Annotated in this window: 37 protein-coding genes and 1 tRNA gene; 12 read left to right on the top strand and 26 right to left on the bottom strand. The window is 57.0% G+C overall.

Annotation, left to right across the window (positions count from 1 at the left end; genetic code table 11):
- Positions 1-170 precede the first annotated feature (170 nt).
- The gene (fabI, locus tag ABWL39_RS20110) at positions 171-956 is read right to left on the bottom strand and encodes an enoyl-ACP reductase FabI (protein WP_367795789.1); all 786 of its coding nucleotides are present in this window, start codon (positions 954-956) and stop codon (positions 171-173) included.
- Between the two features lie 142 nt (positions 957-1098).
- Entirely contained in the window at positions 1099-2565 is a 1467-nt protein-coding gene (gene mltF / locus ABWL39_RS20105; protein WP_367795786.1) for a membrane-bound lytic murein transglycosylase MltF, read from the bottom strand.
- Positions 2566-2661: 96 nt separating this feature from the next.
- Here mltF and ABWL39_RS20100 point away from each other — a divergent pair.
- Positions 2662-2751, top strand: a tRNA-Ser gene (locus ABWL39_RS20100).
- A 72-nt stretch (positions 2752-2823) separates the two neighbouring features.
- On the opposite strand, the gene mnmA is transcribed toward ABWL39_RS20100, so the two are convergent.
- From mnmA to ABWL39_RS20080, 4 genes are all read right to left on the bottom strand, one after another.
- Entirely contained in the window at positions 2824-3888 is a 1065-nt protein-coding gene (gene mnmA, locus ABWL39_RS20095) for a tRNA 2-thiouridine(34) synthase MnmA (RefSeq protein ID WP_367795783.1), read from the bottom strand.
- A gap of 31 nt (positions 3889-3919) precedes the next feature.
- Complete coding sequence (locus ABWL39_RS20090) at positions 3920-4384, bottom strand: NUDIX hydrolase (RefSeq protein ID WP_367795780.1); 465 nt, start codon at positions 4382-4384, stop codon at positions 3920-3922.
- A gap of 191 nt (positions 4385-4575) precedes the next feature.
- Entirely contained in the window at positions 4576-6339 is a 1764-nt protein-coding gene (aceK, locus tag ABWL39_RS20085; RefSeq protein ID WP_367795792.1) for a bifunctional isocitrate dehydrogenase kinase/phosphatase, read from the bottom strand.
- Positions 6340-6397: 58 nt separating this feature from the next.
- Entirely contained in the window at positions 6398-7018 is a 621-nt protein-coding gene (locus ABWL39_RS20080; RefSeq protein WP_367795778.1) for a pseudouridine synthase, read from the bottom strand.
- 295 nt (positions 7019-7313) lie between these two features.
- Between ABWL39_RS20080 and icd the strand changes: the two genes are divergently transcribed.
- Positions 7314-8558, top strand: a complete 1245-nt coding sequence (icd, locus tag ABWL39_RS20075; RefSeq protein WP_367795775.1) for an NADP-dependent isocitrate dehydrogenase — start codon at positions 7314-7316, stop codon at positions 8556-8558.
- A 57-nt stretch (positions 8559-8615) separates the two neighbouring features.
- Here icd and ABWL39_RS20070 read toward each other — a convergent pair whose 3' ends face one another.
- Positions 8616-10373, bottom strand: a complete 1758-nt coding sequence (locus tag ABWL39_RS20070; RefSeq protein ID WP_367795772.1) for a diguanylate cyclase — start codon at positions 10371-10373, stop codon at positions 8616-8618.
- A 154-nt stretch (positions 10374-10527) separates the two neighbouring features.
- On the opposite strand from ABWL39_RS20070, the gene dusA reads away from it, so the two are divergent.
- From dusA to ABWL39_RS20055, 3 genes are all read left to right on the top strand, one after another.
- Entirely contained in the window at positions 10528-11517 is a 990-nt protein-coding gene (gene dusA, locus ABWL39_RS20065; RefSeq protein WP_367795769.1) for a tRNA dihydrouridine(20/20a) synthase DusA, read from the top strand.
- Positions 11518-11715: 198 nt separating this feature from the next.
- Positions 11716-13755, top strand: a complete 2040-nt coding sequence (recG, locus tag ABWL39_RS20060) for an ATP-dependent DNA helicase RecG (protein ID WP_367795766.1) — start codon at positions 11716-11718, stop codon at positions 13753-13755.
- A 243-nt stretch (positions 13756-13998) separates the two neighbouring features.
- A complete protein-coding gene (locus tag ABWL39_RS20055) occupies positions 13999-16245 on the top strand; it encodes an Orn/Lys/Arg decarboxylase N-terminal domain-containing protein (RefSeq protein ID WP_367795763.1) in 2247 nt (748 codons plus the stop codon).
- Between the two features lie 190 nt (positions 16246-16435).
- Here ABWL39_RS20055 and ABWL39_RS20050 read toward each other — a convergent pair whose 3' ends face one another.
- The 3 genes from ABWL39_RS20050 to ABWL39_RS20040 form a co-directional block, all read right to left on the bottom strand.
- The gene (locus ABWL39_RS20050) at positions 16436-16825 is read right to left on the bottom strand and encodes a response regulator (protein WP_367795760.1); all 390 of its coding nucleotides are present in this window, start codon (positions 16823-16825) and stop codon (positions 16436-16438) included.
- A 99-nt stretch (positions 16826-16924) separates the two neighbouring features.
- Positions 16925-20080 carry an ATP-binding protein gene (locus ABWL39_RS20045; protein WP_367795757.1) on the bottom strand — a complete coding sequence of 1052 codons (3156 nt, stop codon included), beginning with the start codon at positions 20078-20080 and terminating at the stop codon, positions 16925-16927.
- 230 nt (positions 20081-20310) lie between these two features.
- Positions 20311-21285, bottom strand: a complete 975-nt coding sequence (locus ABWL39_RS20040; RefSeq protein WP_367795754.1) for a tRNA dihydrouridine synthase — start codon at positions 21283-21285, stop codon at positions 20311-20313.
- A gap of 136 nt (positions 21286-21421) precedes the next feature.
- On the opposite strand from ABWL39_RS20040, the gene ABWL39_RS20035 reads away from it, so the two are divergent.
- Positions 21422-22198, top strand: a complete 777-nt coding sequence (locus tag ABWL39_RS20035) for a DUF2189 domain-containing protein (RefSeq protein ID WP_367795751.1) — start codon at positions 21422-21424, stop codon at positions 22196-22198.
- Positions 22199-22251: 53 nt separating this feature from the next.
- On the opposite strand, the gene ABWL39_RS20030 is transcribed toward ABWL39_RS20035, so the two are convergent.
- Entirely contained in the window at positions 22252-22473 is a 222-nt protein-coding gene (locus tag ABWL39_RS20030) for a DUF1289 domain-containing protein (RefSeq protein WP_367795748.1), read from the bottom strand.
- A 157-nt stretch (positions 22474-22630) separates the two neighbouring features.
- On the opposite strand from ABWL39_RS20030, the gene ABWL39_RS20025 reads away from it, so the two are divergent.
- Positions 22631-23809: a diguanylate cyclase gene (locus ABWL39_RS20025; RefSeq protein ID WP_367795745.1), complete on the top strand. Its 1179-nt coding sequence runs from the start codon at positions 22631-22633 to the stop codon at positions 23807-23809.
- 242 nt (positions 23810-24051) lie between these two features.
- On the opposite strand, the gene ABWL39_RS20020 is transcribed toward ABWL39_RS20025, so the two are convergent.
- From ABWL39_RS20020 to ABWL39_RS19980, 9 genes are all read right to left on the bottom strand, one after another.
- Positions 24052-25137 carry a relaxase/mobilization nuclease domain-containing protein gene (locus tag ABWL39_RS20020; RefSeq protein WP_367795742.1) on the bottom strand — a complete coding sequence of 362 codons (1086 nt, stop codon included), beginning with the start codon at positions 25135-25137 and terminating at the stop codon, positions 24052-24054.
- Positions 25138-25139: 2 nt separating this feature from the next.
- Complete coding sequence (gene mobC / locus ABWL39_RS20015) at positions 25140-25460, bottom strand: plasmid mobilization relaxosome protein MobC (protein ID WP_367795739.1); 321 nt, start codon at positions 25458-25460, stop codon at positions 25140-25142.
- Between the two features lie 169 nt (positions 25461-25629).
- Entirely contained in the window at positions 25630-27042 is a 1413-nt protein-coding gene (locus tag ABWL39_RS20010; RefSeq protein ID WP_367795736.1) for a type II secretion system protein GspD, read from the bottom strand.
- Positions 27043-27071: 29 nt separating this feature from the next.
- Positions 27072-28160, bottom strand: a complete 1089-nt coding sequence (locus tag ABWL39_RS20005; RefSeq protein WP_367795733.1) for a zonular occludens toxin domain-containing protein — start codon at positions 28158-28160, stop codon at positions 27072-27074.
- The gene (locus ABWL39_RS20000) at positions 28160-28456 is read right to left on the bottom strand and encodes a DUF2523 family protein (RefSeq protein WP_367795730.1); all 297 of its coding nucleotides are present in this window, start codon (positions 28454-28456) and stop codon (positions 28160-28162) included. Before ABWL39_RS20000 ends, ABWL39_RS20005 begins: the two co-directional genes overlap by 1 nt.
- 9 nt (positions 28457-28465) lie before the next feature.
- A complete protein-coding gene (locus ABWL39_RS19995) occupies positions 28466-30112 on the bottom strand; it encodes a hypothetical protein (protein WP_367795727.1) in 1647 nt (548 codons plus the stop codon).
- A 192-nt stretch (positions 30113-30304) separates the two neighbouring features.
- Complete coding sequence (locus ABWL39_RS19990) at positions 30305-30553, bottom strand: hypothetical protein (RefSeq protein WP_367795724.1); 249 nt, start codon at positions 30551-30553, stop codon at positions 30305-30307.
- Between the two features lie 68 nt (positions 30554-30621).
- Positions 30622-30894 (bottom strand): hypothetical protein, encoded by a 273-nt coding sequence (locus tag ABWL39_RS19985; RefSeq protein ID WP_367795721.1) that lies wholly within the window; start codon positions 30892-30894, stop codon positions 30622-30624.
- A gap of 9 nt (positions 30895-30903) precedes the next feature.
- Complete coding sequence (locus ABWL39_RS19980) at positions 30904-31194, bottom strand: hypothetical protein (protein WP_367795718.1); 291 nt, start codon at positions 31192-31194, stop codon at positions 30904-30906.
- Positions 31195-31405: 211 nt separating this feature from the next.
- Here ABWL39_RS19980 and ABWL39_RS19975 point away from each other — a divergent pair, with 211 nt between their 5' ends.
- Both ABWL39_RS19975 and ABWL39_RS19970 read left to right on the top strand, forming a co-directional pair.
- Positions 31406-32962 carry a replication endonuclease gene (locus tag ABWL39_RS19975; protein ID WP_367795715.1) on the top strand — a complete coding sequence of 519 codons (1557 nt, stop codon included), beginning with the start codon at positions 31406-31408 and terminating at the stop codon, positions 32960-32962.
- 357 nt (positions 32963-33319) lie between these two features.
- A complete protein-coding gene (locus tag ABWL39_RS19970; protein WP_367795712.1) occupies positions 33320-33553 on the top strand; it encodes a hypothetical protein in 234 nt (77 codons plus the stop codon).
- 141 nt (positions 33554-33694) lie between these two features.
- Here the strand turns inward: ABWL39_RS19970 and ABWL39_RS19965 are convergent, their stop codons facing one another.
- Complete coding sequence (locus tag ABWL39_RS19965) at positions 33695-34156, bottom strand: hypothetical protein (protein WP_367795709.1); 462 nt, start codon at positions 34154-34156, stop codon at positions 33695-33697.
- Between the two features lie 56 nt (positions 34157-34212).
- Complete coding sequence (locus ABWL39_RS19960; protein WP_367795706.1) at positions 34213-35535, bottom strand: site-specific integrase; 1323 nt, start codon at positions 35533-35535, stop codon at positions 34213-34215.
- A gap of 93 nt (positions 35536-35628) precedes the next feature.
- On the opposite strand from ABWL39_RS19960, the gene msrA reads away from it, so the two are divergent.
- Positions 35629-36183 (top strand): peptide-methionine (S)-S-oxide reductase MsrA, encoded by a 555-nt coding sequence (gene msrA / locus ABWL39_RS19955; protein ID WP_367795703.1) that lies wholly within the window; start codon positions 35629-35631, stop codon positions 36181-36183.
- 42 nt (positions 36184-36225) lie between these two features.
- On the opposite strand, the gene ABWL39_RS19950 is transcribed toward msrA, so the two are convergent.
- Positions 36226-37875 (bottom strand): GMC family oxidoreductase, encoded by a 1650-nt coding sequence (locus ABWL39_RS19950; RefSeq protein WP_367795701.1) that lies wholly within the window; start codon positions 37873-37875, stop codon positions 36226-36228.
- Between the two features lie 275 nt (positions 37876-38150).
- Between ABWL39_RS19950 and ABWL39_RS19945 the strand changes: the two genes are divergently transcribed.
- Positions 38151-39044 carry a histone deacetylase gene (locus ABWL39_RS19945; RefSeq protein ID WP_367795698.1) on the top strand — a complete coding sequence of 298 codons (894 nt, stop codon included), beginning with the start codon at positions 38151-38153 and terminating at the stop codon, positions 39042-39044.
- A 181-nt stretch (positions 39045-39225) separates the two neighbouring features.
- Here the strand turns inward: ABWL39_RS19945 and selD are convergent, their stop codons facing one another.
- Positions 39226-40287, bottom strand: coding sequence for a selenide, water dikinase SelD (gene selD / locus ABWL39_RS19940; RefSeq protein ID WP_367795695.1), 1062 nt, complete (start codon positions 40285-40287; stop codon positions 39226-39228).
- Between selD and mnmH the strand changes: the two genes are divergently transcribed.
- Positions 40288-41346 (top strand): tRNA 2-selenouridine(34) synthase MnmH, encoded by a 1059-nt coding sequence (gene mnmH / locus ABWL39_RS19935; RefSeq protein WP_367795692.1) that lies wholly within the window; start codon positions 40288-40290, stop codon positions 41344-41346.
- A gap of 21 nt (positions 41347-41367) precedes the next feature.
- Here the strand turns inward: mnmH and ABWL39_RS19930 are convergent, their stop codons facing one another.
- A complete protein-coding gene (locus ABWL39_RS19930; protein ID WP_367795689.1) occupies positions 41368-42177 on the bottom strand; it encodes a substrate-binding periplasmic protein in 810 nt (269 codons plus the stop codon).
- 217 nt (positions 42178-42394) lie between these two features.
- Positions 42395-43768, bottom strand: coding sequence for an MATE family efflux transporter (locus ABWL39_RS19925; protein WP_367795686.1), 1374 nt, complete (start codon positions 43766-43768; stop codon positions 42395-42397).
- Positions 43769-43914: the final 146 nt, after the last annotated feature.

Here is a 43914-nt window from a genome sequence, read left to right as displayed (position 1 = left end):
GAATGTTTGCTTCTGCCTTAACTCAAGCCCATGGATAATAAGGGAAAATAGAAAATGGAAAAATTTCCGTTCGATCTGTTTTTCCTTTGCCTCACCTCCTTTCCGTCAACCCAATAACAAAACAGCGAGCCCTCGGGCTCGCTGTTTTGTTACCTTGTGGGGCAAAAGGCTTACTCTTCAGATATCGGTGCGACCACGTTATAGCCGGCATCGACATAGGTAATCTCGCCAGTGATGCCCGATGCCAGGTCGCTCATCATGAAGGCGGCGACATTGCCGACTTCCTCGATGGTGACGCCACGGCGCAGCGGGGCAGTAGAAGAGACATGATTCAGTATTCTGGAAAAGCTGCCGATCCCGCTCGCTGCCAGGGTCTTGATCGGTCCGGCCGAGATGCCGTTGACGCGGAAACCCTGCGGGCCCATGGCGTAGGCGGTGTAGCGCACGCTGGCTTCGAGGCTGGCCTTGGCCAGGCCCATCACGTTGTAGTTGGGCATGGCGCGCTCGGCGCCGAGGTAGGTCAGCGTCAGCAGCGCGGCGTTCGGCCGCAGTTGCGCGCGGCCGGCCTTGGCCAGTGCCGGGAAGCTGTAGGCGCTGATGTCATGGGCAACCTGGAACGCTTCGCGCGAGATGGCGTCGAGGAAGTCGCCGGCCAGCGCTTCGCGCGGGGCGAAGCCGATGGAGTGCACGATGCCGTCCAGGCCTTCGGGCCAGTGGGCCTTCAGTTCGGCGAACATGCCGTTGATCTCGTCATCCGAGCTGACATCGCAACGCAGTACGATGTCGCTGCCGAATTCGCGCGCCATCTCGACCACCCGCTCCTTGAGCTTGTCCACCACATAGGTGAACGCCAGCTCGGCGCCTTCGCGCTGCATCGCCTGGGCGATGCCGTAGGCGATCGAGCGGTTGGAGATCAGCCCCGTGATCAGGATGCGTTTGTTGGCAAGAAAACCCATGGTGGTCCTCGTCTGGTTCGATGTGAGCGGGTGTCGCCGGCCACTTGGCAAGGCGACGTAAACGGCGCATGGTCGAACCAAGCCCAACGATTCACAATTCAGATTAACCCTAGTCCACCCCGTGCCTGACTATAAGGTGGGGTTACCGGTTGGCTGGGGCGGTCTCCGCCGGCTTGATTCGCGTTGCGCCGATCCCGAGCTTGAGATTATCGGGGTTGGTCACGGTGACCTGTTCGTTGAACGCGGGAAACAGTGGCCGCAGCGGCGACTCGAAACGCGCGAGGATGTCACGATACGTGCGCACGTTCTCGACAAAGGCAACCGTCTCGCCGCCGCGTGCATAGCCATATTTGAGCGTGGTGAAATATTGCTCATCACGCAGTAGCGGCAATACAGCTTTAAGATCCGCCCACGAATCGGGATTCTTTTTCAAGCGCTGCGCCAGCACCCGCGCATCTTCAAGGTGGGCATAGCCAATATTGTAGACAGCCAGGGCAAGCCAGGTGCGATCAGGCTCGGGGATGCGCGCGGGCAGCATCTCGCGCAGCATCTGCAGATAGCGTGCGCCGCCGAGAATGCTCTGGCGCGGGTCCAGCCGGTTCTTGATGCCTAGCCGATCGGCGGTGCTGGTGGTCAGCATCATGATGCCCCGGACGCCATAGGCCGAAGTCGCGAGCGGGTCCCAGTGCGACTCCTGATAGCCGAGTGCGGCCAGCAGGCGCCAGTCCATACCGGTCAGTACCTCGGACTCTTCCAGATACTTGCGGTATTTGGGCAACTCCGTCACCCGCCGCTCCAGCATGGTTTGCACGTCGATCGGGTTGAGCCGTTTGATATGGCCGAAGTACCGGTCCTGAAGACGCGCCAGCGTGCCATCCTTGGCTATGTCGGCAAAGAAGCGGCGGACCTCTTGCTTGAGCAAGCCGGCGCCTTGCTTCGGAAATGCCCACGCCACCCCGGCCGCCCCCCCCAGAGGAAAGGCAATACCGATATTCGGATAGTAGTTGCGCAACAGCTCGACGACGTTCGAATCGGCGACCAGGTAATCCGCCTCGCCGCTGGCTATTTTTTCGACCAGTTCGGGAATATCGAAGTAAGGCTCTTCCCGCCACGACAGCTGTGGTGTCTTTTGCTGGTGTTGCATGAGCTGGTGGATATAGGCCGAGCCGGCGGGCACCAATATACTGTGCCCAACCAGGTCTTCCACCTTGCCGGGGCGCTCCATATCGGTGTTGTACGCCACCACGGGTGTCACACTCAGGTAGGTGGGGCCATAGTCGACGGCTGGTTTTTGCTCTGTGGAGGCAATCAGGCCCGCCGCCGCAAGATGCCCTTCCCGGCCAGCCAGATCGCGATACAGCCGCTCACGGTTGGATTCGAGCACAAACCGGACAGGCACACCAAGCCGCTGAGCGAACAGGTTTACCAGGTCGTATTCAAAACCCGCGTAGTTTCCATCCGCATCGATATAGAAGGTGTTGGGGCCATTCTGTGTCAGCACCACCAATTCATGCTGCATATAGATAGGTTTGACGACCTTGCTGGGTGGCGCCTCTTCCGGGCGGTCGCAGCCGGCCAGCAGCAGCCCTAGCCAAGAGCAGAAAATCATTTTTATTATGAGCGACTTAGGCAAGCGGTGGGTTCTCTGTTATTGGAATGCGCTTTACAAAGCGGCAATAGTATATATAATCCGCACCTTCTCTGCGGAGAGGTGGCAGAGTGGTCGAATGTACCTGACTCGAAATCAGGCGTGGGTATATGCCCACCGTGGGTTCGAATCCCACCCTCTCCGCCAGAGACCCTATATAAAAAAGCCATGGTTCGCCATGGCTTTTTTGCTTTTCTAGGCAGCCGTTGTGCCGCGCGCCTACTGGATCACCCCGCCACCCAGGCAGATATCGCCGTCGTACAGCACCACCGATTGCCCTGGGGTCACCGCCCACTGCGGCTCGTCGAAATGTACCGTGCAGGTTTCGGCATCGACGGCGACAACCGTGCAGGCCGCATCTTGCTGGCGATAGCGCGTCTTGGCACTGTAGCGGCCCAAGGCCGACGGCTGGTCCAATGTCCACGACAGCTGTTGCGCGCTCAACTCGGGCTTGAGCAGCAAGGGGTGATCATGCCCCTGCACCACGATCAGCTTGTTGTGCGGGATGTCCTTGTCGGCCACGAACCATGGCTCGCCCTGCCCGCCAATGCCGAGTCCCTTGCGCTGCCCAATGGTGTGGTACATCAGCCCTTCATGCTGCCCCATGACTCGGCCTTCCGGCGTCACCATCGGCCCTGGGGTGCGCGGCAGGTAACGATTGAGGAATTCACGGAACGGCCGCTCGCCGATAAAGCAGATGCCGGTGCTGTCCTTTTTTGCGAAGTTGGGCAAGCAGGCCTCTTCCGCCAGCTTGCGCACCTCGGTCTTGCGGATGTCGCCGAGCGGAAAGATGGCTTTCGACAGCTGCGACTGGCTCAGGCGATAGAGAAAGTAGCTCTGGTCCTTGGTATCGTCGACGGCCTTCGCCAGATAGTGCTTGCCGTCACGCTCGATCTTGCGGGCATAGTGGCCGGTGGCGATCACCTCGGCGCCGAGGTCCACGGCGTAGTCGAGAAAGGCCTTGAACTTGATCTCGGCATTGCACAGCACGTCCGGGTTGGGCGTGCGGCCGGCCGAGTATTCGTCGAGGAAATACTTGAACACGCGGTCCTTGTATTCCTTGGCAAAATTGACGATCTCGATGTCGATACCGACGATGTCGGCCACCGCGATCGCATCGGCAGCATCTTCCTTGATCGAGCAGTACTCGTCGTCGTTGTCATCTTCCCAGTTCTGCATGAACACGCCGATCACCTCGTGCCCCTGCTGCTTCAACAGCCAGGCGGTGACCGATGAATCCACGCCGCCCGACAGGCCGACGACAATACGTTTCTTACTGCTCATGAAAACATCCAATAAATGTTGACGGAAACCGTCAAGGTTGAGGCGGATAGTGTGCGATCAAGTCCATTGGAAAACGCTGCCCCTCCAGATAGTCGTCAATGCAACGCATGACCAGTGGGCTGCGATGGCGATCGCTCACGGCACGCGCTTCTTCGGGCGTCATCCACACTGCGCGGATGATGCCGTCGTCGAGCGGGCGCTGGGCATCGAACAAGCCCAGCTCGCCACTGAAGGCAAAACGCAGATAGGTAATGTCGGCGCTGATGACGGGCATCAGGTAGACGCCGACCAGCGCCTGCGGTGTGAACTGCCAGGCGGTTTCCTCCAGCGCCTCGCGTGCGCAGGCGGCGGGGATCGTTTCGCCCGGGTCGAGATGGCCGGCCGGCTGGTTGAAGCGGATGCCATCCTTGGTATGTTCCTCGACCAGCAGAAAGCTGCCAGCCCGCTCAATAATCGCCGCCACGGTGACGTTCGGCTTCCAGATCGGCGTGCTCATGATGGCGTTGTCCAATAGCGAAAATGAATGCAAACCGATAATTTTATTGTAAAAGCGCCGCCATCGCGAGCCACTTTCCCATCCGATGCGGCTTTCAACGTCACACTAGCTGGGTTTTCTGCTTGCCGCGCCCAAATAGCACGGGCAGGCCCAGACCTGCCCGTTTACCGCCCTAACGCGTCACTCGTCGCTCAGCTCTTCGGTGATGGCGCGTTGAACAGCCTGCAGAAGCGTATGGATTCCGGATAGGGGTAGAAATCCTCGATATAGCCGTGCACGATCTTCGCCTGCTTTTGTTGCCAGAACTCGGCCTTGAGCAGGTCGGCATGGTGCGCCATGAATGCGCGTCGCAGGGCCAGTGGCCCGAGCAGGAAGCTGGCGAACTCTTCCGGGAAGACATCGTTCCTGGCAACCGGATACCAAGGCTCGGCCGCCATCTCGGCTTCCGGTGTCGGTGCCGGCGGCACCTTGCGGAAGTGGCAGTCCGTCATGTACTCGATCTCGTCGTAGTCGTAGAAGATCACACGGCCGTAGCGCGTGACGCCGAAGTTCTTGAACAGCATGTCGCCCGGGAAGATGTTGGCCGAGGCCAGCTCCTTGATCGCGTTGCCGTATTCGCGCACGCCGTGTTCGAGCTGCTCGGGCGTGGCGCGATCGAGGTAGATGTTCAGCGGTGTCAGGCGGCGTTCGATATATAGGTGGCGGATAACGATGCTGTCGTCCTTCTCCTCCAGCAGCGATGGCGCCACCTTGCGGAACTCGTCGAGCAGCTCCTGGGTGAAGCGCTCGCGCGGGAAGGCGACATTCGAGAACTCCAGCGTATCGGCCATGCGCCCCACGCGGTCGTGCTGCTTGACGAGCTGGTACTTGAATTCGACCACCTCCTTAGTGACCTCTTTCGGCGGCGCGATGTAATCCTTGATCACCTTGAACACATAGGGATAGCTCGGCAGCGTGAACACCAGCATCACCAGGCCCTTGATGCCGGGCGCGATGATCAGGTCGTCACGCGAGTGCTTCAGGTGATGCATGAAGTCGCGGTAGAACATGGTCTTGCCCTGCTTCTGCAGGCCCAGCATGGTGTACAGCTCGGCACGCGACTTGGTCGGCAGCAGCGTACGCAGGAACTGCACATAGCCCGACGGCACCTCCATGTCGGTCATGAAATAGGCGCGCGAGAAGCTGAACAGCACGCCGATCCGGCGCGCATCGAGCAGCAGCGTATCGAGCTCCAGCCGGCCCTGCTCGTCGTGCAGGATGGGCACGGCGAACGGGTATTCCTGGTTGCCGTTGACCGCCTTGCCGATCACATAGGCGCCCTTGTTACGGTAGAACGGCGCATACAGCACCTGGATCTGGTAATTCGGCTCGACCTCGGGCCACTCGCCCAGGTGCAGCTTGAGCTTCTTCACGATGTAGCCGATGTCGCGGCCCAGGTCGGCAAACGGCGCATCCCAGCCGAAATCGTCGATGATCTGGCGAATCGTCTTGTGCAGGCCGTGCTTGCCCGGGTAGTAGCTGCGATAGGTCGGCGGGTCGGAATCGATGTGCTCGGTCGAGATTGTCGGCCGCACGAAGATGAAATCGTTGTTGAAATAGTCGCGGTGCAGAATCTTGCAGCACACGGAATTGAAGAAGGTTTCGGCGCACTCGGGCTGCTTGTGGTTGGTCAGCAGGCTGATATAGTGGTATTTCACCTGCTGCCACACCGTCTCGCCCAGGCCGTCGGCCTTGAACTCCTGGTGCAGCCGCGTCACGCACTCGTCGACACGATCGTCGTAATACTGGATGCGGTCCTTCGCGGCGCGCTGTACCGCCTGCCAGTCGCCGCGCTCGAAACGCTGCTTGGCATCGGCCGCGCTCTGGCGGAACAAGCGGTAGTGCTTGTCGAAGCCATCGAGCAGCGCATGCGCGATCTGCCGCGCGATCGGGTGCTGGATGGGGGAGCTGTCCATGAAGGCATGGGCAATCGAGCTTGAGGAGTCCATATCGTCTATCGCTATCGTGCTGGGATCAAGTTCTGGTGCGCCTTCCAGGCTGGCCTGGAGAGCGCGTCTGTATTGGTTTGCGGGGCTGGGCGGCGGCCGGCGGCATGGCCACCTGGATACGCCGCCAGGCACCGGGTGCGAGGCCGTCGAGCGACCAGTCGCCGATTTTCACGCGCACCAGGCGTAGCGTCGGAAAGCCGACCTTGGCGGTCATCCGTCTCACCTGGCGGTTCTTGCCTTCGCTGATGGTGAGCTCGATCCAGCTGTCGGGCACGCTCTGGCGCACGCGGATCGGCGGAACACGCTCCCACAACGCTGGTGCCTCGATGCGGCGGGTCTCGGCGGGCCGGGTGACGAAATCGCCGAGATCGACACCGCGCCGCAGCTGCGCCAACGCATCGTCCGTCGGCACCCCCTCGACCTGCACCCAGTAGGTCTTGGGCAGCTTGTGCCGGGGATCGGCGATGCGCGTCTGCAACTGGCCGTCGGCCGTCAGCAGCAACAGCCCCTCGCTGTCTGTATCGAGCCGCCCAGCCGGATACACATTCGGCACATCGACCAGGCTGGCCAGCGTCGAATGCTTCTCGTGTGCAGAGAACTGGCAGATCACCCCATAGGGCTTGTTAAGCAAAATCAACTCGGGCATCTACTAATGGCGGGAAGCGAGCATTTGCTCGATAATGACAAGGTTAAGCGGAGCGAGACCCGTGTTACGGTAGTGGAAAACGCAATACGTATAAAGCAATACTCGCCCGCTTCGCCATCCCTCAGGCAATCACACTGGTCTATAACACCTACACAATGTTGAGCGACATCTGCCGAGTCTACAACCGCGGATGGACGGTGCCAAGCCGTCGGCCAGACGTATCCTGCGTCTTTCTTGCAAGCTCGACTCAGTGCGCTTTTTATAAACCCCCTACTACCCCCAAGGTGGAGCAGGCATGACGACTTCCCATATCAAGGTGCCGCAAGGCGGCGCGCAAATCGTTCCGGGCCAGGCGACCCCAGACAACCCGATCATCCCTTTCATCGAAGGTGACGGCATCGGTATCGACATCACGCCGGTCATGATCAAGGTCATCGATGCTGCCGTGGAAAAGGCCTACGGCGGCAAGAAGAAGATTCACTGGATGGAAGTGTATGCCGGCGAGAAGTCGACCCGCATCTATGGCCCTGACGAATGGCTGCCCAAGGAAACCTTCGACGCGCTGAAGAAGTATTCCGTATCGATCAAGGGCCCGATGACCACGCCGGTCGGTGGTGGCATCCGCTCGCTCAACGTGGCGCTGCGCCAGGAGCTCGACCTGTACCAGTGCGTGCGCCCGGTACAGTACTTCAAGGGTGTGCCGTCGCCGCTGAAGAACCCTGAGCTGACCAATATGGTCATCTTCCGCGAGAACACCGAAGACATCTACGCCGGCATCGAATGGCAGGCCGAATCGGAAGGTGCGAAGAAGCTGATCAAGTTCCTGCAGGACGAGATGGGCGTGAAGAAGATCCGCTTCCCCGAGACCTCGGGCATCGGCATCAAGCCGGTATCGAAGCAAGGCACCGAGCGCCTGGTGCGTGCGGCGCTGCAATACGTCGTCGACAACGACCGCAAGAGCCTGACCATCGTGCACAAGGGCAACATCATGAAGTTCACCGAAGGTGGCTTCCGTGACTGGGCCTACGATCTGGCCAAGCGCGAATTCGGCGCGACCCCGATCGATGGCGGCCCATGGTGCTCGTTCAAGAACCCGAAAACCGGCCGCGAAGTCATCGTCAAGGATGCGATCGCCGACGCCTTCCTGCAGCAGATCCTGCTGCGTCCGGCAGAGTACGACACCATCGCCACCTGCAACCTGAACGGTGACTACATCTCCGACGCGCTGGCAGCGCAGGTCGGCGGCATCGGCATCGCTCCGGGCGCCAACATCAGCGACAACTACGCCTGCTTCGAAGCCACGCACGGCACCGCGCCGAAGTATGCCGGCCTCGACAAGGTGAACCCGGGTTCGCTGATCCTGTCCGCCGAGATGATGCTGCGCCACCTGGGCTGGCGCGAAGCGGCCGATCTGGTGATCAAGTCGATGGAAGCCGCGATCAGCGACAAGGTCGTGACCTACGACTTCGCCCGCCTGATGGATGGCGCACAGGAAGTCAGCTGCTCGGCCTTCGGCGACGCGATGATCGCACGCATGTAAGGCGGCAGTTCCAGTAGTACGCGCGACGGCGTGGCCTCAGGTCACGCCGTTGTCGTTTCAGCCAGCCTCGGCGTCGATCACTTCGATACGGTTGCGGCCATTGCGCTTGGCGACATAGAGTGCACGATCCGCCGCCTCCAGCATGGACTCGATCTCGCCTGGCCCCGTACCCGAGGCCGCCACGCCCAGGCTGATGGTGACGTGCAAGTCGCCGACGGCAGCCGGTGCCGCCTCGACGGCTAGCCGCAAGCGCTCGCCGACCTGGCGGGCTTCGTTGAGCGGAGTATCCGGCAGCAGCACGCAGAACTCCTCGCCGCCGTAGCGTGCAAACAGATCGAGCTCGCGCAGCTGCGCCTTGCAGCAGGCTGCGACAACGCGGATCACCTCGTCCCCGACGCCATGCCCGTGTTCATCGTTGACGCACTTGAAGTGGTCGATATCGAGCATGATGACGGATAGTTGCGAGCCAGTTCGTGCCTGGCGCAACAGCTCCCGCTCCGCCAGGCCGAAAAAGGCACGCCGATTGAGCACGCCGGTCAGCGCATCGGTTTGCGCCAGTTCCGACAGCTCGGCAATCAGGTGCTCCCGCTCCTGTTCGAGACGGACCTTCTGCGACAGTGCGGACTGCAGGTCATCGGTCAGTTCGACCAGCTCCCCGGTGCGCTCGGCCACCCGTTGTTCCAGCGCGGCGTTGAGCTGCTCGAGCTCTGTGATGGCGGCCTTCTCGCGCGCCATCAGGCCAACCAGCATGGTGGACAGCAGATGCGCTTCGCGATACCCGCCGACCACGGGAATCTCGACGGATTGCTGGCCGTCGCGGTGACACGCGGCAGCCTTGGCAATTGCCAGCAAGGGGGCCGACAACCAGTTGGCAAGCTGGCTGCCGAGTGCCACGAAGATGAGGCCAGCGAGCCCGGCCAGCAGCGCCACCCGCCACTGCAGGTCATGATAGGCGGCATAGGCGACGGCATCGTGCTGCCGCGCCAGCACGAACCAGCCCAGGCCGGGGTAGGCGCCATAGCCGACGGTCTGCGCATAGGCGCTGAGGAAGGCCCCATCCGGCCATTGCTCGTGCTGATACACGGGCCCACGCTGCTGCACGCGTCGTAACAGATCGGCCGGGATGCGCTTGCCCTCCAACGGCGGCGGGCCAATCAGCACGGTGCCATCGCCGCGCACCAGCAACAGCTCTGCACGGTAGCCCTGCTCCCCGGGAGAAAACATGCTCTCACGCACATCGCGCGCCCACTTCCAGCTCAGATGCGCGCCGACCACGCCGGTCACCCGGCCTTCGCTGTCGTGCAGCGGCGCCGAGAAATCGACGAAGCGCCACGGTTCGTGCTGTGCCGGCAGCAGCTTGGCGAGCAGCACGGCTTCATGTACATCACCGACATACGGTGCCTTCAGCCCCTCGCGGAACCAGGGCCGTTTCGATACATCCCCGCCCTCGAGCAGCCCGTTCGGCGAATAGAGCACCTTGCCGTCGGGACCGGCCAAGCCGATCCAGGCATAGTAGGGGAACAGCTGGGCAAGGTTGGCCAGGGCGACCCGGATGTCCTGCCCATCCTGGCGTACGCCATAGAGATTGGAAATCAGGTGGATGTCCTGATAGCGCTCGAACATGCCCTGATCGAGCGCGCTGCTCATCTGCCGCGCCAGTAGCGACAAGGCGTGGCCAGCCTCATCCTGCTCGTAACGGCTGGCGAAATGGTCGATGACGGCGAGCAGCACGGCGAGCAAGGTGGCCGTCAGGGCCACGATGCCCACGTGCAGCAGGGAAGCGATGCTGAATCGGTCGAGTAGCTTGCGAGTCATGGGTGCAACAATATGAGATCCACTCTGTGTTATATGTGGGCTTGGGCATCAGTGCCAGCCGCGCTGCGCCTGACCGACAGCAATATCCATTACAATCATTGGCTTAGGCGACAAGCTGTGGCATCATCCACGCCTTTTGCCGACCGCCCTTTCCATGCTTCCACCCCGCACCGTCGCCATCGCCCCCATGCTGGACTGGACCGACCGCTTCTATCGCCGGTTCGCGCGCCTGATTTCGCGCCACACCTGGCTCTACACCGAGATGATCACCACCGGCGCGATCATCCATGGCGACCGGCAGCGCTTCCTGCGCTTCGACGAGATCGAGCAGCCGATTGCGATCCAGCTGGGTGGCAGCGAGCCGGGTGATCTGGCGCGGTGTGCGGCCTATGCCGAGCAGTGGGGCTATGACGAGGTCAATCTCAATGTCGGCTGCCCTTCCGAGCGCGTGCAGTCGGGCGCCTTCGGTGCCTGCCTGATGGCCGAGCCCGAGCTGGTGGCCGACTGCCTGAAGGCAATGCAGGACAAGGTCGCCATCCCCGTCACCGTGAAGCACCGCATCGGTATCGACAAGATCGAGGACTACGACTACCTGCGCCGTTTCGTCGAGGTGGTGGCCACACGCTCCGATTGCCGCGTGTTCATCGTGCATGCGCGCAACGCCATCCTCAAGGGCCTGTCGCCCAAGGAAAACCGCGAGATCCCGCCGCTCAAGTACGACTATGTCTACCGCCTGAAGCGCGACTTCCCCGATTTCGAGATCCTGATCAACGGCGGCATCACTACCCATGACGCCACGGCGCAGCATCTTGAGCATGTCGACGGCGTCATGATCGGCCGCGAAGCCTATCACAACCCGTACTGGCTCGCCGAGGTCGACCGCCGCTACTACGGCGACGATCATCCAGTGCCGACGCGGGCCGAGGTGGTGGCGGCCTACCTGCCCTTCGTCGAGCGCAGCCTGGCGGAAGGCGTGCCGATGCCGCACATCACGCGCCATATCCTGGGGCTCTATCAGGGCCTGCAAGGTGCGCGCCAGTGGCGCCGCTCGCTGTCGGACGCACCCGCCATGCGCCAGGCCGGCCTCAAGGGGCTCACCGATGCGCTCGAACGCGTCGAGGCGATGCAGGCAGCAAGCGCCTGATCGCATCATCGGCACCGGCCGGCCATGCAGGCTGGCGGGCTCGCGGTTTTCGACCGGTGTTCGACGCATCTGTCGCGGGCAGCCGCTGCTGAACCGGGCACTCGTCCAGCACGCCGGCCCGGCCCGCCATGCTTGTGTCAGCCACACCCGGGCCGGCCACGCTTGAGCCTGCCGCGGCCTTCAGCCACAATCGCGGCTGTGAGCGCCCCATCCCCCAACGACCTCGAACTGCCCAAGGCCACGCGCGACAAGCTGGCCAAGCTCGGCATCCATAGCCGTTTCGACCTGATCCTGCATCTGCCGCTGCGCTACGAGGACGAGACCCATCTGTACCCGATCACCGATGCGCCGCTGGGGCACCCGGTGCTGGTCGAAGGCGAGGTCATCCACAACGAGGTGACTTACCGGCCGCGCCGCCAGCTCGTCTGCCAGGTGCAGGATGGCAGCGGCGTGCTGCATGTACGCTTCCTGAATTTCTACCCGAGCCAGGTCAAGCAGTTTGCGCTCGGCAACCGCGTGCGGCTCTTGGGCGAGATCCGCCATGGTTTCTTCGGCGACGAGATGATCCACCCGAAGACCCGCGTGGTGAAGGACGGCTCGCCACTCAACGAGGCGCTCACACCGGTCTACCCGACTACCGCCAGCCTCAATCAGCCCGCGCTGCGCAAGCTGATCGCGCAGGCGCTCGGCGAGGCCTATCTTGCCGATACACTGCCGGTGGCGCTGCTGCACGAGCTGCAGCTGCCCGAATTCGACCGCTCGGTACGGCTCCTGCACAACCCGACGCCCGAGATTCCGCAAATCCAGCTGATCGAGCGCAGCCACCCAGCGTGGCGCCGACTCAAGTTCGACGAATTGCTGGCACAGCAGCTGTCGATGCGGCTCGCCTACCGCGCGCGGCGCGAGCGCTCGGCGCCGGTGCTCGACGTAGCGGGCCGGCTGCTGGAGCGCCTGCTCGGCAGCCTGCCATTCGGCTTGACCGGCGCCCAGGCACGCGTGATGGACGAGATCCGCCGCGATCTGGCCCTGCCGCACCCGATGCAGCGCCTGCTGCAGGGCGATGTCGGCAGCGGCAAGACCATCGTTGCCGCGCTCGCGGCCCTGCTGGCGATCGAGGCCGGCCACCAGTCCGCGCTGATGGCACCGACCGAAATCCTCGCCGAGCAGCACTACCTCAAGCTCTCGGCCTGGCTCGCGCCGCTCGGGGTGCGCGTGAGCTGGCTCTCGGGCAGCCTGAAGAAGGCCGAGAAGGCCTCGGCGCTGGCCGACGTCGCATCGGGGGAGGCCCAGCTTGCCATCGGCACCCACGCGCTGTTCCAGGATCAGGTCGAATTCGCCCGCCTGGGGCTCGCCATCGTCGACGAACAGCACCGCTTCGGCGTGCACCAGCGCCTCGCGCTGCGTTCGAAAGGCGGCAGCCCGCACCAGCTGATGATGAGCGCCACGCCGATCCCGCGCACGCTGTCGATGAGCTACTACGCCGACCTCGACGTGTCGGTCATCGACGAGCTGCCGCCGGGGCGCACGCCCATCGTCACCAAGCTCATCTCCGACGCGCGCCGCGACGAAATCGTCGAGCGCGTGCGCGCCAAATGCCTCGAAGGCCGGCAGGCCTACTGGGTGTGCCCGCTGATCGAGGAATCGGAGGTGCTACAGCTGCAGACCGCGCTCGACACCCACGCCTATCTCACCGAAGCACTGCCCGAGCTGGCCGTGGGGCTCGTCCACGGCCGCATGAAGGCGGACGAGAAAGCCGCTGTGATGGCCGCGTTCAAGGACAACCACGTGCAACTGCTGGTGGCGACCACGGTGATCGAAGTCGGCGTCGATGTGCCGAACGCCAGCCTGATGGTGATCGAGCACGCCGAGCGCATGGGGCTGTCACAGCTGCACCAGCTCAGGGGCCGCGTCGGCCGCGGCGCGGCGGAGAGCACCTGCATCCTGCTCTACAGCACGCCGGTATCGGATACCGCCAAGGCCAGGCTGCGCGTGATCTTCGAGAACACCGACGGCTTCGAGATCGCGCGGCAGGACCTGGCGCTGCGCGGGCCGGGCGAGTTTCTCGGCAGCCGCCAGTCCGGTGCGCCGATGCTGCGCTTTGCCGATCTGGAGCGCGACCTGGATCTGCTGGAAGCAGCGCAGGACGCCGCCGAGCGCCTGTTGAACCAGCAGCCGGACGCCGCCCACGCCCATCTGCAACGCTGGCTCGGCGGGCGCGAACAACTGCTCAAGGTGTGAGCGGCGGCATTGCCGCGCGCCCAGCTGGCGGACACCATCACGGGCTGGCTGCCGGCTAGCTGTACCCACCCATGCCAAAATGCCTGTTCCCCCCCGCACCCGATGCATTTTTCTGCACCGTAAAACAGGGAAATTTCCCTTACCAATCATCGCACTAAATCGTCATCAAACATTTTTCCTGATGCAACACAAACTATGCGACAATCCGCGCCTTTCCACGGGCCAGCATAGAAGGAACGCCCCATGAAATTCCGCTTTCCGGTTGTGATCATCGACGAGGATTTCCGCTCGGAAAACGCCAGCGGCCTCGGCATCCGCGCACTCGCGCAAGCTATCGAGGACGAGGGCATGGAAGTGCTCGGCGTCACCAGCTATGGCGACCTCTCGAGCTTCGCCCAGCAACAGAGCCGCGCCTCGGGCTTCATCCTGTCGATCGACGACGAGGAGTTCCATTCGGAAGAAGCCGCCGAAGCGGCCGTGAAGCAGCTGCGTTCCTTCGTCGAGGAAATCCGCTGGCGCAATCCAGACATCCCGCTGTTCATCTACGGCGAGACGCGCACCTCGCGCCACATCCCGAACGACATCCTGAAGGAGCTGCACGGCTTCATTCACATGTTCGAGGACACGCCCGAGTTCGTCGCACGCTACATCATCCGCGAAGCCAAGACCTATCTCGACTCGCTCGCCCCGCCGTTCTTCCGCGCGCTGCTGCACTATGCGCAGGATGGCTCGTATTCCTGGCACTGCCCCGGCCACTCGGGCGGCGTCGCCTTCCTGAAGAGCCCGGTGGGCCAGATGTTCCACCAGTTCTTCGGCGAGAACATGCTGCGCAGCGACGTCTGCAACGCGGTCGAAGAACTCGGCCAGCTGCTCGACCACACCGGCCCGGTCGCCGCCTCCGAGCGCAATGCCGCGCGCATCTTCAACTCAGACCACTGCTTCTTCGTCACCAACGGCACCTCGACCTCGAACAAGATGGTCTGGCACGCCACCGTGGCGCCGGGCGACATCGTGGTCGTCGACCGCAACTGCCACAAGTCGATCCTGCACTCGATCATCATGTGCGGCGCGATCCCGGTATTCCTGATGCCGACGCGCAACCATTACGGCATCATCGGCCCGATCCCGAAAGCGGAATTCGAGCCCGAGAACATCCGCAAGAAGATCGAGGCCAACCCGTTCGCCAAGGACGTGAAGAGCAAGCCCCGCATCCTGACGATCACGCAGAGCACCTACGACGGCGTGCTCTACAACGTCGAGATGATCAAGGACACGCTGGGCGACACGATCGACACGCTGCACTTCGACGAAGCCTGGCTGCCGCACGCGACCTTCCACGACTTCTACAAGAACATGCACGCGATCGGCCGCGACCGTCCGCGCTCGAAAGACCCGCTGGTATTCTCGACGCAATCCACGCACAAGATGCTGGCCGGCCTCTCGCAGGCCTCGCAGATCCTGGTGCAGGAGTCGCAGACCCGCATGCTCGACCGCAGCCGTTTCAACGAAGCCTACCTGATGCACACCTCCACCAGCCCGCAGTACGCGATCATCGCCTCGTGTGACATCGCCGCCGCGATGATGGAGCCGCCGGGCGGGACCGCGCTGGTCGAGGAATCGATCTTCGAATCGCTCGATTTCCGCCGCGCCATGCGCAAGGTCGACGAGGAATACGGCGACAGCTGGTGGTTCAAGGTCTGGGGCCCGGACGCGCTGGCCGACGAAGGCATGGGCGACCGCGAGGACTGGATGCTCAAGGCCAACGAGCGCTGGCACGGCTTCGGCAACCTGGCCGAGGGCTTCAACCTGCTCGACCCGATCAAGGCCACGATCATCACCCCGGGGCTCGATGTCGACGGCGACTTCGACGATACCGGCATCCCGGCCGGTATCGTCACCAAGTACCTGGCCGAGCACGGCGTGATCGTCGAGAAGACGGGGCTCTACTCCTTCTTCATCATGTTCACCATCGGCATCACCAAGGGCCGCTGGAACACGCTGGTTACCGCGCTGCAGCAGTTCAAGGATGACTACGACAAGAACCAGCCGCTGTGGCGCGTGCTGCCCGAGTTCGTCGCGGCGCATCCGCGTTACGAGCGCATCGGCTTGCGCGACCTCTGCCAGCAGATCCACGATGTCTACAAGACGCACGATATCGCCCGCCTGACGACCGAGATGTACACCTCGAGCATGGTACCGGCGATGAAGCCAACCGATGCCTACGCCAAGATGGCACACCGCGAGATCGAGCGAGTGCGCATCGACGACCTGGAAGGCCGCGTCACCGCCATCCTGCTGACGCCGTATCCGCCGGGCATCCCGCTGCTGATTCCGGGCGAGCGCTTCAACAAGACTATCGTGCAATACCTGAAGTTTGCACGCGAGTTCAACGAGCGCTTCCCTGGGCTGAAGACCGATATTCACGGCCTGGTCGAGGAGGAAGTCGACAGCCGTATCGAGTATTTCGTCGACTGCGTGGCGAAAAGCTGATCGGGGGCGGTTTCCGTCAGCCAAGCAAAACGGGGCGTTGATCGCCCCGTTTTGTTTTTCCTGTTCCGTTCTGCGCCGCCTGTCGCCGTCGATACGAGCCGGCGCGAGCGGCTGACTCGTGCTGAAGCGGCTCAATCGCCACAGATGCGACATCGCGGCAACGCCATCTGGCGCGGCCCCGGCAAGCGGCCTATTGCTGCGGCAGGCTCGCCCAGATCGCGCGCAGTTGGGTGGCCAGCGTCATCGGCTCAAACGGCTTGGCGATCACGTCGACCGCGCCTGCGGCGCGCAGCTGGGCGATCTCGTCGGGCTGGACCTTGGCGGTCATGAAGATGGCCGGCACGCCCGCTGTTTCGGGCTGCTGCCACAGGCGCTGCAGGGTCACCACGCCATCGATGCCCGGCATCATCACGTCGAGCAGCAACAGCTGCGGTGCAAACCCGGTGACGGCGAGCGCCTCCAGGCCCGAGGCGCAATCGCGCACCAGCAGGCCCCCTACCATTTCCAGCGCCATTTTGCCCACCAGGCGGATGCCCGGATCGTCTTCAACGTACAGGATGCGCTCTAGCGCCACGTCCATGCCTGACTCCCCCATCGGTCCCACCATTCTACAGGCAGAAGCCGACGCAGGCTCGCCCTGGCAGGGATGATGGCGCCTGCCGGGCAGATCGCCCGCCGCTCAGGTGGCCGCCCCCGCTTGAGCTGGCAGGTCGACGTGGAACACCGTTCCTTGCCCAGACTGGGAGTGAAAGCCGATGCGGCCGCCCATTGCCTCGACCAGCGCGCGCGAGATTGCGAGCCCCAGGCCAGTACCGCCCCGGCGCCGGGTCGATGATCCATCGACCTGGAAGAACTTCTGGAACAGCTTGTCCTGCTGCTCGGTGGGGATGCCCTCGCCATGATCGACCACGCTGATCCGCCAGAAGCCGCCGTGTGCGTGCAGCGCCAGCTCGACAGATGCTTCCGGCGCGGAAAACTTGACGGCATTCGAGATCAGGTTGGCGAGCACCTGCTGCAGGCGCTCCGTGTCGGCCAATGCCTGCGCCGGCGCAGTGATCTCGCCCAGTCGCAGCACCACCTGCAGCGGCTCCGCGTAGTGCAGATTGAGTACCATGGCCTGCTGCACCTGCTCGGCCAGATCGGTTGGCTCCAACTTCAGCGGCAGCTTGCCGGCCTCGATCTTCTCGATGTCGAGTATGTCATTGACCAGCGACAGCAGCCGCTGGCTGTTGTGGTCGGCGACGTCGAGCAGCGGTTTGGCTGCATCGGGCAGCTGCTGGCCGAACATGCCGCGCAACAGCGACAGGCCGCCACGTATCGCCGTCAGCGGCGTGCGCAGCTCGTGGTTCATGTTGGCGATGAATTCGGCCTTCATCTGTTCGATCTTCAGGCGCTCGCTCAGATCATGCAGCAGCACCACGCACAGCATGCGTTGCGGCAGCGCCACCGGATTGACCAGCGCCTCGACCGGCACCGGGCCGCGTGGCCCGCCATTGGCCGTGAGCGAATGCGCGCGCCGCTCGCCGCTGGTGGCTGCCGCCACCAGTTCGTCGAAGCCCGGCAGCAGCGATTCGAGCGCGCGTCCGGTCAGATCGGGCACGCCAAACAGGGCGACGGCGGCGGGATTGGCCGATTCGACACGGCCCGCCTCGTCGGTGGTCAGCAGCGCGTCGAGCGCATTGTCGAGAATGGTGCGCAGGCGCAGCTCGCTGTCCTCGCGCGCCTGCTCCGAGGCCTGGCGCCGTTGCGCCTCGCGGAAGCCTTCCGCCAGGCTGGCGCAGGTCGCGAGCAGGGGGCGCAGCCAGTCCACCAGTTCGAGCCCGTAACCCTGCGGCCGGTTGGCCAGGCCGATGACGCCGACGATCTGGCCGGCATGGATCAGCGGGATGCCCACGCGATGGTTCAAGGTCGGCAGCGCAGCGGCGCCCCCGGTCGCGTCGCAGGCGAACACGACGCTGCCGCCGGCCAGCGCGCCACAGAACAGGCGGTCGAGCTCGCGCGTGGCCGCATCGCCGGAGAACTGCCGCAAGCGGTCGGCGCAGGTGCCGTCGTCCCACCCCGTATGGCAGATGGCGCGCAGCGTGACAGCCGATGGCCGCCCCTGATCGGGCTCCTGTTCGAGGATGACGCCGAATTCGCTGCCGGTGATGGTGAGCAGGTCGCGCAGCAGCCCATCGAACAGCGGTTGCGGCTGCAGCCTCGAAATATAGGCTGACTGGGCACGGTTGATCGCCTCCAGCAGCTGGTTGGCATGCTCGGCATTGCTCGTCATCGCCCCCAGCTCGCGCGTGCGCTCGGCTACGTCGGCTTCGACGCGCGCCTTCTGTCCCGTCATCAGTAGCATGAAGGCGTTGAGCAGGCTGACCAGGATCAGGCCGCCCGCCAGCCCGTACCAGGCCTGCCAGCTGCGGCTCTCACGCATGAAGTCCTGGGTCGGCTCGATCAACAGCTGCCATTGCCGCCCGGCAAACGAGATGGTGGAGGCGAACTTCAACGTGGAGACGCCACGCGCCGTCTCCGAGCGATACAACGGGGGCAGCGCGGGGTTGCCGGTCAGCTGCAGATAGAGCATGCGGCGGTCCTCATCGAGCTGGGTGGCCGTGGCGATATGCCCGATATCGAGCACGAGGCTCAGCACACCGGCCGGTGGGTTGGCGCCCCCTTGCGACGCGGCCCCGACCGGCAGGAACACCAGCACAGAGGTGTGCCGTTGCTCCCCTTGCACCAGCTGGATGCGCCCGGTGGCGAACGGCTCCCGCAGCCGCATCGCAGCTTCCATGGCGGTACGGCGCACCGGCTCGGAGTGAACGTCGAAGCCCAGCGCAGCCGCGTTGCCCTGCCTGGGCTCGATATAGGTGACCGGGGTGTAATAGGCGCGCGGGGCCACCGCGGCAGGCTTGCCATCCGCCCCTTTCTCCCACACCTGCAGCGGGCGCCCGGCCAGTTGCTGCAGCCGGGGCAGATAGCCCGGCATGCTGTCCGGCGTCACACGCTCCAGCCACGATACCGCCTTGATCGTCGGGTGGCGCGCGATCGAGGGCAGCACGAAGCGGCTGAACTCGTCGACGGTGACCGAGTCCGAGCCGTCGAAGAACTGGCCGGTGGCGCGCAGCACCTCGACCGTCGCATCAAGCTCGTGCTGGAACCTGACATTGAACGAACGCGCCTGCTGGTTGAAGCGCTCGGCGATATTGCGCTGCTCGACTTCGCTGATCTTGAAGAATAGCGCCACGACCAGCACGAAGCCCAGCACCGTCGGCACGAACAGCGACAGCCGGCGCGAGCGCCACAGCCCCTTGGGCTGCCCCCAGGCGGCGAAGATCAGCGGCGTGATCAGCATCACGCCGATGGTATCGCCCACCCACCAGGTCCACCATGAATAGGGAGCATCCGCGCCGGTGACGAAGCCCACGCTGTACAGCGTCGTCACGCCAACGGACGCACCCACGAGACAGCCGATGATGCCGCCATGCAGGAGGAACAGCGCGATCGGGCCGGCACTGCTGAGCGTGGCGGGGAAGCCGACGAAGCGCCGCACCAGCGTCGATGCGAACAGCGCCTGCATGGCCGAGCCGAGCGCGATCATCGCGGCGACGCCGATCGCCGTCGCCGACAGGGCGCCGGCGCTGCGGTAGCCGACCCACAGGTTCATCAGGAACGAGCCGAGCCAGACTGCGGGGGTGTAACGCCGCCCCGCCAGCAACAACGCGGCCAGCGAGAGCCCAGCAGGCGGGAAGATTGCCGTCGCATAACCTGGTGGAATCGCCAATTCGAGCCCGAGCAGGCCCGAGACGGCATAGCCGGCGACAATCGACATGAAGATCAGAAAGGGCAAAGGGGATCACCTGGCATGCATACGTTTTTTATAGGGCACCTCGAGAAACCTGCTGCATGCAAAGCATCCTGCATCGGTTTCCCGTAACGGCCAGGGCTATCCGGCCGATACGCCCCGCCTGCGCGCCCTGCTCAACTCTTGCAGGCTCGGGCGGGTGCCCATGGCCCCATAGCGTACCGAAATCAGGAACCCGCCGGCAACGGCGCCGCCAGGCCCGCTGGGGCTTGCGCCTAGGCAGGCAGCAGGGCCTCGGACAGCGGCAGCGATTCAGTCAGCAGCGCCGAGATGGCATCGATCGACTTGAGCGCGCGGAGCTGGGCAAAGAAGGTGGCGGCCTCGGGGTAGCCGCGCGTCAGCAGCCCCACCCACTGCTTGAGGCGGCCCGGCGCATGCTCCGGCTCGACCTTGGCGACCACCTGTGCGAAGAAATCGGCGACATGGCGCTGCAGGCCCTGCCAGCCCAGCGGCACAGGGGCTTGGCCGGCGAGCCTCGCGCGGATTTGCAGCGCGAGGTCGGGCCTGGCCACCAGGCCGCGCCCCAGCATGATGTCGTCGCAGCCGCTCTCGGTGCGGCATTGCAGGTAGTCGTCGACCGTCCATATCTCGCCGTTGGCAACGACATTGCAGCGGACGGCCTCTTTGATCAGCGCAATCCAGTGCCAATGCGCGGGCGGCTTGTAACCCTCGACCTTGGTGCGGGCATGCACCACGATCTCGGCCGCCCCGCCGGCCTCGAGCGCCTGCGCGCAATCGAGTGCGAGGGATTTGTCCTCGTAGCCCAGGCGCATCTTGGCGGTGACGGGGATCTGTGCGGGTACGGCTCGGCGCACGGTGGCGACGATCTCGTGCAGCAGCTCGGGCTCCTTGAGCAGGACGGCGCCGCCGCGATGGCGGTTGACGCACTTGGCCGGGCAGCCAAAGTTCAGATCGATGACAGGCGCGCCAAGCTGGGCCGCGCGCGCGGCATTCTCGGCCAGGCAGGCGGCATCGGAGCCGAGCAGTTGCACGCGCACCGGCGTACCGGCCCGCGTGCGCGCGCCGTTGTAGAGCTCCGGCGAAACGCGGTGGTAGCTGCGCGGCGGCAATAGCGTATCGGTGACGCGAATGAACTCGGTCACGCACCAATCGACCCCGCCGACACGCGTCAGGGTGTCGCGCATGATGTCGTCGACCAGGCCTTCCATCGGCGCCAAGGCTATCCGCACACGTCTCTCCCTCGCAAAAGTCGCGCATTATACCTACTAGCCTTTTGATAGATAAAGGCTTTTTGCTTGACGAGCAGGCCCGCTGGCCTATTCTGAAGACAGGTAGCAGCCCCTCCATCGCAGAAGGAGACCACACATGGCAACGCATCTACCCGGCCTGGATCAGCACTTTTCCCTGCCCAGGATCACGCATGTCGGCGCGAGCAAACCCGTGCAATGGCTCAGGCACGGCTGGCAGGACTTCATGGCCCATCCGGGGCCGAGCCTTGTCTACGGTGTGATCGTCGCCATCGCCGGCCTGCTGATCGTGGCGATCGCCGCCCCGCGCCCCTATCTGGTCACGGCCGCCGTCTCGGGCTTCATGCTGGTCGCACCGCTGGTCGCCGCCGGCATCTATGAGCTCACGCGGCAGCGCGAAGCCGGCCGCAAGCCAACCTTCCTCGACTCGATCGCCGGGCTCAAGGCCAGCGCGGGCACGCTGGGGCAGTTCGGCGTCATGCTGGCCATCGTCGCCATCCTGTGGGAACGCCTGTCGGCGATTCTGCTGGCACTGCTCTATGGCGGCGAAATGACCTCGGTCGAAGGCTTCGTGCGCCAGATGTTCCTGTCCGGGCAATACAACGGTGTGCTGGCCGCCTGGATGTTCTGCGGCTTCATCCTGGCCAGCTGCGTGTTCGCCTTCACGGCGGTCGGCATGCCGATGGTGGTGGACCGCGACGTGGACATGATCAGCGCGATGATGGCGAGCCTCCGTACGGTAGTCGACAACCTGCCGGCGATGATCGTCTGGGCGGCGCTGATCGTGGCGCTGACGCTAATCGGCTTTGCCACGATGATGATCGGCATGGTGGTGATCATGCCCTTGCTCGGGCACGCCACATGGTGCGCCTACCGCGACCTCGTCGAGCCCTAGCGCGACACGGCAGCCTCACCGATGCGGCCTCGGCGCCTGGCGCCGGGGTCGATCTATTTGCGGGTGCCGCGTGCGAGCCACGGCGGGGGCAGCCCCAGCGCGGCCCAGTGTGCCTCCAGGCGCTGCCAGACGGCGTCCTTCTCCGCCTCGCTCATGGCCACCCAGTTGGCCACCTCGATGAAGGTGCGCCGGCAGCCGACGCATACCTCGTCCCCCAATGCGGTCGAGCACAGGGCCACGCAGGGCGAATCGGGGCGGGAGGCGGCATCAGACATGTAACACTCGGTAAATGGCGGCTATCGGCAGCTGGCATTGTAACGACAAGGCCTCATCCTTGCTGCCGCGGATAGCGTAACCGGCCCGCGACCGCCAGGAAAACCATGGTCATGCGCCCGCGCTGATAAAATAGAAAAAACACGACTACGTTCGATCATGCGCCTCAAGATTCCCCTGCTCCGTTTCGATGCCGCGATGGAGGCCGCCTACCTGAGAGACCGGGCCCGCCAGCGCTCGGACATGTTCCGCGGCGCGATTGCCGCCTCACTGCTGCTCGTGCTGCTGTTCGCTGGCTGGGATTACCAGCTCGCGCCCCAACTGTTCAGCCAGAACCTGGTGTGGCGGCTGTTGCTGGCACTGGGCCCGGCTGCGGTGCTGCTGCTGTCCTATTCGACGCGGCTGCGCCCCCATATGTCCCTCATCGTCTGCGGCGCCACCTGGTATTGCGCGGGCATGCTCACGGTGCTGCTGCAACACCTGCCCAACGGCCACGTGATCGGCATGGCCGGCTACGCCAACTTCTACATGTGGATGCTAACCGGCGTGATCGCGCTGACCTACCGCGGCATGCAGATCACCATGGCGGGCTATGTGCTCATCCCGCTCGCCATGCTGCTGTGGTGGCATGCGCCAGCCGAAGCGATCATCAACTTCACCTGGCAATCGCTGTCGCTCTACGCCTTCGTCAGCTACCTGGCGCTGATACTCGATTACGGCCGGCGCAAGACCTTCGTGCTGCGCCGCCGCCTGGAACAGCTGGCGATGATGGATTCGCTCACCGGTCTCCTCAACCGCCGCGAGTTCCTGCTGCGCTGCCAGCATGAGCTCGAGCGCCATCGGCGCTACCGCCACCCGTTCACCTTTCTGATGCTGGACATCGACTTCTTCAAGCCGATCAACGACCAGTACGGGCACCTGGGCGGCGACGAGGTGTTGCGGCAGATCGCCGACGTGATCCGCGCCGCGATACGCGATGCCGACATCGTCGGGCGCCTGGGTGGCGAAGAGTTCGCCCTGCTGCTGCCCGAGACCCAGCTCGCCGACGGCATTGCCCTGGCCGAGCGACTGCGCGAGGCAGTCGCCCGCCAGCCCATGTCGTCCGGCCTGCATACGCTGAACGTGACCGTCAGCATCGGCGCCGCGAGCTACCGCCCCGGGGACGAACTGAGCCGCCTGCTGCGGACGGCAGACGAAGGGATGTACCTGGCCAAACATAATGGCCGCAACCGCGTGTGCACGGTAGAAACCGCCGACTCGTCGAGCGATCTGTCAGATTGGGCGCAGATGTTCGACCAATCCGCATCGTCCACCCGCAACAAGGAAGCCACACGATGAGCAATCAACTCGCCACCGCCACGCTGGCCGGCGGCTGTTTCTGGTGCCTCCAGACAGTAAACGAACCTAAGTGATTGATCTACAAGGAAAAGATTTTTTGTCAAAGTCAATCATGGAAGTTTTTTGTCAAAAGTCGTTGGTTTCTGAGGCTTCCGATAGGGAAGACTCTGAAATCAATGACTCACAGAGAGTTTGAGAGAGGTAGTCTCTCAAGTAGAAAAGGACTCACAAGGAGTCCTTTTTTATTTAAACTTAAATTGATTTTTCTTCTCTTCTTCAAGCTTTTTGGCATTTTCTTCAAGCTCAATATCATAACGAAGTTGAAGTAATCTGTTGTATAGCTCAAGTCTCTTAAACTGATCATGTTCGCTATTGTATAAAGCTTGAACTTCATGAAGCTGACTGATTAAAGGAGAGTTTCTTAAATCGTTGGCTTTCTGGATTGAAGTTCTGGAGTCAGGTTTTGAACTGGAACTTGTCTCAGACTTGCTATCATGCTTTTGACCTGATTGAAGTTTTTGACTTGTGGTTGAGGTGTGTTCTCTACCTTGTTCTCTTTCTGTGTGCTTGTTCCTGTTCTCTGGTTGAGTAGGTCTGTCAATATGTTGTGGTGTTGAAGTTGAGTCTTTTGGACTTCTTCTATTACTGAACATATCAAGTTGAGTTGACTCTGAAGCTCTAAGACTTCTTTTGTTAGTTGTTCCAATTCCTTCCATTCCATTTTTTACCTTTATTTTTCTAGTTGTATTTTTATTGTAGGGATTTTTTTTCTTTTCGCAATACTTTGACTGAAAGAAAATAGCTCTCTTCTCAACTAAGTCTCTAACAAGCTTTTTAGAAAATTCAAAGTTTCCTTTTTTGTAATCTTTCTTGTCAACTTGTTCAAAACCATATTTGTAATTAGTTGCTCTTGTGAAGTGCTCGAAGAGTAAAAGGTTGGCTTTTGTATTGGGGTGAATGTCTAGAGCCTTTTGGCTTTTTAAGTCAATGCGAGGCGATATAAAATGAAGCTCTATATTCTTTTTGTCTTTGTGTAGAACCCATAAGAAATTGACTCTCCCTTTATCATGGAAGGGAGCGACGGTTGACTCAAAGGATTCAATAATATCTAAAAGTTGTGATTTCTCTAAAGTCTCATTGTCTCTAAAAGCAATAACTCCAGCCGTATATTTATTTTTATTTGTGATTGAGCCTGTGATTTCTTCTGTCAAGAAACGATTGCCTTTGAAAAGCTGAGGCTTAAAACCTTTGTGTTTTTCTTCACTGAATAAATAATCAATGTGAGCTTTACCGTTAGAAGTTCCTTGATTGAAAATTTTCACTATCATGATTAAAGCTCCTTATAAACTCGTACAACTTCTTCGAGTTGTGAGTTGATAAGCTCAAGATACTGAATAATTTCAAGAGGGTCTGTAAGCTCAAATTGATTAATTTTTCTAGAAATTTGATTGAGATTAACTCCGATCTTATTTACTTCATAGAGCATTGACTGAGCTTTTTTCTTGTCCAGTGATTGAGGGTAGATAGTGGAAGCAAGAAGATAATCACTGATTGACTTGAACTCTTTTAGAGTTGCTGTAAGCTTAATAAATTCTTTTTCTTTTCTTGTACAACGAATAATAATTGTCTCGTCTTTAGTTTCTTTTTTCATTTTGGAGTCTCCTTTTTTGTTTTAGCTTTAGCTCCTATTACTATTATATACAATGAAATTGTATATACAATAGCTAACCTCGCCTAAAGTTTTTTAATTTTGGAATTGAAATGACAAAAGGACTCTAGCGAGTCCTTTTTTTGTGTTCCGAGAAGCAAGACGAGCTTGCTTATCTAGATTGATTTTCACTCACTGACGTGGCTTCGTTGCTGGCTTGTTGATCGTTTTCTGTTGAGAGAACTTCAAGAATTATTATGATTTCTGTGTTGTCTTGACTCTGATTGTCATTAGAAAGAAATGGAAGAAAGAAGGGTCTACTTTTGCCAGAAGCTGACTTTTCTTGTTTTAATCCTCCAAGAATTACGGCTTCATTTTTCTTTGTTGTGAAGGTAGATTCAAGCTGTCTCTTTGTAAGAGTGGGAGTTGTGTTGACTCCTGTTGTTGTGTTTTGAACTTCGGAAATTTGTTGGGAAAGTTGGATGTCAATTGATTCCTGTCTTATGGTTGGAGTCAATTTGAATACAAGTCCGGAATCTTTATACTCAACATTTTGAACGGGTGTACCTGAGTTTCCTTGATATGAGACGGAGCCTAAAGTTGGTACAGATTGACCGACAGTTAGAGAAGAGGTCGAACCGTTTTTTATTCGAAGATATGGACTTGAAAGCAACTTGAACCTTGAATCTGTATCAATGTTAGAGAACATGAGACTCAATCCGCTACTTGTGAACTTCAAAACGTTATCTAGAGTTGAAGCTGAATTAAACTGAACATTGAGCTTGCTACTTGCTAAATTCATGATCAAGCCAATTGCTGAACCGTCCTTTTTTGAATAAGAAACTTCATAAATATTAGCTTTAACAAAAAGGTTATTGTCTGGAATGTCTAAAAGGGAAAGATACTTTTTAACCTTCTCAAGCTCTTGAGGGTCTTCACTATGTAGAAGAATTGTGTCAACTCTTGAGTCAATTTGTGCAGCAGCCGAACCAGGTGGAGGGTTGGTGTTTTTGGTCTCCATTGCTGAAGCATTCTGAACAACTGAGGTAGTTCCGAAAGCATTTGGAAAGCTAGAACGAAGCAAATTAATTAAATAATTTGAATCTTTATACTTCGGTCTATAAATATCTAAGACAAGGTTCTTCTTCAATTCTTTTGCTTCTGGAAGCTTGGTAACGAAGTAGACTCCTGACTTGTTTTCAATGGTGTAGCCCAAAGAAGCGATTAAATTCCTTGTGAACTCTGAACTCTGTTTGTTTTTAGTGGAATCAAAACGAAGAGATATGACTCTTGTGTCCTGAGCAATATCAGGAGCAAGGACATAACTGTTTGAATTGATTTCCTGAAAATAAAAAGAGATCAACTGACTCACTGGCATTTCTTGGAAGTTGAATGAGGGAGACTCATTCTTTCCATTCAAAACCATTGGAGGAAGTTGTTTAGGTATATTGTAGGGATTCGTTGCTTCTATCGGAGGGAGTCCCATTGGTAAGGAAGTAGGAAGAGCTATATTTTTATTCTGTGCATGTGCATGACTTAAAGAAAAGGCTATCAATAGAGATAGCCATATTTTTGTGTTTTTCATATTATTTCCCCATAAATGATATAACTCATTTAAAAGGAAATTTTCTTATTGTCAATATTACATGTGATAAATCTTCCGAATCCTGAACAATCTGGATTAAAACGGTATTCTGTTTTTGAGTCTTTATCTTGTGATTTGAAGCCAACAATCAAATTATTATTCTTATAAAATAGAACAGTAATCTTTTTGTCTGTGCTTGCAGGTGTGGAAAGAGGGACGGGAGTTGTTCCTATGGGGGAAGAAGTCCCTCCCTTTGGTGTCCCTTTTTCCTTTGTTGAGTCATGTTCTTTTGAGTGAACCTCTTTCTTGCTTTTGTCAGAGATTGCACCTCCATTAAAAAAGGATATTACTTTAAAAAGCCCTAAAGCCATTAAAAGAAATGCAAAAGCCATTGAGAAAATAAAAGGCTTTGATTTCCAAAAGACTATTCTTCCGTCAACTAGTTCCTCTTGGGCATTTTCTTGTGTGTAAGATTTATAGAGAGGAAAAATCTCGGGGTCGTATTTTTGTGGAAGTGTTCCATGAGAAATCATGTTTGTTTTTCTCAAAGAAGAGCCTTGATAGATAGTCAGATTAAATCTATCTGAGGTCAACATTTTTGGCTTATTGGTGTAAAAGGTCATTTCAACAAGCTTCTTCAATTGCCTATCTATGGTTGAAATGTCCTGAGTAATAATGACTAGATCGCTTGTATGGCCTTTTGAGTTAACGAAGTGCCTCATGTATCTAAAAAAATTTATGTGATTCTTGGGAAAGCTAAAGCCTGAGTCCCAATATTGCCAAGCCTCGTCAACAATAATGAGATCGCCAGGCTGGCAGATTCCAGGAAGTACAACCTTCTCAAGTTCATTTGTCTCAGTGTTTAATCTCTCAACTTCAGACGGAAAAAAGCCGTCTTTCTGAGGATCGTCTTCATTGAAAAAATGAATTGTTCCGAAGTTTTTTGGATCATATTCGGGGTCATGCTTGAGAATATATTCTTTGATATTTTCCTCATTCAAGCCTGAGATATTTGTCTTTATGTTGTAGCCAGCTTTATATTTGGGAACAACAACAGACTTGACGGCTTGATAAGTTTTCCCATGACCCATTAATCCAGTATAAGCAAAGATAGCCATTACATTCCCCTCATAAATTTAATTATCCATCTTAGGGTGAATGCTGAGAGGATCATTGGAAAACCAATATCAAAAGCAAATAAATCAAGTCCCCACCAGACAGAAGGAGAAAGAGATTGAAGTGCTGTTGATATTGAGCTTCCGTCTGGAAATATTCCCGCATTGGAAAGATAAGAGATAGCTTCAGAAGCCAAAACAAAAAGAGCGGTAAAGAAGACGAATTTAATTACGATAGTCCTTAACAACCATCCTAAAATAGCATTCAATCCTGAAATAATAATAGCAACAAATGACATGTTATCTCCTTACATTAAAAATATAAACACAACCATAATTGTGAAGAAGATAACCATGAAGGATCTAATTTCTGATCGCTTTTGTTGTGCTAATTCACAGTGATAAGTAAAGTCCCCTCCGAATTCTTGCCCCATGAAAGTGAAGTGAAGACTCCAAGGAGGACATTCAATTGAATGACCTGGGACAGTGAACTTTCTTAAGCTAGGCATGAGATTCAAGAACGGATCAAGAATCATGGCTATGGTTGGAGGTGTGAGGTCTGGAGGGCTGTAGCTAGGACCTGCTGGGATGGTTGTTCCTGAACCTCCGTTATTAGGGTCAGGATTGGGGTTAGGGTCGGGATTTGGGTCAGGATTAGGGTCAGGGTTGGGGTCTGAGCCACCACCTGTACCACCTCCTGTACTGCCTCCTGTGTTTCCTCCTGTGTTAGTGCCACCACTGACGGCAGTTCCTGAGAACATTTGAACGGGTGTCATTGGCTCAAGGACATTCCCCATTTCAGGAGAAGGATTATTGTTCAAGACTTTTTGAGCATAAACATAATCGTCATTAGTTAATTGACCGTAAGGACTAGGGCTGGCTTTTCCTTGAGAAATCGCGTCGTTATCAATTGCATTAGCAATAGCTACGACTGTTCTAGGATCAAGTTTTGATTGTGCTTCTTCGTCTGTAGCATTATCTAACTCATTGGTAGTTGCGACATTTGAAGTCCAAGTACCAAAAGAACTTCCAAAATATGACTCTTGAGGAATGTAAGGAATAGAGGCATAACTACAACTAGCTCCAGAAACTATGACAGCCATAGGATCACACTGAAGAGGACTTTTATTTGTTGGAAGTGCATAAAGCTGACTTCCTGTGAAGTTGATTGAGCTTCCATTCCTTAAAAATATTCCGTCGCAACTCATTAAGCCTGTTGTTGCATTTGGTGTGGTACAAGTTAGGTTTGTGAGTTGAGCTTGATACATTTGATCGTATCTAACAGCAAAGGCTAACTCTGGAGAAGAGAAAGAAACAACGGGGTTAGTTGGTGTATAAGTTGAATTCTCAAAAGTGTAGAGTTGATCGCCTATCAATAATTTCTTAGATTTAAATGTAGAAAGAGATTGAGGAATTTTGTCGTACTTAAGTTTATTTACAAGGGTAGGACCATAAACTCCGTTTGTATTCCATGTAAGCCAAAGAAGACCTCCACCCAAGACAGCATACTGAGAAGTTCTTGAAGTAATAGCTCTGATGACTTCTGAAAGAGATATGACGGGATTTCCTGATTCAATGACTTCCTTTGAAGCTGAGTCATATAAATTTCTAACAGTCTTACTGACTTCGGTTGATATTGCGGGATTTTGAACAAATTCTGTAGCTGTTGGAGTAGGGGGATAAAGTTCGTCCATAGTGGCTTTATCAAACATTTTTTGAAGTAATGCATCCCTTGCATCCTTCTCGGCTTGTGTTGTTGCTGGTGCTGTGTTTCGTAAAACTTGAGAAGCTTTAAGAACAGCGATTTGTTTTATCAACATATTTCCTATCTGAGAGGTTCCAGCAACGGCCTTAGATAGCTGACTGAAATTAGGTAGAGCCATAGCTTGCTGAATATTTGAAGAAAGCAAGGAAAAGATTAATAATGAAGGGAGGACTTTTTTTGTGTTTTTCATTAGAACCCCCTTTTGAAGCTCTCAATGACTATATAAGAGCAAAGTAAAGCCCAGTTAAAAAAAGCGAAGTCGTATAAGTTCTGTATAGTTATAAACATGATTGATCCCCATAAGTGTTCTAATTAAATTAATGAATAAAAAGCATTTGTCAATAAAAAAGCCCCTTTCGGGGCTTCTTTATTTTTTGGGGAATTAACCTCTTGTGAAACGTCTGATGAAGCCCAAGATACTTCCGATATTGTTTTTAACTAAAATCCAGCCAGCAACAACACCAGCTAAACCTAAAACAACAGCAATGATTGCAGTGAAGTTAACAGCACTGGTTAAAGTAGAGTAGTCAGGGTCTGTACCTTCTGCGAATGCTGGAAGAGTAGTAGCTAAGACCATAGCTCCACCGATTACTTGATTTTTATAGTCGTTTAATTTATTTAACAATTTCATTTCTTTTCTCCTTTATTTAAAAATTATTGTTATTTAGTTGGTTAAGCCAACAAGTCTATCTTTAAGGATCATTTAGCATGAGCCTTAATAAATTCCAAGATTGAGCCGATAGCTCTTGTGAATAGAAAAAATCCAACCGTTGAGATAAATACAACTGAGAACAAGGCAGAGGATTGTTGTATATCCCAAGGTTTGGATATTATTTCTATTTGTGTTTCTGATTCGGTGTTCAAAACATAAGCCTCTTGAACAACTGGAGTGAAATCATTTCCACATATTGAACCAGTTGAACCAGTGGAAGACTGGCAGACGATTATTTTTTGAACTGAGCCGATAGTCATGTCAGTTCCTTAAGAAAATTTGACTTCTTTTAAGAACTTAGCTGAATGAACTGTGAACTTCAATTGAGCTTTCTGATTCAAGACTTGCTTGATTATTGGCTCAAGCTCACATTCAAAGACGGCTGGAAGAGGGCTTTTCTTAAAAAGATCAAGAGTCTCGTTCTTGACTGAAGTTGTGTGGGAAACCATGTCGTCGCCCATGAATGTGATTGTTGAGCCTTTTATTTCTTCTCCAGAAACGGAGTTCTTAAAAGCATAGTCTTGAAGTTTTAATACTGTGATAGTAGATTTTAATTTCATAATTTTCCCCATATAAGTTAGTTGATTGCTGATTCTTTGACCAGACTCTAACTAAATTAATAAAAGAAAATTGATTGTCAATAGATCGGGGAAAAATAATTGAAAATAATTTAGACGAAAAAAAAGAGCCCGAAGGCTCTTGATTTTTAGTTTTATTCTTTTAATATTAGTTTTACCAGAACAAAAATTAAATAGAATAAAGGCTATTGTTATGAATAATTATAAAGAAGAAAAATCAAAAATCAAGAGTTTAAGAGAATATTTATTGAATAAATTCTCATGGACTGTCAAAGAATCAGAGTTCAAGCTTGCCGAAGTAAAAAAGACTTTCAAGAACAAGGCTGAGGAACATTTATCAAAAAGAATTAACGAAGCAAAGCTTTCATTCATTCCAGTGGATTTGAAAGACGAAGTTCTTTGGTATGTTAAAAATCAGTTCAAGGGAGATTTAACAAGCTATTTAATGTCTGTAGATTTGTACTTCAAGACATTCAATCTAGAAAACTTGAGCAAATGCAATATAAAAGAAAGTGAGATTTACGAACAAGCTTCAACAAAGGGAAGGCAAAAATTAAACAGAGAGAGAAAACATAATTTATTTCACGCCTCTGTTTTATTGAAATTAACAGGAAAGAAAAAAGCTAAATACACATGTAATACTATTTTTAATGAATTCAAACAAGCTAAGAAAAAAGAATTTGAGTTCATTAAGAATAGTAAGGTCGTCAGTGCTGACAAGAAAGTTTTGTCTCTTGCTGACTGTGTGAAGACTTCAGAGCAATCAGTTGCGGAGAAGTTGAACTTGTTGAATGTTCAAGAGAGACTTGCTGAGGAAAAGGGGTGGACATGGTGCTTCATAACTTTGACCTTACCTGGTGAGTATCACCCTAATCCATTGAAGGGAAAGAACACATACAACGGAGTAAGTCCAAGAGAGTCCGCGAAGCTTCTGAATGAAAATATCAAGAGAGTTCGTTCATTGCTTGCCAAAAGAGGGATCAAAGCTGGCCGTGATTATCATGGGTGTTCCAGTGCTGAAGCTCATAAAGACGGTGTTCTTCATAAACACATGCTTTTTTTCTGTTCTCCTGAGCTTGTAGAACAGTTAAGAGAAGCTTTTCAATTTACCTTCAACAATATGAATGAAGGAAGCTTCAGAGTGAACAACGGACAAGCAAAAGCTTCTTCTTATGTCTTCAAGTATGTAATGAAGAGTATTACAAGCTTTGATAATTCCATTGACCTTGAAAAAGTATCCAAAGAAGACAAAAACGCAATCTTAAATAATGCCTTTAGAAGCTACAATTTTATTAGAGGGTTCTCATTCTTCGGAATTGAGAACTGTCTTACAAAGTTCAGATTCATAGCGAGAAATCTAAAGGACATGAATCTTCCTGAGCAAGTGGCTATTCTTGTGAAAGAAAACAATCTTTTTGAGTTGCTTGTTCAAGGAATTTTTGACATGTTTGAAAATGTGTATGCTGTAAATGAAGACGGATTGAGAATATTTTCAGGCTGTAAATTCAAAGGGAAATTATTTATGAAGAAATTCTTTTCTCTTGTTAGAAATGCTCTTGAGGTAAAAGAAGAGAGAAAAGATATTTATTCAAAAGTCGCTTTGAAGAGAAAAGAAGAGATATGTTCTTTGTTAGGTTTGGTTATACTTAATCATAATTATTCAAGGAAAGACCGCGAAGCGGCCTTTCTAGAAGAACAAAGCTATTTTGATTGGTTGTTTGAACGAATGCCGTTGAATTTTTCAAGATAAATCCTAAAAAGTAAAATAATTTAAGATAAATAAAAGGAATTAGTCAATCACAAAAAAACGGAGGGCTGTCCGTCCATGGGGCGGGCAGTCCTTCCTTTTTTTGTGATTGACATTCCTTAAGAATTTGATTTAATTAATTATGACTTAAAAGGATAGATCATGAAAACAATAGAATTTGACATTATGGATTGCTCTTTTATATCTTTGGGAGAGTGGAGATTTCTCTCATTTAGATATGCGGAACTGAGCAATATAGAATACGGCTACAAGATAAACAGAAAAGGACAAAGAATCTACTTTATAAAAGATAGATTCCTTGAGAGTCTAAAAAATCAAGGAATATTATAAGGAGAAATTATGGAAGTAGACTATTCAATTTTAACCTTGCCTGTGTCATTCAATGGAGTTATATTGGTGGTATTGACATTGGCTGGAGTTATAGCGGGTTATTATGTGATAATGAATAATATAAACACTATAATTTTATTCTTGGGAGATAGAGGAATTGGGTCAAATTCAGTTGCTTATCTGAATGCGGATTCGGATAGAGAATATGAAAGGGAAGAAAGAAGAAGAGCTAATAGGGGGTAAATCATGGAAGCTTTATTTATATTTGTATGCATGTTGTCATTGTTTTTGGGAATCTATCTTATCGTAAAAGGGTTCAAAGAGATATGGGACAGGTAATAAAAAAGGGACTCAATTGAGTCCCTTTGTTTTGAGTGGTGTTGATTACTTGGAGTACAAGCCTTCAACAAACTTTTTACCGTCTTCTCCTTTGGCATAAGACAAAGCTTTCTCTTTGGTAAGATTAGAGATAACAACAGACTTAGAAGCCCATTTTCCTTTAGTACCTTTAATCTTGGTGTGTGTCTTTCCTGCTTCGTCAGTCCATTCAAAAATGATTTCGTTGGACGGTGCGGGCTTTTTGAACTTCAAATATTCAGAAAAAGTAAGACCAGACTTTGCGATAAAGTCATCAATTTCCTTAACCTTGGAAGCCTTTTCATTCTCTGCCTCTTCCTGTGCAGACTTTGCAAGCATTTGAGAGAACTTGATTTTCTGAAGTGCTGTAGCCTTGCCAGTAGAAACAAGCTCCATCAGTTCTTGAAAAGTAGGTTCTTTGTTTTCGGTAACTTGTTCCGAGACTTGTTCAACTTCAGCAGTCTTCTTGACGGTGGCTTCTTTGGTCATGATTTACCCTCTTGGGTGGTTAAGGTGTAGACATCATAGCAGTACAAAGAAAGACGTCAACGGATTTTTATTCTTGAATATCTCTTTGTAGTTTGCTTGTTGTTGTGTCCTATTGACTTCATTACTTCTTGTTGTGAAGTGAGTTGAGTGGGTGGGAGTTGATTTATATGATTCTTCTCAAGAGTCCTCACATTATCAATCCCAAGAAGTTCAGAAATGAGGATTGAAAAATCAGCTCCATTCGTGCCAGTAGCTTGACCCAAATTAAAGACAAGATTTGAAATAGCTTCTCGTCTAAAGAAGTGGAATCTAAAGCCTTTTTTTCTAAGTCCCAGATTTTCAATCAACTTATCAAAAGAACCTGAGAAGCCTAGAACTGTGTATGAAAAAAGCCTATCTCCATTAGTGCGAGGAATTTTTTCAAGGATTTCTTTCGCTTCCTTGAGAATGTAGACTTTTCGGGGGTGTCCTGACTTTGTTTGATAAAGCTGTATATAATTTTCCTCAAGGTGAACTTGTTCCCATTTCAGAGGAACAATCTCACTTCTACGAAAACCGCAATAATAAGAAAGTAAGCTGATTGCCTCAAGCTCCCAATTTGGATATTTGGAGAGGGCTTCAAAGAGTGTTTCTTTGTCTTCGTTGGAGAGGCGATAAGAATTTTTTGAAGCTGTGTCTCTATTAACTAGAAGTTCTTTATCATGTTCAGGAACGGGATTCGGAATCCCTTTGAACTTTGTATCGTAATTTTTTAATTGATCAAAAAGCTTCTTAATAAAAGTTAACTCTCTTGAGACTGAGATTTTTTTAACATACTTCAACCGTTCTTTAATATAAGCATTGATTTCAATGTAAGAGACTTCTTGAGGCTTAAACTCTCCGAAAGGTCGTTTCGAATCTGAACTCTCAAGAGCTTTATTTGCCATTAGTGAAAGCAAACCTCCAGCATTCAGAAGAGGGGATACAACTGAATCCTTAGTGTCTGGAATCTTGGTGTTCTGAATTGTATTGAAGAAGGATTTTATTGTAGAAATATTCCTTCGTTGTGTTTGGGTGTCTTTAGGACGAGTCTCAACCTTTTCCTCAATATATTTTTTAATATAAAAAGAAAGTGGAGGGGAAGAGATAAAGTCGGAAATCTTCTTTCGTTCTTCCTCTTGGTGTTTTTCAAGAGTAGTCAAAAGATAGGTTCCAGCTTTTGACTTGAAGTCGTTGAGACAGTCAATAGCTTCTTGAAGAGTGTCAAAAAGCTGATCAATCTTGACTGGCTGACCGTCAACTTTCTTCTGAACACGAACCCGATACTTGTTCTGTTTTTCTTTGGATTTGGTTGTATTCTTCCATTTAACAGAGGTGATCCCCCGTGGGAGTGCTGACATAGTGGCTCCAGTTTTTGGAAAATCTTTGGCAAAAGTCTATGTCAAAAGACCATTTTTGGCAAGTGTTTGAGAAGCAACCTGGGAGCAAAATCTATGGAAAATCAACAGGTTAAGAAGCTTGAGACGATAACTTTAGGTGGAGGCTGCTTCTGGTGCCTGGAAGCCGTCTTCGAAAACCTGCGCGGCGTGCAGGCCGTGGTCTCGGGCTATATCGGCGGACATCAGGACAAGCCTGACTACGAGGCCGTCTGCTCGGGCAAGAGCGGCCATGCCGAGGCGGTGCAGATCCGTTTCGACCCCGCCGAGATCGGCTACGATGACCTGCTGGACGTGTTCTTCACGATACACGACCCGACCACGCTGAACCGGCAGGGCAACGACGTCGGCACGCAGTACCGCTCGGCCATCTTCCACCACGACGAGGCGCAGCTCGACGCGGCCCGCACCAAAATCGCGGCGCTGCAGCACGCCGGGCTATGGTTCCAGCCCATCGTCACGCAACTCGAACGCGCCGTCACCTTCTACCCGGCCGAGCAATATCACCAGCACTACTTCGAGAACCACCCCGGCCAGCCCTATTGCCAGCTCGTGGTCGCGCCCAAGGTCGCCAAGGCGCGCGCCAGCTTCGCCGCCCGCCTCAAGCGCTGAGCCCTGGCCAGACAACCTCTGGCCAGGGCGTCCGGGGCTGCCTCAGGCGGTGGCCTCGGAGGTTTCGCGACGGGTCGCCGGGTTGGCAACGTTCAGAAAGGAGGGGGTGGTCGCGGCCTGCTTGATCATGTCCGCCGCCTTCTCGCCGATCATGATGGCCGGCGCGTTGGTGTTGCCGCCGATCAGCGTGGGCATGATCGAGGCATCGACCACGCGCAGCCCCTCGATACCATGCACGCGCAGCTCGGCATCGACCACGGCCATCGGATCGTTACCCATCTTGCAGGTGCCGACCGGGTGGTAGATGCCATCGCCACGGCTGCGGATGATGTCGCGTATCTCATCATCGCTGCGCAGATGCTTGGTGACCTGCTCCTCGCCGCGTACCGGCGCCAGCGCCGGCGCCTCCATCACCTTGCGCGTGATCTTGAAGGCCTTGACCATCGCATCGAGGTCGGACTCGTCGCGGTAGTAGCCCATGTCGATCAGCGGGTTGGCGTATGGATCGCGGCTCGCCAGTGTCACCTCGCCGCGGCTCTTGGGGCGCAGGATGCACACATGGCAGCTGTAGCCATAGCCGAAGCGCACCTTGCGCGCGTGGTCCTCCACCATGCCGATGACGAAATGCCATTGCAGGTCGGGGATCGCCAGGTGCGGGTCGCTCTTGATGAAGCCGCCGGCCTCGGCGAAATTGCTGGTGAACATGCCGGTGCGCTCCTTCTGGTAGCGCCGCCACTCGCGCATCGCGTGCATCACGCCGCTGGGCGTGATGCCGAGCACATCCTTGCTCGGCGACTTGTAGAGCATGATGTAGTCGGGATGTTCCTGCAGGTTCTGGCCGACGCCTGGCAGATCGTGCACGACCGGAATGCCCAGCCCGGACAGATGCTCGGCGCGGCCAATGCCGGACAGCATCAGCAATTGCGGCGAGCCGAAAGCGCCGCCCGAGAGCACCACCTCGCGGCTCGCCTTGGCGACCGAGACACGGCCGCCACGCCGGTATTCGACGCCGACCGCGCGCTTGCCCTCGAAGATCACCCGCGTCGCATGGGCATCGGTAATGATGTTGAGGTTCGGGCGGTTGCGGATCGGCCGCAGATAGGCCTGCGCCGCGCTGCAGCGTTCGCCGCCGACCTGGGTGACCTGATACGGCCCCACGCCTTCCTGGCTCGCGCCGTTGAAATCGGGGGTATAGGCATAGCCGGACTGCTTGGCGGCCTCGATGAACAGGCCGCCGACCGGGCTCGGCGAGCGCAGGTCGGTCACGTTCAACGGCCCGCCGGTGGCGTGCCAGGCGTCGGCGCCGCGCTCGTTATGCTCGGCTTTCAGGAAATAAGGCAGGACTTCGTCGTAAGACCAGCCAGGGTTACCCAGCGAGGCCCAATGGTCGTAATCCCAGCGGTGGCCGCGGATATAGATCATCGCGTTGATGCAGCTCGAGCCGCCCAGCACCTTGCCGCGCGGCTGATAGCCGCGCCGCCCCTTGAGCCCGGGCTGCGGCACCGATTCGTAGGCCCAGTTGAACAGCTTGCGTGGCACGGTGGCCAGAGCGCCAACCGGCACATGCACCAGCGGGCTGGTGTCGTCCGGCCCGGCTTCGAGCAGGCATACCCGCACTGCCGGGTCTTCCGACAGGCGCGCCGCCACGACACAACCGGCCGAGCCACCACCCACGACTACATAATCGTACATCGTCCGTCTCCTCTATTGTCTGGACACCCCGGCCGGGCTCGCAGGCCCGCCCAGGCATGGTATTGCGGCGCGTTCCGGCGCGCTCTTGTCAGCACCATGATAGCCCCATCCCGGCGGCAAAAACCACAAGATGTTTGACAGTTTTACGATCGGACTATTTATCCCATAAGACGGATATATTGATAAGGAAATAGGCCATGCCAAGCGCATGCAGATGCCGCCTTGAGCCAGGCGCAAAAGCCGGCGAAAGCCGCGGAATGAGATATGCTTGCGCCGTGGAAATCTACTACACCGATCACTTCGTGCTGCCGCTGCCGGCGGGTCATCGCTTCCCGATGCGCAAGTATTCGCTGTTGCGCGAGCAGGTCGTCGGCTTTGCCACAAACCGCCTGCATGTCCCGGATGCCGCCAGTAAGCGTGAGCTTGGCCTGGCCCATTGCGAGGACTACGTCAGGCGCGTGCAGCAGGGCCTGCTGAGCACGAAGGAGATACGCGAAATCGGTTTTCCGTGGTCGGCACAGATGGTCGAGCGCTCGCGCCGCTCCGCCGGCGCGACCATCGGCGCCTGCCGCTCGGCGCTGCTGCATGGCTGCGGCATCAATCTGGCCGGCGGCACGCACCACGCCTACGCCGAGCGTGGCAGCGGCTACTGCGTGTTCAACGACTCGGCCATCGCCCTGCGCGTGATGCAGCAGGAGGGCCTGATCCGGCGCGGGCTGGTGATCGATCTCGACGTGCATCAGGGCAACGGCACCGCCGCCATCCTGCGTCACGACCCGGCCCACTTCACCTTCTCGATGCATGGCGGCAAGAATTTCCCGTTCCGCAAGGAAGCGAGCGATCTCGACATCGAGCTGGCGGACGACACCGGCGACACCGAATACCTGGACTGTCTGGCGCACGCCCTGCCGGGCGTCTTCGCGGCGGCCCGGCCCGATCTGGTGATCTACCTGGCTGGCGCCGACCCGCTCGCCGCCGACCGCCTGGGCCGGCTCGCGCTGTCCCTGGCCGGCCTCGCCGCCCGCGATGCCATGGTGTTCGATGCCTGCCAGCGATATGGCGTGCCGCTTGCCATCACCATGGGCGGCGGCTATGCCGAGCCAATCGACGCCACGGTAGCGGTACATGCACAAACGGTGCGGGCGGCGGTCACGCGCCATGCACGCTGAGCGCCCCTCGCCTTCTCAAGCCGGGCTTGTTATTGATTAAGTATCGAGAGCTGGCCTGGAGCGGAAAGCCAACGCAACAGAGGGATGACGCCAGCACCAGCATTTCATGACCGTGCCCCGGCGCAAGCACTGGCGGCCAGCCTGCAAGCCAATAGCGGCGGGCCTTGCAGCCCAGTGCCCGTCAGCCGGCCAGGGCCACCCGTGGCGCCCCTTCGCTGAGCGAACCCACCACCGCTGCATGGCCGAAACCGTGCTGGCGGAACAAAGCCAGCACCTGCTCCGCCGCCTCGGGGGCGCAGGCCACCAGCAGGCCACCGCTGGTTTGCGGATCGAGCGTCAGGCGCTGCTGCCACTCGGTCACGTCGGCTGCGACATCGACATCGTGGCCATAGCTGGCCCAGTTGCGCTCGATGGCGCCGGGGCCGTAGCCTGCCTGGGCCCAGGGCAGCGCCTGCGGCAACACCGGCAGGGCCTGGGCGCGCAAGGTGGCGCCGAGCCGTGAGCCACGGCAGATTTCCAGCGTGTGGCCGAGCAGGCCAAAGCCGGTGACATCGGTGATCGCGTGCACGGCCGGCAGCTCGGCCAGATCAGCGCCGACGCGGTTCAACTGCGTGGTGGTGGCGATCATTTCGGCGTAGCCGGCATCCGACAGCTCGCCCTTCTTCAGCGCCGCTGAGAGGATGCCGACGCCGAGCCCCTTGCCGAGAATCAGCACGTCGCCAGCTTGGGCCGCGCTGTTGCGCCGCACCTTGTCCGGGTGCACCAGGCCGAGCGCCACCAGGCCGTAGATCGGCTCGGGCGAGTCGATCGAATGGCCACCGGCGATCGGGATGCCCGCCTCGCGGCACACGGCAGCGCCGCCGGCGAGGATGTCCTGCATTGTCGCCACCGGCAGCTTGTTGATCGGCATGCCGACGATCGCCAGCGCGAGGATGGGCTTGCCGCCCATCGCGTAGACATCGGAAATGGCGTTGGTGGCGGCGATGCGGCCGAAGTCGAAGGCATCGTCGACGATCGGCATGAAAAAGTCGGTCGTCGCGACGATCGCCTGCTCATCGTTGAGGCGATACACCGCCGCGTCGTCACTGGTTTCGGTGCCCACCAGCAAGTCCGGGAACAAGGCAGTGGCGCCCGATTTGGCCAGCAGTTCGCTCAGCAGCCCCGGGGCAATTTTGCAGCCGCAGCCGCCACCGTGCGAAAATTGCGTCAACCTGACTTTTTCCAAACCACCTTGGCCGCTCACGTGAGTTCTCCCGGCAAAAATCCACTCGGCGCGACGCTAGCACAGCTCGATCAGTTTGACGAGATCATCGACGTGCGCACCCCGGCGGAGTTTGCCGAGGACCACATCCCCGGCGCGATCAACTGCCCGGTACTGGATGACGACGAGCGCATCCGCGTCGGCACGCTGTACAAGCAGGTGTCGCCGTTCGAGGCCAACAAGGTGGGCGCCGCGCTGGTGGCGCGCAATATCGCCCGTCACATCGAGACGCTGTTTCACGCCAGGCCAAAAAACTGGAAACCGCTGATCTACTGCTGGCGCGGCGGCAAGCGCAGCGGTGCGATGACCATCATCTTCAGCCAGATCGGCTGGCAGGCGCGGCAGCTCGAAGGCGGCTACAAGACCTATCGGCACATGGTGAACGCCGAGCTCGACAGCCTGCCGCAACGGCTCCGCTACCTCACCGTCTGCGGCCCCACCGGCAGCGGCAAGAGCGCGCTATTGCAGGCGCTGCATGCCGCCGGCGGGCAGGTGCTCGATCTGGAGCAGCTGGCGCGGCACAAGGGCTCGGTGCTGGGCCAGTTGCCGGATGCGCAGCAGCCATCGCAGAAGATGTTCGAAAGCCAGTTGCTGCTGCAACTGCTCGATTTCGACCCGGCCCGGCTGGTCTATGTCGAGTCGGAAAGCAGCAAGGTGGGCAGCCTGCGCGTGCCGCGGCCGCTGATCGACAGCATCCGCGCCGCGCCCTGCATCGTGATCGACGCACCGCTGGCGGCACGGGTGGATTTCCTGCTGCGCGACTATGCCTACCTGCTGACGCAGCCCGACTGGCTGCTCGACCGCCTGCAACGGCTGACCGAGCTGCACGGCCGGCAGACCATCGAGCGCTGGTGCGGGCTCGTGGAGCGCCAGGCCTGGCCCGAGCTGGTAGGCGCGCTGCTGCAGGAGCACTACGACCCGGCCTATATCAAGTCGATGAAGCACCATTTCGCGCGGCTCGAATCGGCCCAGGTGATCAAGCTGCCGCAGATCGACACGGCACAGCTGGCCGACAGCGCCAGGCAACTGCTGGCGCGGTAGCACCGTGCGCCGGGCACCCTGTCACGGTTGATGTGCCAGGCGGAACAGATGACGCGCCTGCGCACGGCCGAGATAGCTCGCATAGGTCCGCTCGACCCAGCCTTCCCGCACCAGTGCTTTCAGCCACTTGTTGAGCCGCTCGACATCAGCTGGCGCCACCTCGCCATGTTTCAGATAGAGCCCGATCGAGGCCGGCTCTTCCTCCGGTATGCCCGTCACCACCGTCCCGCCATCGAGCACGCCGTCGTTCATCAGCTTGACGTGGATGGTGAATGGAAACAGGGCGCCCTGGATACGGCCGCCATTCAGCTTCGCAGCCAGGTTCTGGAAATCGGGCGAATACTGCAGCCGGCCCGCGTCGGCCAGCGATTCGATCAGCGCCCCGGCGTGACGGCCATAGTAGATGCCGCGCACCACGCCGAGCTGCAGCCCGCTACGCTCGGCGAAGGCCGCCAGCGACGTGATGCCGCTGTACGCGGCCGGCGTCGCCAGGTCGGTCTCGGTATAGGCGTAAGGCAGGAATGCCCCGATCAGGTCCCGCTCGGGCGTGCGCTGCACCGAGGTGATGATATCCAACGTGCCGGCGGCAAATTCCTGCATGACGCGGGCACGCGGGCGAAAGCTGAGTACGAGCCGGCAGCCGCTTCGCCGCATCAGCTCGTGCACCAGCTCGGGTGCGATGCCGCGCAGGGTTTTGCCGTCATAGAAGGCCGAATAGCCGAGATCCGACACCCCCACGACATAAGTGCGCTGACAGGCAGCCTGCGAGACGCCCATGCACATGGCCGTCATCCAGAGCAGGCAGGCAGATACCAGGTACGGAGCAGGCAAGTGACTCATGCTTACCAATGTAGACGAGGTCGGTAGCGGCCACCAGACGGCCCCTTCCTGGCAGCGGCAATTCAGCCGGGGGTCGCCGGTTTTTGAAGCCGCCGAAAAATTCTTTCAACATCGCTGAACTTTTCCGACGGGCGCCCGGTCTACTTCACCAGATACCGGGGCGGTCCCCTCCTCGTTTACTCCTCGTTGCCGCCCCGGTTGTCCTTTTTCAAGCCTCGCCCTCGCCTGCCGCAATCACCTTTTCCCTGGTTCGTTCCGCGTACTTGAGCCATTTGCGCTGTTTCCAGCGCCGGTACATCAACAGCCCGCGCAGCCACTCATCGAGCGTCATCGCCACCCACACCCCCGGCAGGCCGAAGCCGAAATGCGAGCCGAGCAGCCACGAGCCGAAGGCCAGCACGCTCCACATCGATACCGCGCCGATCATCACCGGATAGCGCGCATCGCCGGTGGCACGCAGCGCATTGATCACCACCAGATTGAATACCCGCCCGGGCTCCAGCACCAGGCCGATGCGCATCAGCAGCGCGCCAGTGGCGATGATCACCGGGTCGTCGGTAAACAGCGCGAGCAGCCACGGGGCGGCAAATGCCACGCCTGCGACCACGACCAGCGCCACGCCGAAACCGGTGCGCAAGCTGCGCAGCGCCTGCCGGTAGGCGTCGTCGAAGCGCCCCGCGCCGACCAGATGGCCGACCATGATCTCGGTCGCGAGCCCGATGGCGACACTCGCCAGCACCACGATCATCACCAGCTGCATGGTGTAGGACTGCGTCGCCAGCGCCTGCCCGCCCATGCGCGCGGTGAACGCCGTGACCACCATGAAGGCCAGATACCAGCTGATCTGCTCGCCCGCCGCCGGCAGGCCGATGTGCAGGATGCGCGCAAGGCGCTCGCGCGACAGGTTGAAGAAATCGCGCGCGGTGAGCCTGAGGCGGGTGCGGTATTCGAGGATCAGCCAGAGCGCGAGGCAGGCCAGCAGCCGGCTGACCACCGTCGACAGCGCCACGCCGACCACGCCCATCCTGGGAAAGCCGAACAGCCCGAACAGCAGCACCACATTGCCGGCGAGGTTGACCAGGTTCTGCCCTATCGTCACCAGCATCGGGTCGCGCGTGTGGCCGTGGGCGCGCAGCACCGACGATATGGCGAGGTTCATCGCCTCGAGGAACAGCGTGCCGCCCATCAGCGTCAGAAAGGGCACGGCGTAGGCCAGCAGGCTGTCGTTGAGCTGCATCAGCCGCAGCAGGGGCTCGGCACAGGCATACACCAGCAGGCTGAGCGCCAGGCCCAGCCAGGTGTTGACGCCGATGGCGGTGACCGCGATATGGTCGGCGCCTTCGCGGTCACGGGCGCCGAGGTGATGGGTGACGACGACGCTGGTGCCGATGCCGACGAAGCCGAACAGGATGATGCTCATGGCGATGATCTGGTTCGCCGTGCCGAGCGCCGCGACGGCGTTGTCGGAGATGTGGCTGACCATGAAGGTGTCGACCATGCCGACGGTCAGGTGCAGCGCCTGCTCGACGAAGATGGGCCAGGCCAGGGAGAGAAGACTGCGGCGGGTGCGCGAATCGGACATGGCGGCGGGGCGTGACGACAACGCCCTGCATTCTGCGCCCGCCCGGCCATGTAGGGAATGTGTAGTCGCCGCGGGCCCAATGCCGGGGGGGGGGGGGGGGGGGGGGGGGGGGGGGGGGGGGGGGGGGGGGGGGGGGGGGGGGGGGG

The organism is Chitinivorax sp. PXF-14 (genome assembly GCF_040812015.1).
In the GTDB taxonomy this organism is placed as follows: domain Bacteria; phylum Pseudomonadota; class Gammaproteobacteria; order Burkholderiales; family SCOH01; genus JBFNXJ01.
The sequence above is the reverse complement of the archived record's forward strand: the minus strand, read 5'-3'. Positions and strand labels throughout refer to the sequence as shown.

Coding starts and splice junctions, on each gene's coding strand:
- ABWL39_RS20020 (WP_367795742.1), bottom strand. CDS start 25,137: ATGATAGTGAAAATTTTCAATCAAGGAACTTCTAACGGTAAAGCTCAC.
- ABWL39_RS20070 (WP_367795772.1), bottom strand. CDS start 10,373: ATGACTCGCAAGCTACTCGACCGATTCAGCATCGCTTCCCTGCTGCAC.
- fabI (WP_367795789.1), bottom strand. CDS start 956: ATGGGTTTTCTTGCCAACAAACGCATCCTGATCACGGGGCTGATCTCC.
- icd (WP_367795775.1), top strand. CDS start 7,314: ATGACGACTTCCCATATCAAGGTGCCGCAAGGCGGCGCGCAAATCGTT.
- ABWL39_RS20010 (WP_367795736.1), bottom strand. CDS start 27,042: ATGAAAAACACAAAAATATGGCTATCTCTATTGATAGCCTTTTCTTTA.
- mltF (WP_367795786.1), bottom strand. CDS start 2,565: ATGATTTTCTGCTCTTGGCTAGGGCTGCTGCTGGCCGGCTGCGACCGC.
- ABWL39_RS20050 (WP_367795760.1), bottom strand. CDS start 16,825: ATGGACGTGGCGCTAGAGCGCATCCTGTACGTTGAAGACGATCCGGGC.
- ABWL39_RS20000 (WP_367795730.1), bottom strand. CDS start 28,456: ATGTCATTTGTTGCTATTATTATTTCAGGATTGAATGCTATTTTAGGA.
- ABWL39_RS19980 (WP_367795718.1), bottom strand. CDS start 31,194: ATGAAATTAAAATCTACTATCACAGTATTAAAACTTCAAGACTATGCT.
- ABWL39_RS20090 (WP_367795780.1), bottom strand. CDS start 4,384: ATGAGCACGCCGATCTGGAAGCCGAACGTCACCGTGGCGGCGATTATT.
- ABWL39_RS19970 (WP_367795712.1), top strand. CDS start 33,320: ATGGAAGTAGACTATTCAATTTTAACCTTGCCTGTGTCATTCAATGGA.
- msrA (WP_367795703.1), top strand. CDS start 35,629: ATGGAAAATCAACAGGTTAAGAAGCTTGAGACGATAACTTTAGGTGGA.
- ABWL39_RS20005 (WP_367795733.1), bottom strand. CDS start 28,160: ATGGCTATCTTTGCTTATACTGGATTAATGGGTCATGGGAAAACTTAT.
- ABWL39_RS20055 (WP_367795763.1), top strand. CDS start 13,999: ATGAAATTCCGCTTTCCGGTTGTGATCATCGACGAGGATTTCCGCTCG.
- ABWL39_RS19995 (WP_367795727.1), bottom strand. CDS start 30,112: ATGAAAAACACAAAAAAAGTCCTCCCTTCATTATTAATCTTTTCCTTG.
- mobC (WP_367795739.1), bottom strand. CDS start 25,460: ATGAAAAAAGAAACTAAAGACGAGACAATTATTATTCGTTGTACAAGA.
- aceK (WP_367795792.1), bottom strand. CDS start 6,339: ATGGACAGCTCCCCCATCCAGCACCCGATCGCGCGGCAGATCGCGCAT.
- ABWL39_RS19990 (WP_367795724.1), bottom strand. CDS start 30,553: ATGAAATTGTTAAATAAATTAAACGACTATAAAAATCAAGTAATCGGT.
- dusA (WP_367795769.1), top strand. CDS start 10,528: ATGCTTCCACCCCGCACCGTCGCCATCGCCCCCATGCTGGACTGGACC.
- ABWL39_RS20080 (WP_367795778.1), bottom strand. CDS start 7,018: ATGCCCGAGTTGATTTTGCTTAACAAGCCCTATGGGGTGATCTGCCAG.
- ABWL39_RS20030 (WP_367795748.1), bottom strand. CDS start 22,473: ATGTCTGATGCCGCCTCCCGCCCCGATTCGCCCTGCGTGGCCCTGTGC.
- ABWL39_RS19985 (WP_367795721.1), bottom strand. CDS start 30,894: ATGACTATCGGCTCAGTTCAAAAAATAATCGTCTGCCAGTCTTCCACT.
- ABWL39_RS19975 (WP_367795715.1), top strand. CDS start 31,406: ATGAATAATTATAAAGAAGAAAAATCAAAAATCAAGAGTTTAAGAGAA.
- ABWL39_RS20025 (WP_367795745.1), top strand. CDS start 22,631: ATGCGCCTCAAGATTCCCCTGCTCCGTTTCGATGCCGCGATGGAGGCC.
- mnmA (WP_367795783.1), bottom strand. CDS start 3,888: ATGAGCAGTAAGAAACGTATTGTCGTCGGCCTGTCGGGCGGCGTGGAT.
- ABWL39_RS20035 (WP_367795751.1), top strand. CDS start 21,422: ATGGCAACGCATCTACCCGGCCTGGATCAGCACTTTTCCCTGCCCAGG.
- ABWL39_RS19925 (WP_367795686.1), bottom strand. CDS start 43,768: ATGTCCGATTCGCGCACCCGCCGCAGTCTTCTCTCCCTGGCCTGGCCC.
- ABWL39_RS19950 (WP_367795701.1), bottom strand. CDS start 37,875: ATGTACGATTATGTAGTCGTGGGTGGTGGCTCGGCCGGTTGTGTCGTG.
- ABWL39_RS19960 (WP_367795706.1), bottom strand. CDS start 35,535: ATGTCAGCACTCCCACGGGGGATCACCTCTGTTAAATGGAAGAATACA.
- ABWL39_RS19965 (WP_367795709.1), bottom strand. CDS start 34,156: ATGACCAAAGAAGCCACCGTCAAGAAGACTGCTGAAGTTGAACAAGTC.